This window comes from Pseudomonas sp. NBRC 111131, from assembly GCF_001320525.1.
GTDB lineage: Bacteria > Pseudomonadota > Gammaproteobacteria > Pseudomonadales > Pseudomonadaceae > Aquipseudomonas > Aquipseudomonas ceruminis.
The window spans coordinates 396542-451786 of the sequence record NZ_BCBH01000001.1; the positions used below are offsets into that span (position 1 = coordinate 396542).

The 55245-nt window shown below is 62.8% G+C and carries 55 protein-coding genes (2 of these 55 only partly in view); 24 read left to right on the forward strand and 31 right to left on the reverse strand.

Translation table 11 applies throughout. The features are described from left to right. Positions 1-503, forward strand: partial view of an argininosuccinate synthase gene (locus tag APH34_RS01785; protein ID WP_054899450.1) — the end only. 715 nt of this gene lie to the left of the window's left edge; only the last 503 of its 1218 coding nucleotides appear in the window; its start codon lies off the left edge, out of view; the stop codon is at positions 501-503. Between the two features lie 69 nt (positions 504-572). Here the strand turns inward: APH34_RS01785 and APH34_RS01790 are convergent, their stop codons facing one another. Further along, entirely contained in the window at positions 573-1079 is a 507-nt protein-coding gene (locus APH34_RS01790) for a hypothetical protein (protein ID WP_054899451.1), read from the reverse strand. 329 nt (positions 1080-1408) lie between these two features. On the opposite strand from APH34_RS01790, the gene APH34_RS01795 reads away from it, so the two are divergent. Then, positions 1409-2035 (forward strand): response regulator transcription factor, encoded by a 627-nt coding sequence (locus APH34_RS01795; protein WP_054899452.1) that lies wholly within the window; start codon positions 1409-1411, stop codon positions 2033-2035. 44 nt (positions 2036-2079) lie between these two features. Here the strand turns inward: APH34_RS01795 and APH34_RS29495 are convergent, their stop codons facing one another. From APH34_RS29495 to metG, 7 genes are all read right to left on the reverse strand, one after another. Continuing rightward, positions 2080-2256, reverse strand: a complete 177-nt coding sequence (locus tag APH34_RS29495; RefSeq protein ID WP_054899453.1) for a PA3496 family putative envelope integrity protein — start codon at positions 2254-2256, stop codon at positions 2080-2082. Positions 2257-2360: 104 nt separating this feature from the next. Next, positions 2361-2999: an endonuclease III gene (gene nth / locus APH34_RS01805; protein WP_054899454.1), complete on the reverse strand. Its 639-nt coding sequence runs from the start codon at positions 2997-2999 to the stop codon at positions 2361-2363. Positions 3000-3003: 4 nt separating this feature from the next. Next, positions 3004-3519, reverse strand: coding sequence for an Rnf-Nqr domain containing protein (locus APH34_RS01810; protein WP_054899455.1), 516 nt, complete (start codon positions 3517-3519; stop codon positions 3004-3006). Further along, positions 3512-4120: an RnfABCDGE type electron transport complex subunit G gene (locus APH34_RS01815; RefSeq protein WP_054899456.1), complete on the reverse strand. Its 609-nt coding sequence runs from the start codon at positions 4118-4120 to the stop codon at positions 3512-3514. Before APH34_RS01815 ends, APH34_RS01810 begins: the two co-directional genes overlap by 8 nt. Continuing rightward, complete coding sequence (locus APH34_RS01820; RefSeq protein ID WP_054899457.1) at positions 4117-5088, reverse strand: RnfABCDGE type electron transport complex subunit D; 972 nt, start codon at positions 5086-5088, stop codon at positions 4117-4119. The genes APH34_RS01815 and APH34_RS01820 overlap by 4 nt, the downstream gene beginning before the upstream one ends. 9 nt (positions 5089-5097) lie before the next feature. Then, positions 5098-5646: an Rnf-Nqr domain containing protein gene (locus APH34_RS01825; RefSeq protein WP_054899458.1), complete on the reverse strand. Its 549-nt coding sequence runs from the start codon at positions 5644-5646 to the stop codon at positions 5098-5100. 81 nt (positions 5647-5727) lie between these two features. Continuing rightward, positions 5728-7773 carry a methionine--tRNA ligase gene (gene metG / locus APH34_RS01830; RefSeq protein ID WP_054899459.1) on the reverse strand — a complete coding sequence of 682 codons (2046 nt, stop codon included), beginning with the start codon at positions 7771-7773 and terminating at the stop codon, positions 5728-5730. Between the two features lie 156 nt (positions 7774-7929). On the opposite strand from metG, the gene apbC reads away from it, so the two are divergent. Continuing rightward, entirely contained in the window at positions 7930-9024 is a 1095-nt protein-coding gene (gene apbC, locus APH34_RS01835) for an iron-sulfur cluster carrier protein ApbC (RefSeq protein WP_054899460.1), read from the forward strand. Between the two features lie 185 nt (positions 9025-9209). Here apbC and APH34_RS01840 read toward each other — a convergent pair whose 3' ends face one another. Further along, positions 9210-9419, reverse strand: a complete 210-nt coding sequence (locus APH34_RS01840; RefSeq protein ID WP_003254922.1) for a cold-shock protein — start codon at positions 9417-9419, stop codon at positions 9210-9212. Positions 9420-9748: 329 nt separating this feature from the next. On the opposite strand from APH34_RS01840, the gene dcd reads away from it, so the two are divergent. Together dcd and APH34_RS01850 are read left to right on the forward strand one after the other, a co-directional pair. Continuing rightward, a complete protein-coding gene (gene dcd / locus APH34_RS01845) occupies positions 9749-10315 on the forward strand; it encodes a dCTP deaminase (protein ID WP_008096785.1) in 567 nt (188 codons plus the stop codon). 97 nt (positions 10316-10412) lie between these two features. Next, on the forward strand, positions 10413-10640 hold the full coding sequence (locus APH34_RS01850; protein ID WP_054899461.1) for a hypothetical protein: 228 nt from the start codon (positions 10413-10415) through the stop codon (positions 10638-10640). Here APH34_RS01850 and pdeM read toward each other — a convergent pair whose 3' ends face one another. From pdeM to APH34_RS01900, 10 genes are all read right to left on the reverse strand, one after another. Further along, a complete protein-coding gene (gene pdeM, locus APH34_RS01855) occupies positions 10641-11300 on the reverse strand; it encodes a ligase-associated DNA damage response endonuclease PdeM (RefSeq protein ID WP_054899462.1) in 660 nt (219 codons plus the stop codon). Continuing rightward, on the reverse strand, positions 11300-13750 hold the full coding sequence (locus APH34_RS01860; RefSeq protein WP_054899463.1) for a ligase-associated DNA damage response DEXH box helicase: 2451 nt from the start codon (positions 13748-13750) through the stop codon (positions 11300-11302). The genes pdeM and APH34_RS01860 overlap by 1 nt, the downstream gene beginning before the upstream one ends. Before the next feature lie 68 nt (positions 13751-13818). Further along, a complete protein-coding gene (locus APH34_RS01865) occupies positions 13819-14934 on the reverse strand; it encodes a succinylglutamate desuccinylase/aspartoacylase family protein (RefSeq protein ID WP_054899464.1) in 1116 nt (371 codons plus the stop codon). Positions 14935-15039: 105 nt separating this feature from the next. After that, on the reverse strand, positions 15040-16698 hold the full coding sequence (locus APH34_RS01870; RefSeq protein ID WP_054899465.1) for an ATP-dependent DNA ligase: 1659 nt from the start codon (positions 16696-16698) through the stop codon (positions 15040-15042). Then, positions 16695-17711 (reverse strand): ligase-associated DNA damage response exonuclease, encoded by a 1017-nt coding sequence (locus tag APH34_RS01875; RefSeq protein WP_054899466.1) that lies wholly within the window; start codon positions 17709-17711, stop codon positions 16695-16697. Before APH34_RS01875 ends, APH34_RS01870 begins: the two co-directional genes overlap by 4 nt. A 131-nt stretch (positions 17712-17842) precedes the next feature. Further along, positions 17843-20284: a penicillin acylase family protein gene (locus APH34_RS01880; RefSeq protein WP_054899467.1), complete on the reverse strand. Its 2442-nt coding sequence runs from the start codon at positions 20282-20284 to the stop codon at positions 17843-17845. Between the two features lie 201 nt (positions 20285-20485). After that, positions 20486-20686 carry an SEC-C metal-binding domain-containing protein gene (locus APH34_RS28495; protein WP_060477824.1) on the reverse strand — a complete coding sequence of 67 codons (201 nt, stop codon included), beginning with the start codon at positions 20684-20686 and terminating at the stop codon, positions 20486-20488. 7 nt (positions 20687-20693) lie between these two features. Continuing rightward, positions 20694-21170 (reverse strand): LEA type 2 family protein, encoded by a 477-nt coding sequence (locus tag APH34_RS01890; RefSeq protein ID WP_054899468.1) that lies wholly within the window; start codon positions 21168-21170, stop codon positions 20694-20696. A 2-nt stretch (positions 21171-21172) separates the two neighbouring features. Then, on the reverse strand, positions 21173-21649 hold the full coding sequence (locus tag APH34_RS01895; RefSeq protein WP_054899469.1) for a YchJ family protein: 477 nt from the start codon (positions 21647-21649) through the stop codon (positions 21173-21175). Positions 21650-21651: 2 nt separating this feature from the next. After that, complete coding sequence (locus tag APH34_RS01900; protein ID WP_054899470.1) at positions 21652-22146, reverse strand: DUF6231 family protein; 495 nt, start codon at positions 22144-22146, stop codon at positions 21652-21654. A gap of 159 nt (positions 22147-22305) precedes the next feature. Here APH34_RS01900 and APH34_RS01905 point away from each other — a divergent pair, with 159 nt between their 5' ends. From APH34_RS01905 to APH34_RS01915, 3 genes are all read left to right on the forward strand, one after another. Further along, a complete protein-coding gene (locus APH34_RS01905) occupies positions 22306-22998 on the forward strand; it encodes an OmpA family protein (protein WP_054899471.1) in 693 nt (230 codons plus the stop codon). 204 nt (positions 22999-23202) lie between these two features. Then, positions 23203-23478 carry a DUF1145 domain-containing protein gene (locus APH34_RS01910; protein WP_054899472.1) on the forward strand — a complete coding sequence of 92 codons (276 nt, stop codon included), beginning with the start codon at positions 23203-23205 and terminating at the stop codon, positions 23476-23478. After that, positions 23471-24229 (forward strand): hypothetical protein, encoded by a 759-nt coding sequence (locus APH34_RS01915; protein ID WP_054899473.1) that lies wholly within the window; start codon positions 23471-23473, stop codon positions 24227-24229. The genes APH34_RS01910 and APH34_RS01915 overlap by 8 nt, the downstream gene beginning before the upstream one ends. A 48-nt stretch (positions 24230-24277) precedes the next feature. Here APH34_RS01915 and APH34_RS01920 read toward each other — a convergent pair whose 3' ends face one another. After that, a complete protein-coding gene (locus APH34_RS01920) occupies positions 24278-24742 on the reverse strand; it encodes a CopD family protein (protein WP_054899474.1) in 465 nt (154 codons plus the stop codon). Positions 24743-24840: 98 nt separating this feature from the next. On the opposite strand from APH34_RS01920, the gene dinG reads away from it, so the two are divergent. From dinG to APH34_RS01950, 6 genes are all read left to right on the forward strand, one after another. After that, positions 24841-26985, forward strand: coding sequence for an ATP-dependent DNA helicase DinG (gene dinG, locus APH34_RS01925; protein WP_054899475.1), 2145 nt, complete (start codon positions 24841-24843; stop codon positions 26983-26985). Between the two features lie 81 nt (positions 26986-27066). Next, positions 27067-29304 carry a beta-galactosidase gene (locus tag APH34_RS01930; protein ID WP_054899476.1) on the forward strand — a complete coding sequence of 746 codons (2238 nt, stop codon included), beginning with the start codon at positions 27067-27069 and terminating at the stop codon, positions 29302-29304. Between the two features lie 145 nt (positions 29305-29449). Further along, the gene (locus APH34_RS01935; protein ID WP_054899477.1) at positions 29450-30595 is read left to right on the forward strand and encodes a serine hydrolase domain-containing protein; all 1146 of its coding nucleotides are present in this window, start codon (positions 29450-29452) and stop codon (positions 30593-30595) included. A gap of 99 nt (positions 30596-30694) precedes the next feature. Continuing rightward, the gene (locus tag APH34_RS01940) at positions 30695-31675 is read left to right on the forward strand and encodes an OmpA family protein (RefSeq protein ID WP_054899478.1); all 981 of its coding nucleotides are present in this window, start codon (positions 30695-30697) and stop codon (positions 31673-31675) included. 19 nt (positions 31676-31694) lie between these two features. Then, positions 31695-32342 (forward strand): pyridoxamine 5'-phosphate oxidase, encoded by a 648-nt coding sequence (gene pdxH, locus APH34_RS01945; protein ID WP_054899479.1) that lies wholly within the window; start codon positions 31695-31697, stop codon positions 32340-32342. Between the two features lie 174 nt (positions 32343-32516). Continuing rightward, positions 32517-32981 (forward strand): glycine zipper 2TM domain-containing protein, encoded by a 465-nt coding sequence (locus tag APH34_RS01950; protein WP_054899480.1) that lies wholly within the window; start codon positions 32517-32519, stop codon positions 32979-32981. A gap of 76 nt (positions 32982-33057) precedes the next feature. On the opposite strand, the gene APH34_RS01955 is transcribed toward APH34_RS01950, so the two are convergent. From APH34_RS01955 to APH34_RS01985, 7 genes are all read right to left on the reverse strand, one after another. Beyond that, complete coding sequence (locus tag APH34_RS01955; protein WP_054899481.1) at positions 33058-34665, reverse strand: NAD(P)/FAD-dependent oxidoreductase; 1608 nt, start codon at positions 34663-34665, stop codon at positions 33058-33060. Positions 34666-34768: 103 nt separating this feature from the next. Then, on the reverse strand, positions 34769-35443 hold the full coding sequence (locus APH34_RS01960) for a COG3650 family protein (protein WP_054899482.1): 675 nt from the start codon (positions 35441-35443) through the stop codon (positions 34769-34771). Between the two features lie 131 nt (positions 35444-35574). Continuing rightward, a complete protein-coding gene (locus APH34_RS01965; protein ID WP_054899483.1) occupies positions 35575-36276 on the reverse strand; it encodes an ABC transporter ATP-binding protein in 702 nt (233 codons plus the stop codon). Further along, positions 36277-37044, reverse strand: a complete 768-nt coding sequence (livG, locus tag APH34_RS01970; protein ID WP_054899484.1) for a high-affinity branched-chain amino acid ABC transporter ATP-binding protein LivG — start codon at positions 37042-37044, stop codon at positions 36277-36279. It lies immediately after the preceding gene. Then, on the reverse strand, positions 37041-38297 hold the full coding sequence (locus tag APH34_RS01975; protein WP_054899485.1) for a high-affinity branched-chain amino acid ABC transporter permease LivM: 1257 nt from the start codon (positions 38295-38297) through the stop codon (positions 37041-37043). The genes livG and APH34_RS01975 overlap by 4 nt, the downstream gene beginning before the upstream one ends. Next, positions 38294-39217: a high-affinity branched-chain amino acid ABC transporter permease LivH gene (gene livH, locus APH34_RS01980; RefSeq protein ID WP_054899486.1), complete on the reverse strand. Its 924-nt coding sequence runs from the start codon at positions 39215-39217 to the stop codon at positions 38294-38296. The genes APH34_RS01975 and livH overlap by 4 nt, the downstream gene beginning before the upstream one ends. Before the next feature lie 186 nt (positions 39218-39403). Continuing rightward, a complete protein-coding gene (locus tag APH34_RS01985; RefSeq protein ID WP_054899487.1) occupies positions 39404-40522 on the reverse strand; it encodes a branched-chain amino acid ABC transporter substrate-binding protein in 1119 nt (372 codons plus the stop codon). A gap of 360 nt (positions 40523-40882) precedes the next feature. Here APH34_RS01985 and APH34_RS01990 point away from each other — a divergent pair, with 360 nt between their 5' ends. Further along, positions 40883-41188 (forward strand): DUF2288 domain-containing protein, encoded by a 306-nt coding sequence (locus tag APH34_RS01990; RefSeq protein ID WP_054899488.1) that lies wholly within the window; start codon positions 40883-40885, stop codon positions 41186-41188. Between the two features lie 171 nt (positions 41189-41359). Continuing rightward, positions 41360-42247, forward strand: coding sequence for an NAD(P)-dependent oxidoreductase (locus APH34_RS01995; RefSeq protein ID WP_054899489.1), 888 nt, complete (start codon positions 41360-41362; stop codon positions 42245-42247). Here APH34_RS01995 and APH34_RS02000 read toward each other — a convergent pair. Together APH34_RS02000 and rapA are read right to left on the reverse strand one after the other, a co-directional pair. Continuing rightward, positions 42147-44411: a bifunctional diguanylate cyclase/phosphodiesterase gene (locus APH34_RS02000; RefSeq protein ID WP_054899490.1), complete on the reverse strand. Its 2265-nt coding sequence runs from the start codon at positions 44409-44411 to the stop codon at positions 42147-42149. The genes APH34_RS01995 and APH34_RS02000 overlap by 101 nt on opposite strands. 162 nt (positions 44412-44573) lie before the next feature. Beyond that, complete coding sequence (gene rapA, locus APH34_RS02005) at positions 44574-47420, reverse strand: RNA polymerase-associated protein RapA (protein ID WP_054899491.1); 2847 nt, start codon at positions 47418-47420, stop codon at positions 44574-44576. A 130-nt stretch (positions 47421-47550) separates the two neighbouring features. Between rapA and APH34_RS02010 the strand changes: the two genes are divergently transcribed. From APH34_RS02010 to APH34_RS02035, 7 genes are all read left to right on the forward strand, one after another. Continuing rightward, entirely contained in the window at positions 47551-48246 is a 696-nt protein-coding gene (locus APH34_RS02010; protein ID WP_054899492.1) for a M949_RS01915 family surface polysaccharide biosynthesis protein, read from the forward strand. Positions 48247-48355: 109 nt separating this feature from the next. Next, the gene (locus APH34_RS02015) at positions 48356-48685 is read left to right on the forward strand and encodes a hypothetical protein (protein ID WP_054899493.1); all 330 of its coding nucleotides are present in this window, start codon (positions 48356-48358) and stop codon (positions 48683-48685) included. Positions 48686-48752: 67 nt separating this feature from the next. Beyond that, a complete protein-coding gene (locus APH34_RS29500) occupies positions 48753-48914 on the forward strand; it encodes a hypothetical protein (protein ID WP_176515004.1) in 162 nt (53 codons plus the stop codon). A 135-nt stretch (positions 48915-49049) separates the two neighbouring features. Then, positions 49050-49166, forward strand: coding sequence for a cytochrome c oxidase subunit CcoM (ccoM, locus tag APH34_RS30205; protein WP_054899494.1), 117 nt, complete (start codon positions 49050-49052; stop codon positions 49164-49166). A 231-nt stretch (positions 49167-49397) separates the two neighbouring features. Beyond that, positions 49398-51386, forward strand: a complete 1989-nt coding sequence (locus APH34_RS02025) for an FUSC family protein (RefSeq protein WP_054899495.1) — start codon at positions 49398-49400, stop codon at positions 51384-51386. Next, positions 51373-51579 carry a DUF1656 domain-containing protein gene (locus APH34_RS02030; RefSeq protein WP_054899496.1) on the forward strand — a complete coding sequence of 69 codons (207 nt, stop codon included), beginning with the start codon at positions 51373-51375 and terminating at the stop codon, positions 51577-51579. The genes APH34_RS02025 and APH34_RS02030 overlap by 14 nt, the downstream gene beginning before the upstream one ends. 11 nt (positions 51580-51590) lie before the next feature. Further along, positions 51591-52460: an HlyD family secretion protein gene (locus APH34_RS02035; protein WP_054899497.1), complete on the forward strand. Its 870-nt coding sequence runs from the start codon at positions 51591-51593 to the stop codon at positions 52458-52460. Between the two features lie 17 nt (positions 52461-52477). On the opposite strand, the gene APH34_RS02040 is transcribed toward APH34_RS02035, so the two are convergent. Next, a complete protein-coding gene (locus APH34_RS02040; protein ID WP_054899498.1) occupies positions 52478-53236 on the reverse strand; it encodes an SDR family NAD(P)-dependent oxidoreductase in 759 nt (252 codons plus the stop codon). 114 nt (positions 53237-53350) lie between these two features. On the opposite strand from APH34_RS02040, the gene APH34_RS02045 reads away from it, so the two are divergent. Then, positions 53351-54268 carry a LysR family transcriptional regulator gene (locus tag APH34_RS02045; RefSeq protein WP_054899499.1) on the forward strand — a complete coding sequence of 306 codons (918 nt, stop codon included), beginning with the start codon at positions 53351-53353 and terminating at the stop codon, positions 54266-54268. On the opposite strand, the gene APH34_RS02050 is transcribed toward APH34_RS02045, so the two are convergent. Continuing rightward, positions 54207-55245 carry the 3' portion of a GAF domain-containing sensor histidine kinase gene (locus APH34_RS02050; protein ID WP_054899500.1) on the reverse strand. The gene runs 176 nt beyond the window's last position, so only the last 1039 of its 1215 coding nucleotides appear in the window; its start codon lies off the right edge, out of view — the gene reads right to left on this strand; it ends in the stop codon at positions 54207-54209. The genes APH34_RS02045 and APH34_RS02050 overlap by 62 nt on opposite strands.

The window sequence follows — 55245 nt, forward strand, 5'->3', positions numbered from 1 at the left end:
AGACCCCCGCCACGGTGCTGGCCGACCTGAACCGCATCGGGGGTGCCAACGGCATTGGTCGTCTGGATATCGTCGAGAACCGTTATGTAGGCATGAAGTCGCGCGGCTGCTACGAGACTCCGGGCGGCACCATCATGCTCAAGGCGCACCGTGCCATCGAGTCGATCACCCTGGACCGTGAAGTCGCTCACCTCAAAGACGAGCTGATGCCCAAGTACGCCAGCCTGATCTACACCGGCTACTGGTGGAGCCCGGAGCGTCTCATGCTGCAGAAGATGATCGACGCTTCGCAGGTCAACGTGAATGGTGTTGTGCGCCTGAAGCTGTACAAGGGTAACGTTATCGTGGTCGGCCGCAAGTCGGACGACTCGCTGTTCGATGCCAACATTGCGACTTTCGAGGAAGACGGCGGCGCCTACAACCAGGCTGACGCTGCGGGCTTTATCAAGCTCAATGCCCTGCGTATGCGCATTGCTGCCAACAAGGGCCGCGGGTTGCTCTAAGCTTCCCCCAAATGCATTGTCACAGACCCCGGTTCAGGCCGGGGTTTTTTGCATCTGGAGCGTAGCTGTTCAGTTCATGAGCGCCGTAGCGTTATGCGGAAGTTCACTGACCGACAGGCGAAAGCACTGGTGCTTGTTCAGGTCGCAATATAGCCAGGCACTTCCGATTACTTGCGGTTGTGCAAGTGTGCGCAATAGATGCTGCTCAATTATCTTCTGCGCATCCGGGCCGCAAAGCATTATGGTTACTGGCTCTGAGGCGTTACGAGGCTGTATGAGCCGGCTTTCGGTGTTCGCCTGTTGGGGCGGGGAAAACGCCAAAGTTTCAGTTAACAACGGGGCTTGAGTGGGGTCATCCTTGGCGGCGTCGTCGGGTTTATACAAAGAGCGATAGTTGAAGTTCAGTGTCAGGAAGAACAAGGCTGTCAAAAAAAAGGGAAAACCGACCAGAAACCAAGTATAGAGACTCTGGCTTTCTTCGCTGAGAAAAGGGAGGGTTGCCAGGGCAGAGGACTCGATGATGCCGGCAAATATCGCGATGATCGTCAGCGGAGCTACGGGTTGGGGTGCGGGCATGGTGGCGGCCTCCTGCGTTTTTCCTATCAATACCCTAGGGTACACCTCAACTAAATAATGGATTTTTTCCGCAATGGGAACTTGATCCCGGCAGGGTGGGGCGTGGCACTGTCAGGGCGGCATACAATGGCCGAGCGGCACGTGCGCTCGATAGCGCGTTGAATTTAATTTTATTTCAGCGCTGGTAAGTTGTTTTTGTAGGATATTTCCTAGATCGATGTAAGTCCCATCTATTCAGGCATTCTTGCTAAAAATTGACACGCCACTGAGTGCTCGGCTCGGTTATGGTGACACGTCGTCAAAGCAAATAATGAATGAATGGATATCGCATGAATAAAGTCCTTATCGTGGATGATCATCCTGTCATACGCTTGGCTGTTCGCATGCTGATGGAGCGGCATGGCTACGATGTGGTTGCAGAAACCGACAACGGCGTAGCAGCTTTGCAGCTGACTAGGGAGCACCTGCCCGATATTGTGGTGCTGGATATCGGTATTCCAAAGCTTGACGGGCTGGAAGTCATCGCCCGCATGGCATCGGCCAGCCCGGGCAGCCGGGTGCTGGTGCTGACCTCGCAGGCTCCAGGGCATTTTTCCATGCGGTGCATGCAGGCGGGCGCATCAGGTTACGTGTGCAAACAGCAGGAGCTCACCGAACTGCTCAGCGCCATCAAGGCCGTGCTCTCTGGCTACAGCTATTTCCCCAACCAGGCGTTGCATAAATCACGTGGCCGAGCCGGAGGGGGTAGCGAGACGGAGATGGTCGATCGCCTTTCGGCAAGGGAGATGATGGTGTTGCAGCAGTTAGCGCGGGGCAAGTCCAACAAGGAGATCGCCGACAGCATGTACCTCAGCAACAAGACGGTCAGTACCTACAAGACCCGCCTGTTGCTGAAGCTGAATGCCCACTCGCTGGTGGATCTGATCGAGTTGGCCCAGCGACACGGCCTTACTTGACCCTGTGCGCGGAAAGCCTCCGCAAGGGAGGCCTTCCGTCAGGGCTACAGGTCATAGTCGAAATCGGCGAGCTGGCGCTGCAGGCGTCGTTCTTCGAGAAGATTGTCAATGGTGCGTCGCTTGCTCAGGTTGGTCTTCGCGGGTTCTACCGAAGGCTCGGCATCGTCGTCAGCCGGGGCAAAGTCATCTTCGATCGCCAGGTCGTCTTTATCGGTACTCATAAGTCGCTCCAAGCCAAAGGGCCATTGGCCGTCCTTATAGCGAGAAAGCAGAGCCTGGTAAAAAAGATTTTTTCAATCGAAATGCTTCTGACTTCACTATCGGCTCAATCGTCAGACGTCTTGTGCTTGTACTCGCACAGGTCCTCTATCCTGCAACTGCCGCAACGGGGCTTGCGCGCCTGGCACACGTAGCGCCCATGCAGAATCAGCCAGTGGTGGGCATCGAGCAGGTAATCCTTGGGTACGAACTTCAGCAGCTTCTTCTCCACCTCAAGCACCGTCTTGCCCGGTGCAATCCCTGTGCGATTGCTAACCCTGAAAATATGCGTATCCACCGCCATGGTCGGTTGGCGAAAGGCGGTATTGAGCACCACATTGGCCGTTTTGCGCCCGACCCCGGGCAACGCTTCCAGCGCTTCACGGGTTTGCGGTACTTCGCCGCCGTGGCGCTCGATCAGCAAACGGCAGGCTTCGATGACATTCTTGGCCTTACTGTTGTAAAGCCCAATGGTCTTGATGTAGTCGCTTAACCCTTCGACACCGAGGGCATAGATGGTTTGCGGGGTGTTGGCCACCGGAAACAGCCGGGCGGTGGCCTTGTTAACGCCGACGTCGGTGGACTGTGCGGAGAGGGTCACGGCGACCAAGAGTTCGAAAGGGGTGGAATAGGCCAGTTCTGTCTTAGGGTCGGGGTTATCTTCGTGCAGCCTGCGAAAGATCTCCAGGCGTTTGGCGGCATTCATGGGGTCAACGCTTTCCTTGACGGGCAGGGCCCGGACGCAGGCAATTGTACAAGGCCAGGAGCAGTCCGAGCAGTAGCAGTGCGCCTGAGGGCAAGCTGGCCAGGTGCAGGCCCAGCCCCTCGGCCAGCCACTGCCGACTGGCACCGAGCAGCACGCTGATGAACAACAGCCCGCTCAAGTACCGGAGCAACTGGCGCCAGCGCCCTTGGTTCGGCAGCAGGCTGTCTGTCGCCAGGCATTGAACGCCGATCAGTAACGGGAAGTCGCCAAGCGCCAGCGCCAGCGGTAACGCCCAGGCGCGCAGCAAAAGCTGCAGGCAACTGGCAAGGGCGGCCACGATCAGCAGGCTCGCCAGCCAGTATCTGGCACCTTGGGGCTGTGAGCGAAGCGGGCTCAGCAACACCTGGTGGGCCAAGATCAACACGAGCATGCTCATGCCGATGGCCGTGCCCTGAGCGACGCTTGATGTGGCGCCCAGCAGCGGCGCAAGGCCTGCCACCAGCAAGCAGAATCTATTCATGGGCGGGGGTTCCCAGTAGCCGTGTGCGATGCTGGTCAAAGTAGCGCAGCGCTTCCTGCTGCGCGTCGATCACTGCGCGTGAAGTCACTGTCGCTCCGGCCAGTTGGTCGAAATCCCCGTGATCCCGCCTGAGTGCCCAGCGATCAGTCAGACTACGGTTGGCGAACTGCGCCAGCCAGTTCACCTGAGCATCACTGATGCGCCCCCCCAGCCCGGGGCTTTCCTGTTGTTCGATCACCTGGGTTCCGATCAGGCGCCCGTCCGCGCTGATGGCCATGGTCAGTCGGATTGGGCCGGCATAGCCTTGTACCTGGCTTACCAGGACTACGGCTGTGGGTATAGTCCCTTGAGTGGCGCGATACGCGGCCATGATGCGGCTGCGCGGCGGTTGGTCCGCTGAGAGGGGGACAGGGGAGTCCAGCGGCTGGTTGTCATGAATGCCCGAGGGCAGAACGGCGAGAAATTGCTGTGCGTGCAAGTGCTGCTCGGCTTCTGCGATGGGAGCGCGCGTAGCCTGCCGCCAGGCCAGTGTCGCCACCAGCGCCAGCGCGGCGACTGCCAGCAGCAGCAGGTTACCGCGAGCAGCACGCGGGCGGTTCATGGCGTCGCCTGCTGACGCTGTGACGCGAAACGTTCAAGGGCAGGGGTTGCGAGGTTCATGAGCAGGATGGCGAAGGCGGTACCATCCGGGTAACTCCCCCAGGCACGGATGAGGTAGATCAATGCGCCCGCGCCAAGGCCGAACAGCAACCTGGCCAGGCTTGCCTTGGGGCCGGACACCGGCTCGGTAGCGATGAAAAAGGCCGCCACCATGGTTGAACCGCAGAACAGGTGCAGCAGCGGCGAGCCGTTGGAGTCCGAGCCTGAGCCATTCCAGGCCAGCAGGCTGAACAGGAACAGCGCTGTCAGCAAGCCCACGGGCGCATGCCAGCTGTAGACTTTGCGCTGTAACAGGAACAGCCCGCCCAACAGGAACGCCAGGTTGACCCATTCACTGCCGCGGCCGCCAAAAACGCCGAACCCTGGGTGGCTGGCAAACAGTTCGTCGATGGTCAGGCTGCGGTTGTGGCGCAGGCCGTCGAGCACCGTGGGGCTGGCCCAGGCATCAATCTGCTCGCCACCGCCAAACACCAGGTGCAGGCTGTCGATCAGACCTGTCTGTTGCCCTGGCCAGTGGTTCATTTGCAGGGGAAAGCTCAACAGCACGAAGGCGTAGCCGACCATCGCCGGGTTGAACAGGTTGCGGCCCACCCCGCCAAAGGCGTGTTTGCCAAGGCCAATGGCGATGGCCGTGGCCGTTACCGGCACCCACCAAGGCGCCTCTGTAGGCAAGGCAATGGCCAGCAGCACTGCGGTAACCAGGGCACTTGCATCGTTCAGGGTGGCAGCGACAGGTTCACGCCGCAGGCCCAACAAGGCGGCTTCGCAGCACAGCGCAGTGGCTGCGCACAATGCGAGGCTCAAGAGCATGCCCCAGCCGTATAACCAGAGTAGGGTCAGCAGGCCAGGTGCGCAGGCCAGCAACACCTGGCCCATGGCGTTGCGCAGGCGCGGGTCAGGGTTTGCCATGAATCAGGCTCATGGTGCGAACAATCCGTTGAGCCCTGCAAATGCCATGGCCATCACGCCGGCACCAAGCAGTGCGATAGGCAGGCCACGTAATGCCCTGGGCACATCAGGGTGGTCACTGCGCTGTTGAAGGTCGTCGAACAGCCCAAGGGCCAGCCAGAAACCGAACCCGGACAGTACCCCCCACTTCACTGCGGTCAACCCGCCCTGTTGATCGCCGATGACCTGCAGTGCCAAACCCAGCGCCACGATAGTGCCTGTGAAGGGCACCGTGAGGCTCACAGTGGGCCATTGAGGGCGGACCTTTGCCAGCACCTGCGGTACGCCCCAGGCAAGTAATGCCAGCCAGGGCAACAGCAGGAACAAACGCAGGTCCTGCAACTGCCATGGCACGACGATCAGCTGTTCGAGCCATTGGCCGCCCATGACCCCGAGCGCTATCGACAGGCTGCACGCCAGGCCATACACATGCAGGCGCAGCCGGGGTATCGGCTGTTGCTGCATAAGCAGATGGCTGACCAGCGCGGCACTGACCAATACCAGGACGTTGTCATTCATGCAGATGAAGATAGCCGGGAATGTGCGGCCATGTGGCAGGAATGCAATTGCCCCGGCGCAGAGGCCGGGGCAGGAGGAGGGTTACTTGATGCGCTGGCCTGGTTTGGCACCGCTGTCAGGGCTGAGCAGGTAGATCTCTTCGCCGCCGGGGCCGGCGGCCATGACCATGCCCTCGGAAACCCCAAAGCGCATTTTCCGCGGCTTGAGGTTGGCAACCATCATGGTCAGGCGGCCTTCGAGCTTGGACGGATCCGGGTAGGCCGACTTGATGCCCGAGAACACGTTGCGATGTTCGTCGCCGATGTCCAGGGTCAACTGCAACAGCTTGTCCGCGCCGGGCACCGCTTCGGCTTTGACGATCAACGCCACGCGCAGGTCGACTGCGGCGAAGGTGTCGAATTCGATTTCTGCCGCCAGCGGCTCCTTGGCCAGCTCACCGTTGCCGGCAGGGGCCTGCGGTTGAGCCTGGGATGCCAGCAGGTCTTCCTTGCTGGCGGCGACCATGGCTTCGACCTTGGCCGGCTCAATACGGCTCATCAGCGCCTTGAACGGGTTGAGCGTGTGGTTTTCCAGGCGCGACTGGTGGTCGTTCCAGGCCAGCGGGGCGACATTGAGAAATGCCTCGGCGTCGGCCGCAAGCACCGGCAGCACCGGTTTGAGGAAGATCACCAGTTGGCGGAACAGGTTGATGCCCTGGGCGCAGATGGCCTGGACTTCATCCTGCTTGCCTTCCTGCTTGGCCAGCGACCATGGCGCCTTGTCGGCGATCCAGGCATTGGCGCGGTCGGCCAGGGCCATGATTTCGCGCATGGCACGACCAAAATCACGGCTTTCATAGGCGTCTGCAATCGACGGGGCAGCCGCGAGGAATGCTTCGGTCAGCTCCGGCGCAGCATCGCCGGCAACCATCACACCGTCATTGCCCTTGTGGATGAAGCCGGCACAGCGGCTGGCGATGTTGACCACCTTGCCAACCAAGTCGGAGTTGACCTTCTGCACGAAGTCTTCAAGGTTCAGGTCCAGGTCGTCGACGCCACGGCCGAGCTTGGCTGCATAGTAATAGCGCAGGTATTCGGGCTGCAGATGATCCAGGTATGTGCGGGCCTTGATGAAGGTGCCGCGCGACTTGGACATCTTGGCGCCGTTGACGGTCAGGTAGCCATGTACGTTGACTGCGGTCGGCTTGCGGAAGCCGGCGCCTTCGAGCATGGCTGGCCAGAACAGTGCGTGGAAGTTGACGATGTCCTTGCCGATGAAGTGGTACAGCTCGGCCTTGGAGCCCTCGTTCCAGAACGCATCGAAGTCGAGCTCCGGGCGGCGTGCGCACAGGTTCTTGAAGCTGGCCATGTAGCCGATTGGCGCGTCCAGCCACACGTAGAAGTATTTGCCTGGCTCGCCCGGGATCTCGAAGCCGAAGTACGGCGCATCGCGCGAGATGTCCCACTCCTGCAGGCCAGAATCCAGCCACTCGGCCAGCTTGTTGGCCACAGCGTCTTGCAGGGTGCCGCTACGGGTCCACTGCTGCAGCATGGCCTGGAAGTCCGGCAGCTTGAAGAAGAAGTGCTGCGAGTCGCGCAGTACCGGCGTGGCGCCGGAAATCGCCGACTTGGGGTTTTTCAGTTCGGTCGGCGCATAGGTGGCGCCGCATTTTTCGCAGTTGTCGCCGTACTGGTCTTCGGCTGCGCACTTGGGGCAGGTACCCTTGATGAAACGGTCGGCCAGGAACATGCCCTTCTCAGGGTCGAAGTACTGGGTAACCGAACGGGTGGCGATGTGCCCCGCTTCACGCAGTCGCGTGTAGATCAGGCCCGACAGCTCGCGGTTTTCTTCGCTGTGGGTAGAGTGGAAGTTGTCGAAATCCACCAGGAAGTCAGCGAAATCGCTGCTGTGCTCGGCCTGGACGTTGGCGATCAACTGCTCCGGGGTAATGCCTTCCTTCTCGGCGCGCAGCATGATGGCCGAGCCGTGGGCATCGTCGGCACACACATAGATGCACTGGTTGCCGCGCATCTTCTGGAAGCGAACCCACATGTCAGTCTGGATGTACTCGAGCATATGGCCAAGGTGGATGGATCCATTGGCATAGGGCAGGGCGCTGGTAACGAGAATCTGACGTGGCTCGGACATGGTGGCTCGGCTACTTATCTGGCTCGGGTAAAATTGAGGGTGATCGGCCACTATAAAGGGCTGGCGAATATATTTCACCCCAAGGACGCATCTGCTGACGATTGACGGGTTAGGATAGGCGCGTGTTTGACTATTCGTTTGCCAATGGGAGCCTCCATGAGTGCCGTCACCCGTGCCGCCGTCGAAGGCGTGCTTCGCCAGTACACCGACCCCTATCTGAACCAGGACCCGGTCAGCGCCGGCTGTGTGCGGGCCATCGATATCCAGGGCGGGCAGGTCGCTGTGCAGTTGCAACTGGGCTACGCCGCCGGGTTGTTCAAGAACGGCTGGGCCCAGGTGCTGCAGACCGCGATCGAGAACCTGGAAGGGGTCAGCTCGGCCCAGGTATCGATCGACTGCGTGGTCGCTGCGCACAAGGCCCAGGCCCAGGTGCCGGCCATGGCCAACGTCAAGAACATCGTCGCTGTGGCCTCAGGCAAGGGCGGTGTCGGCAAATCGACCACGGCCGCCAACCTGGCCTTGGCCCTGGCCCGCGAAGGGGCTCGGGTGGGCATCCTCGACGCCGATATCTACGGCCCCAGCCAAGGCGTGATGTTCGGTATCGCCGAAGGCACCCGGCCGCAGATTCGCGAGCAGAAGTGGTTCGTGCCGATCAAGGCGCATGGTGTCGAGGTCATGTCGATGGCATTTCTCACCGATGACAACACGCCGATGGTATGGCGTGGCCCGATGGTGTCTGGTGCGCTGCTGCAATTAGTGACCCAGACGGCTTGGGACGACCTCGATTACCTGGTTATCGACATGCCGCCGGGTACCGGCGATATCCAGCTGACGCTGGCGCAGAAGGTCCCGGTGGCGGGTTCGGTGATCGTTACCACGCCGCAAGACCTGGCGCTGCTGGATGCGAAGAAAGGCGTGGAGATGTTCCGCAAGGTCAACATCCCGGTGCTGGGCGTGGTCGAGAACATGGCGGTGCACATCTGCTCCAACTGCGGCCATGCCGAGCACCTGTTCGGTGAGGGTGGCGGCGAGAAGCTGGCGAGTCAGTATGGCGTCGACTTGCTGGCATCGTTGCCGTTGTCGATGCTGATCCGTGAGCAGGCTGACAGCGGCAAGCCGACTGCGATTGCCGAGCCGGAAAGCCAGATTGCCATGGTTTACCAGGAACTGGCCCGCCAGGTGGGGGCACGGATCGTCTTGCAAGAAGCGGCGGCACCAGCGATGCCGAGCATTACCATTAGCGAAGACTGACGCATTTTTTGTGGGAGCGGCCTTGTGCCGCGAAAGGGGTGCGAAGCGCCCCCAAGACAGGTGATCCAACCCCATATAGCTGGGGCCGCTTTGCGGCCCTTTCGCGGCACAAGGCCGCGCCTACACAGGCATAAAAAAACCCGCCAGAAGGCGGGTTTTTTTGAAAGCTAGGAAGCTAAATCGACTTAGGCGATTTGAACTTCTTCAGCCTGCATGCCTTTCTGGCCGCGGGTAGCGACGAAAGTAACAGCCTGGCCTTCTTTCAGGGTTTTGAAGCCGTCAGCTTGGATGGCTTTGAAGTGCACGAACAGGTCGTCGCCCGACTGAGGGGTGATGAAGCCGTAGCCCTTCTCATCGTTGAACCACTTGACAACACCGGATTGACGGTTGGACATGTTTCTGTCTCCTTGGACAAAGTTGATTACGGACAGGAAATACCCTGGCCGGGACTGAGCGCAAAGAGAGCAGAAAATTCAGCGATGGGCCGATAAGGATCGTGCATCAAACTAGAGATTCTCGGTGTCACGTGCAGCACAGTGGCGTCACCTTACCCCACTTTCCGCAACCTGCCAATCTCCAAGATGACCTTTGATGAAATTCAGATCGGCGGCGGCCGCAAGCCCCGTCCGACGCGGGATACGGTATGGAACTTTAACCGGAGCGCCGGGACCGGTAAGATGCGCCTTTCGTTTTTTCACCTCGCAACTCTCAGGACACCCCCGCCATGAGCATCAAATCGGACAAGTGGATTCGCCGCATGGCGCAGGAACACGGCATGATCGAACCGTTCGTCGAGCGCCAGGTGCGCGGCGAGCAGGACAGCCGGGTCATCTCCTTCGGCGTCTCCAGCTACGGTTACGACGTGCGCTGTGCCGACGAATTCAAGGTGTTCACCAACATCAACTCCGCCACCGTGGACCCGAAGAACTTCGACGCCGGCAGCTTCGTCGACGTCAAGAGCGACGTCTGCATCATTCCGCCGAACTCCTTCGCCCTGGCTCGTACCGTCGAGTACTTCCGCATTCCGCGCAACGTGCTGACCATCTGCCTGGGTAAGAGCACCTATGCCCGCTGCGGTATCATCGTCAACGTCACCCCGCTTGAGCCAGAGTGGGAAGGCCATGTGACCCTGGAGTTCTCCAACACCACCACCCTGCCGGCGAAGATCTACGCCAACGAGGGGGTGGCGCAGATGCTGTTCCTCGAGTCCGATGAAGAGTGCGAAGTGTCCTATAAGGACCGTGGCGGCAAGTACCAGGGCCAGCGTGGCGTCACCCTGCCACGCACCTGAGCCGACGAGCGCGGGGAATTAGTCTTCGCTTTGGCACTCCAAGTTACTGAACAGTGCCGCTGCGCATGATGCGTAGTGGCCTTGTCAGGAGTTGCCAATGAAACTCAATCCCGCAATCAGTGCGAAGCTGGCTGTCCTGCAGCCCAACCAGATCGGATTGCTGGCGTGGTCCCTGCTGGCGCATCCGCTGCCAATGCATGCCGGGGGTGTGCCGGGTCAGCCTGATCCCGATACTCCACAACCGGCCCAGCCCGGTGATACGCCCCCCATGGAGCCAGGTGAGCCGACCCTGCCGGACGAGCCGCCTCCCGCCCCCGTGGCCTGATCAGTCCTGCACGGCCCACACCTGATCTGCAGCGGCGAGGTAGATGCGGTTCCCCGGTGTGGGCTCGATGTTCCATCCGCCGGTGAACTCACCGAATGCCGGTAGCAGGCTGACCTGTTCGCCCAGTACGAAACAGGGTAGCCGCAGCCGTTGGCGTCCGCGGCCACGCAGCACGAATACCGGGTGTACATGGCCCGCGAGCACCGGGTAGTCCTGGTGAACGTCAGGTTCATGCTGCAGCGCAAACGGCCCCAGTACCCAAGGTTGGTCCCTGACCTCGATACCCAACTGAGTGGGCGGATCGCCTGCGTGGCGGTCATGGTTGCCGCGTAGCAGCACCATGCGCACATGGGCGTGTCGTGCCCGCCACGCCTGCAGCCTGGCCAGCGTGGCCGGTGCCCGAGCGGTCCGGGCATGCAGAAAGTCACCCAGGATGATCAATTGCTCGCAGTCACAGCCCGTCAGCAGAGCGTCCAGGCGCTGTAGGGTGGCGTCCGTGGTGCCACGCGGTACCGGTTGGTGCAGGGCCCGATAGCTGGCTGCTTTGCCGATGTGAACATCGGCCACCAGCAGCGCCCGCTGCGCGGGCCAGTAAACGGCACGATCAGGCATCAGCCATAGTGTCTGGCCAAAATGTTCGACGGTAAGGTGAGTGCTCATTACGTCCTGTTCGCTGCTTTTTCCAGGTCTGCGACCATTCGCGCGATGCGAGTGGCCAGTTTTTCCGTGCTCAATGTTTCACGCATGCCTTCCACCAGCAGGGTGAAGGCCAGCGGCCCTGGCCGCTGCAGGGCGCGTATGTCCAGTTGCAACCGGCTCAGTTTCAGTAGCTGTGCCTGCAGGCGCTCGATTTCCAGCTCTTCGCGCAGCACTTCATCGCGGGCCTGGCCCAATAGCAGGTTGTCGGCATCGTGTTTGCGAAAGACCTCGTAAAACAGCCCGCTCGAGGCCTGGATCTGACGGGTACTCTTCTGCGCGGCGGGGTAGCCGCCAAACACCAGGCCTGATATCTGTGCGATCTCCCGAAAGCGCCGCAGTGCCATTTCACCAGCGTTGAGGCTGGCCAGCACATCGTCCAGCAGGTGGTCGATGGACCGCGCCGCGGGCAGATACGTTGCCCAGTCCACCGGGCTTGGGCTGACCAGCTCGAAGCCATAATCACTCACCGCGATGGACACCGACAGCGGCTGGTTGCGGCTGACGCGCCAGGCGATCAGGTTGGCCAGGCCCAGGTTGGCCATGCGCCCGGCGAAGGGGTAGAGAAACAGGTGCCAACCCTGGCGAGAGGCGAGGGTTTCGGCCAGCAGCGTGCCTCTGGTAGGCAAGGCGGACCACTGTGCCTGCAGTGTCAGCAAGGGCCGTACTGCGTGCATCTCCGGGCCGTCGTAGCGCCCATGGGCGGCGGCATCGAGTTTTTCCACCAAGGCCTCGGCCAGTTCGCTGGAAAGCGGCATGCGCCCACCATTCCAACGCGCCACTGCCGCCTTGCGCGCTGTGCTGCGGCGCACGTAAGCCGTCATGTTCTCCACCCGCACCAGTTCCAGCACCCGCCCGGCGAACAGCAAGGTATCACCTGGCCGCAGGCGAGCGATGAACGCTTCCTCGACACTGCCCAGGTGCTTGCCGCCGCCGCCTTTGCTCCAGTATTTGAGTTGCAGGCTGGCATCGCTGACGATGGTGCCGATGCCCATCCGGTGGCGTCGCGCCAGGCGTTCGCTGGCAACCCGCCAGAGGCCGTCGGGGTGGGCCTGGACACGCTGGTAGTCGGGGTAGGCGCTCAGTGAGTTACCGCCATGGCAGACGAAATCCAAGGCCCATTGCCATTGGCTGTCGCGTAGCTCGCGAAACGCCCAGGTACTGCGTACCTCGGCGAGCAGTTCAGCAGGGCGAAAGCCGCTGCCAATGGCCATGCTGACCAGATGCTGTACCAGTACATCCATGCACAGGCGGGGCGAGCGCCGGGCTTCGATGTGCCCCGCTGCCAGCGCGCTGCGTGCGGCCGCCGCCTCGATCAATTCAAGGCTATGGGTAGGCACCAGGGTAATCCGCGAGCTGCGCCCAGGGGCGTGGCCAGAGCGGCCAGCCCGCTGCATCAGGCGGGCGATGCCCTTGGCTGAGCCGATCTGCAGCACGCGCTCCACTGGCAGAAAGTCCACGCCCAGGTCCAGGCTGGAAGTGCACACCACCGCTTTGAGTGTGCCCTGTTTGAGGCTGAGCTCAACCCAGTCGCGGGTGGCACGGGCCATCGAGGCGTGGTGCAGGGCAAGCTGGCCTGCCCATTCGGGGCGGGCGTCGAGCAAGGCCTGATACCACAGTTCGGCTTGGGCACGGGTGTTGGTGAACACCAGGCTGCTGGTGCTGGTGTCGAGCGCCTCGGCAACCTGATGGAGCATTTTCAAGCCCATGTGCCCAGCCCACGGGAAGCGTTCGATCGCACTGGGCAACAATGTATCGACCACCAGCCGTTTGTCCTGGCGGCCTTTTACCAATTGGCCACCTTGCGGCAAGAGGACTTCGAGCGCGTGCGGCAGGTTGCCCAGGGTGGCCGAAAGGCCCCAGGTGACCAGGCCAGGGTGCCAGCGCCGCAAGCGCGCGAGCGCCAGCTGCAACTGCACGCCGCGCTTGTTGCCGAGCAGTTCGTGCCATTCGTCGACCACCACCAGGCGCAGGTGGGCGAAGTCTTCGCGGGCTTGCGCCCGTGTCAGCAGCAGGGTCAGGCTCTCGGGGGTGGTGGTCAGCGCGCTTGGCAGGCGCCGAGCCTGGCGGGCGCGCTCGGCGCTGCCGGTATCGCCACTGCGCACCCCGATACTCCAGTTCAGGCCAAGCTCGTCCAGGGGCATTTGCAACGCCCGTGCGGTGTCGGCTGCCAGGGCGCGCATGGGCGTCACCCACAACACCTGCAGCGGTGCGGGCTTGAGCCCGGTCGTGGGCTGGGCGAAGGCGCGTAGCGCAGCCAGCCACACGGCGTAGGTTTTGCCGGCCCCGGTGCTGGCATGCAACAGGCCTGATTCACCACGGCCTACCGCTGCCCACACGTGCCGCTGAAACGCGAAGGGCTTCCAGCCGCGTGCGGCAAACCAGGCATTGGCGAGGTCGGGGGATGCAGGCATGCGGGCATGGCGTCCTTCAAAGGCTGTGCTTCTACAGACCGCTTGCCCCCGCCATTGGTTTTACCGGATCAATTGGCCAGTAGGTAACCGCTGCGGCAGACCTGTTCACCGGCGACATGGGCGATGACCATGCCTGCGGTGGCCATGCGGCGCACGCTGCGGGCATAAAGCAGGCCCGGTTGGCTGTTACGCACAGCGGTCACCCGGTCGGTGAGCGGGTCGATGACTTCGGCGATCAGTTGCCCGGCTTCCAGGTGCTGGCCTGGGCGCACGTGATAGACCAGCAGCCCGCCCAGTGGCGCCGATACCGGCTCGACGGCAGCCAGCGGCGTCGCCGGGTGTGGCAGTGGCGGCAAGGCCGCGGCAGGTCCTTCGATGACGCCGGCGTGGGTGAGGTAATCGAGGATCGCCTGGCTGTCCTTGCTGGCCAGCTCGTGGCTGACATCGGCCTGGCCCCGCAGTTCGACGGTGACCGAGACGCTGCCCAACGGAATCGGGAAGCGCTTGCCGAAACGTTGCTGCAGTTGCCACCAGACCAGGCTCAGGCACTCGTCGAACGATTGCCCGCCAGAATCGGTGGCCAGCAGGCTGGCCTGAGCGCCGAGATAGCGGGCCAACGGCTCGACGTGTGGCCAGGCTTCCGGGGTGGTGTAGAGGTGCTCTACGGCCTCGAAGTCGCAGTGCAGGTCCAGCACCAGGTCGGCATCGCAGGCCAGCCGCTGCAAGGTCAGGCGCTGTGACTGCAACGGGGTGTGCGCCGGATGGGCATCCAGGCCACGGCGCAGGTATTCGCGGATAAGCGCCAGGTTATGGGCGGGGTCCTGGGTCAGGTAGCCGTCTATCTGGTCACCGATGCTGTCGGAGAGGTCGACGAAATTGCGGTTGAAGTTTTCACCGCTTTGCAGCTCGAAACGGCCCAGTGGCGCATCCAGCATCACCTGTTCCAGCCCCACTGGGTTGGCCACAGGCACCAGAATGATTTCACGGCGCAGCCGCCCGTGCTGTTCCAGCTCTGCCAGGCGGCGCTTGAGGTGCCAGGCTACCAGCATGCCGGGCAGTTCATCGGCGTGCAGCGAGGCCTGAATATACACTTTGGCACCACCGCGCGGGCCGAAGTGGAAGCTGTGCAGTTGACGTGTGACCCCGGGAACGGGGCAGAGCAGGTCGTGGGTCGAATGGTGCATGGTGGTCCTGGCTGCGTGGCGAAAACGGTCTGCGACACGGGTCGGCAGAAAGATAGAAGCATAATTTTGCCCAGTGTGCCTCTTCGCAGGCGGCAACCCAGGGCGTCAGGCCAGCAGCGCCTGCAAGGTCGCCAGGTCATCAGCCTGTTCGACTGCTTTGTCCAGGCGCCAGCGCAGCATGCGCGGAAAACGCACGGCGATACCGCTCTTGTGCCGCTTTGAAAGGGCTATACCTTCAAAGCCCAGTTCGAATACCAGGGTAGGCGTGACGCTGCGCACGGGGCCAAAGGTTTCTACCGTGGTCTTGCGGATGATGGCATCGACCTTGCGCATCTCCTCGTCGCTTAGCCCTGAATACGCCTTGGCGAAGGGCACCAGGGCACGTTCCGGGGTGCCAGGAGGGGCGTTCCAGACGGCGAAGGTGTAGTCGCTGTAGAGGCTGGCCCGTCGGCCGTGGCCGCGTTGGGCATAAATCAGCACGGCATCGACGCTGAACGGGTCGACTTTCCACTTCCACCACAGGCCCATGTCCTTGGTGCGGCCGACGCCGTACAGGGCATCGCGCTGCTTGAGCATCATGCCTTCGACACCGAGGCTACGTGATTGCTCGCGCTGGCGGGCCAGGTCGCTCCAGTCTTCGCCTTCAAGTAAGGGTGACAACAGCACCGGGGCTAACGGATGGGCCTGCAGCAACCACTCCAGTTGGCGGCGGCGTTCGTGTTGCGGGCGGTTGCGCCAGTCCTCGCCTTGCCACTCCAGCAGGTCATAGGCCTGCAATACCACGGGGGCATCGGCCAGCAGCTTCTTGCCCAAGGTTTTACGCCCGATACGCTGTTGTAGCAGGGCGAAGGGCTGCACTGCCAGGGCATCGGCTGTGGCACCGGGTTTCCAGACCAGGATTTCGCCATCGAGTACAACACCGTCCGGCAAGGCCTCTGCCAGGCAGTGCAGCTCGGGGAAGCGCTCGGTGATCAACTCCTCGCCCCGCGACCATACCCACAACTGCCCGTCGCGCTTGACCACTTGGGCGCGGATGCCGTCCCACTTCCATTCAATCTGCCAGGCGCTGGGCGGACCCAGCAGCGCCTCGAATTCATCCACTGGCGCCTGCAGCGCATGGGCGAGGAAAAACGGGTACGGTTGGCCGCCGCGTTGGCGATGTTCATCGGCCGATTCGGCGGCGATCAGCTTAAGGTAGCTGGCGGCCGTAGGGCGGTGGCCGATATCGGTGTAGCCGACCAGGCGCTGGGCAACCCGCTTGGCATCCAGCCCAGCCAGCTGTGCCAAGGCCCGGGTCACCAGGAGCTTGGAAACGCCGACGCGGAAACTGCCGGTGATCAGCTTCAGGCACAGCATCAGGCTGGCGCGGTCCAGTTGTGCCCATAGCACTGGCAGGCGCTGGAAAAGCGCCTCAGGTGGCAAACCACGCAAGGGCAGCAGGTGTCCCTCGACCCAGTGGGCAAGGCCATCGTCGCTGGCGTCGCCGGTTTGGGGCAGCAGCAGGGAAATGGTTTCGGCCAGGTCCCCCACTGCCTGATAGCTTTCTTCGAAGAGCCAGTCGGGCAACCCCGCCAGGGCGCTCGCCAGTTCGCGTAATACGCGGGTGGGGACCAATTGACGTGGTCGTCCGCCCGCCAGGAAATAGACCGCCCAGGCGGCGTCCTGGGCGGGGGCGGTGTTGAAGTAGTCGCACAGGGCTGCCAGCTTGGCGTTGCTGGAGGTCGTCGCGTCCAGGCGCAGGTACAGGTCTGCAAAGGCTTTCATGCCTGAGCCTCCGTGGCTGGGGTGTCATCCTCCTCGCCGTACTCGGTCACGAAGGCACGCGCATCAAGGCCCTGTTCACTCAGGTAACGGACCAGCACACCCACCGAGCCGTGGGTGACCATCACCCGCTCGGCACCGGTCTGGCCAATCGCCCACAGCAGCCCAGGCCAGTCGGCGTGGTCGGACAGCACGAAGCCACGGTCCACACCGCGGCGCCGCCGCGTGCCTCGCAGCAGCATCCAGCCGCTGGCGAAGGCATCGCTGTAGTCGCCAAAGCGGCGCATCCAGCTGCTGCCCGCTGCCGAAGGTGGAGCCAGGACCAAGGCCTGACGCAGCAGCGGGTCGTTGCGGGGGATGTCGCCGGCATAGAGGGTGGGGGGCAGGTGCACACCGGCCTCGCGGTATACCCTGTTCAGCGGCTCGACCGCACCATGCACCAGGATCGGCCCGATGCTTGGGTCCAGCCCATGCAGAATCCGCTGCGCCTTGCCGAAGGCATAGCAGAACAACACGCTGCATTTGCCTTGGTCTCGGTTGGTTCGCCACCAGTTGTTGATTCCGGCGAAAATGTCCGCCTGGCTGGGCCAGTGGTAAATGGGCAGGCCAAAGGTCGATTCGGTGATGAAGGTGTGACAGCGCACGGGCTCAAAGGCGGCGCAGGTGCCATCCGGCTCGACCTTGTAGTCGCCCGAAGCGACCCACACTTCACCTTGATATTCCAGGCGCACCTGTGCGGAGCCCAACACATGCCCGGCAGGGTGCAGGCTGAGGGTGACGCCGTGATGCTGTATGCATTCGCCGTAGGGCAGGGTCTGCAGGTCGATGCCCTGGCCCAGGCGGCTGCGCAGGATGCCAGCACCTGGGGCGGCCGTCAGGTAGTGGCGGTTGCCGCTGCGGGCGTGGTCGCCGTGGCCATGGGTGATGACGGCGCGCGCCACCGGGCGCCAGGGGTCGATGTAGAAATCGCCGGGCGGGCAATAGAGGCCTTCGGGGCGGGCGATGACGAGGTCCATGGCGTGGGGGCGGGTTCTGTGGCCTTTTTGTTAGGAGCAGAGCATGAATCAGGAAGTTCGAACGGTTTCCCGCGCGACCGGCCGCCTGGATACGAAAAAGCCGCCATCGCTGGCGGCTTGTTCTGGCCTGATTATCGACCGGGCGCCAGGGTCAACCGCTGGCTGCCATAGGCGCGGCCAAAGTTTTGCGGTTGCAGGGGCAGGCTCATGAACCGTCCCTTGAACCAGGCATCCAACCCATCGCTGAAGTGTGCACTTGCCGGGTTGCCGGATTGGCCGCTGCTGGTCAGCACTTGCAAGGGTTCGGCCTGGCCGAAGTCGACGATCATCCGCGCCGAGGCCGGCAGCCGGGTGTCGAAGTTGCTGCCCCAGGCATAAGGGGTCAAGGCAAGGGTGCTGAAGTCGCCACCTGCTGCCTGCGCGGAGCGGCTCAGGGCATCGCCCAGGCCGTGATAGGCCGGGGCAGGCCAGCGGTACTGGTGCAGTTTGCCCCATTGCCAGGCGCGGCGGTCGGCACCCAGTTGTGCAGTACCCGCGTCCACGGCTGCGGCGAGGCTGCGGGCCAGGATGGTGGGTTTGTCCTCTTTCTGCGGCGTACTGCGATCGTCCCAGAACGGGCTGTCTTCGCGGCCAAGCAGGTGGTCGGCCTGGGCCGAGTAGGACAACCGTGCGTTGCTGACGAACGCCTGCCAGGCCGGGCTAGACTCGGGCCCGAGCTCGTCGAGGAAGGTTTGCCGTGTCACTTCCTGGAGGAACAGTTCATACAGCGCTGCATCCGCCGACACCGGGCTCAAACGACCATCGAAGGCCTTGAGCCGGGCGAGGGCTTCGCGGGCCTTGTCACGCTGGGCGGCAGGCAGGTTGTCGATGGCCTGCTGAAGTGGCTGGGCCATGCCGGGGGCGTCGAACATCTGCTTGAGCTTGCCGGCCAGCAGCGTCACCTGGTCGTTCTGCAGGGCCATCAGGCTGCGGCTGTCGTGGCGGCCGTTGCCAGCCAGCTGGCCCAGGCGCTCGGCACGCTCCGGGTAGTACCAGGTATTGGACAGCTGCATGCCGTAGCCACGCGGCAGGCTGCGCTGGTTGGCATGGCCGATCCAGCCGGCAGGCGGGTCCTGGTCGTAAGGGTGAAGCATCGGGTCGGCATAACCGTCCCAATCATAGCGCCCGTCCCAGCCAGGCGACGGTAGCAGGCCCTGGCCTTCACGGCGGTTGGGGTAGCGGCCGCTGACCTGCCAGCCGATGTGCTGCGGTTCGGCAAAGACGAAGTTGAGCGCGGCGGCGCCGACTTCGCGGGTGTTGTCGAAAGCGCGCTCCACCGTCTGGGCACGGGTCAGGTCGAACAGTGCGTCGAGGCTGCGATCGCCCTTGAGCTGCGGCAGGTTCAGGGCCAGGCCGAGGCTGGCGTTGCCTGGCTGGGCGAGCAGGGTACCGTGGCGGGTGTCATACATCACCTCTCGCAGCGGGCGCTGGCCGCGCACGAAGAACGTCTCGCTGCGTGCCCGTGCCGGTAACCACTTGCCATCGGCCAGGTAGCTGAGTTGGTTGCCCTGGTGACGCAGTTGCTCCAGGTACAGGTCCTGGTTGTCCGCCATCACTGCGCTGCTGCTCCAGGCCAGTTTGCCGTTGTAGCCCGCCAGTACGATGGGCAGGCCCGGCAATGACAGGCCGGCGACCTGATACTTGCTGGTGTGAATCTGCACCGGGCTCAAGGCCCAGGCCGCGCGGCTGTCGCTGGCCAGCAGGCTTTTGCCGCTGCGGCTGCGTTGTGGTGACAGGGCGAGGTTGGCCGAGCCCGGGCTGCCGAGCAGGTCGAGGTCGGCAAGTTTCTGGCTGGCCGCGGCCAGGGCCGGCAGGCCGGGCAACTGGCTGCTCAGGTTCAGCCCTTTGAGCTTTTCCACCTCGGCTTCTGCCAGCGGCTCATCCGGTGCGCCAGGCAGCAGCCAGGGCAGTTTGTCACTGCCGACCTTTTGCGCCAGGGCCAGGGCGCTGAGTTCTTCCTGCAGGTTCACCGACTGGCTGAAGGCGTACAGGCTGAAAATCAGCGCCGAGTCTTCGGGTTTCCAGTATTCCGGGCGGTAGCCGCTGCTGGCGAGGTTGGCCGGCAACTTGTCGCGGTAGCGGAACAGGTAAGCGTTGACCCCGCGGGCATAGACTTCGAAGAAGCGTTTGAGCCGTGGCGAGGCGTCGGCATAGAGCTGGGCCGCATTTTGCTTGAGGTTGGCGGCGCGCATCAGGCGATCGATGTCCAACGCCTCGCTACCGGCAAGTTCTGCCATGCGGCCTTGGGCGAGCAGGCGCATGGCAACCATTTGCTCGATACGGTCACCGGCATGGACATACCCCAGGCTGAACAGGGCGTCGTGGAAGCTGCTGCTTTCAATCAATGGCGCGCCCATGGCGTTGCGCCGTACCGACACGTTCTGCGCCAGGCCCTTGAGTGGTTGCACGCCAGTGGTCGGGGGCACACTGTCCTGATAGCCACCCATCTGACAGCCAGCGAGCCCGAGCATGCCGAGCAGCGTGGCAGCGGTAGCGAACCGTGGGCGGAAGGGAGGAAGGACGGGGGCGGCCATGACAAGGGCTCCTGCAGGGCGTGGCGGGGGTTAAAAGGCGCTAAGGTAGTGAGCGCGCAGACGCCGTGCAAGGTGCGGCGAAGCTTTATTTACGAGCGGTACCTTCAGCTGCCTTCAGCAGCGGCCGTGCCGGCCTTGCACAGGGAGGTGACGGACATGGATGCCCGTCAGGTGCTGTGGCCGTTCAGGGCAGAAAGCCGCTTACGCGCCGTGGCACTTCTTGAATTTCTTCTCGCTGCCACATGGGCAGGGGTCGTTGCGGCCGACGTCCTTCAGGGCGTTGCGCACGGGCTCCTGATGGCCGTGGTTGCAGTGCGGGCCGTGTACATGGCCATGGTCGTGGTCGTGGTGATCATGGCCATGGTTGCAGTCCGGGCCATGAACATGGGGTTGTTGGGTCATTGCAGTGCTACTCCGGTATGAAATCGCCGGGGATTATCTCACCACTGCGCGACAAGTGCAGGTCCCGGTGGATGAACAGCCCGGTTTCCAGCTCTCCCTGCAACCGGTACTGCAACGTTTTTTCGCTTTTCAGCAGTTTGGCCAACGGCTTGAGGTGCTGCCAGAGATTGGTTCGTGCAGTGATCTTGAACGTGCGCCGGGCATGGCCCCCGACACTGCGCCAGATGCTGGCCTCATCCTCCACCAGTAACAGGTCGTTGAGCCAGATCGAATAGCCCAGGCTGCGGATGAACAGACGGCTGTCATTAGGGTTGTCGACCCGCAGGTGCAACACGAACTCCTGCTCCAGCAAACGTGCCTTTACCGTTTCGACCTTGACCAGGTGCACCTCAGGTTCGCGCCAGTCGCTGCCCCCCCACATCGCGCAACCCGCCAGCAGCGTCAGCAGGCTGCTGAGCAGAAACAGGCGGGCCAGGGCGATCATGGTCAGTTACCCACGTAACTGGCGCAGCATTTCTTGAATTTCTGCCCGCTGGCGCAAGGGCATGGGTCATTGCGACCGGCCTTGAGCTCGACAGTCGGGTCGATGAAGTACCAGCGCCGGTCGTGCTGCACGAAAGCGGATCGCTCACGGTGCTGGTGATCGCCCTCTTGATCATGCCAACGTGCGGTGAAGGTGACGAACGCATGCTCAGGCTGGCCGCCGAGCACCTCGGCGCTCTCCACATCCAGCCCCAGCCAGGTGCTCTGGGCGCTCCAGGCGGCCATTGCCGCACGGTCCAGCCCGGCCTGCTGGGCGGGCAGGGTGGTGGCCACCAGGTAATCGATCAGGCCCAGCACGTAAGCGCTGTAGCGCGAGCGCATCAGCGTCTGCGCGTCTGGTGCCGGGGTACCGCCGTGGTAGTGCCCGCAGCAGGCGTCGAGCAGGTTACCGCTGCCACACGGGCAAACCGAGACACTCATCATCACCACCAGTACTTGCCGAAATTTTCAGGGTTGGCCCAGAACTTGGCGTTCAGCCAGTCCGGGACCTGCTTGTAGTCATGTAGATCATAGGTGAACAAGCTCAATACCTGTTGGTCACGACGGAATTTCTCGCTGGCCGAGAGCGCCAGGGCGAAGAAGTCGGTGTCTTGCCAGCCACAGGCGGGCAGGTCAGCCAGCACGGCGACGCGGCTGGCGTTGAGGTTGCGAATCCCGCCGAGCAGTTCGAGCCCGGCGCGCTTGGGCAGGTGTTCCAGGCAGTCCACCAGTACCGCCAGGTCAAAGCGCTGCGCCGCGAGCGCGGCCGGCAGCGGGCCTGGCGAGCAGGTTTCGATCGCGACCTGAGGGTGAGCCTGGGCAAAGGCATCCAGGGCCGGGAAGCGTGTACCGACCAGCAGCAGCCGTTGCGGGGTAACGCGTTCGAGCAAGGCCGCGAGCGCCTGCTGGGGGGTACGTTGGGAAAAACCGTCGGTCATTGCCAATCCTCGTTCTGATCGTCCAAGACTAGCGGGCTGTCGCCCGTGGGCAAAGAGGCAGATGGCTGTGTCGTGGCTTATTGCTGGCAGGGATGAAAGGCAAGGTCTTTACTGCCAGAGATCGGCCTTATGCCGATTCCCCCTAGGAGAAGCTACGAAATGAGCATAGTACGCACAGCGATACCCCTGGTACTGCTCACCAGTGTGTTGACTGGTTGTGCAGGTTTGCAAAAAACCGACTGGCCGAAGTGTGCTGCCGTCGGGGGTGTGAGCGGCGCCGCCCTGGGTGCCTTTGAAAGTTCCAGCTGGGCCGGCTGGGGCGCGTTGCTGGGCGGCGGCCTGGCTGCAGGCTACTGCTGGGCCCATGGCGATGGTGACGAGGACGGTGATGGCGTGCCGGACAGCCGTGACAAGTGCCCGGGTACACCGCGCGGCGTGCAGGTCGATGCCAATGGCTGCCCGCCGGAGCCTGCCCCCGTGGTCGAGGAAGTCGTCGTACAGAAGGAAGAAGTCATCGTCATCCGCGACGTACACTTCGAGTTCGACTCAGCCCGCCTGACCGCCGCCGACAAGGAGCGCCTGAACACTATCGCTACCCGGTTGAAGCAGGAGGCACCGAGCGCTCGCCTGAGCGTTACCGGCCATACCGACAGTGTGGGCTCCGACACCTATAACCAGAAACTGTCCGAGCGCCGCGCCCATTCGGTGACCGACTACCTGGTGGAAAGCGGGGTGCCGCGCGCCAGCTTTGTTTCGGTAGTAGGTGCCGGTGAAACCCAGCCGGTGGCTGACAATGCCACGGCCGATGGCCGTTCGATGAACCGTCGCACCGAGATCAAGATCCAGCGCTGACGGCCTGCGCCCGCGTCTTGAGAAGTGGCGCGGGCGTGTCTTTACTGCTGAAGGCCAGTTGCGGCCTGCCTTGCCCAACACCTCATCCAGCCAAGGCCAGGCAGCGGCTCTGGCGCGGACCCAGGCATGCAGGTACTGTTGGCTACGCGGCTCGCTTGTGCGGGCGCGTTGGCATAACAATAAAGAGACAGAAAGGGGCGGGGTATGAAGTTCATCCTGGGCCTGGGCAAGGTCCTGACGGTCATTTTCTGGGGTGTGGCGCTGTTCAACGTAATGATGCCGCAGCCACTGCCGTTCAATTTGCTGATCAATGCCACAGGCATTGCATTGTTGTGCCTGCACGTTCTTGAAGTGCTGTTTTTCAATGGCAGCCTGCGAGGGCGCAGCCACCGCTGGTTCGACCGGCTGCAAATTCTGCTGACCGGTATCTTCCATGTCATGTCCATTCCCCGTCCTCAGGAGGCGCCTCGCCGTGCGTAAATTGATATTGCTGGTGGCGATGGCCGCGCCTTTTGCCCAGGCGCAGAGCCTGGACGTTGCATCACACTCCATGCTCCGCCTGCCTAACAAGTCGGCCAGCGTGCACCTTGAGCATCTGCGCGTGGCCGACTCGGCAACGTTGCTGCTGCCGGCCACGTTGACCGAGCTGAAGATCGACCAGTTGGAGTTGGGGCGTGACGCGCGGATTGCCATTGCTCCGTCGGACGACGCGTTGCACATCGAAGCGCGCAGCGCACGGTTAGGCGAGGGCAGCGAAATCAGCGCGCCGGGCGCACCCGGCACCTACCAGCGAGCGGCCCGCTCCGGTCGTAGCCTGGACCTGCGGCTGCATGCTGTGGATGCCGAGCGCCTGGCAATCGACGCCCGTGGCGGTGCTGGTGCTCCGGGTTACGTCGGGCTCGATGGCGCCAACGGTCAGGCGGGCGGTTGCACCTGGGGCCGTGCCGGTCGCGGCGCCAATGGCGACGATGGTGGCAACGGGCACGATGGCGCACCGGGTGGGCGAATCCGCCTGAGCGTGCCACAGGACTTCCCTGAAGACCGTATTCTAGTGCGCCTGGACGGCGGCGTAGCCGGCAAACCTGGTGCTGCTGGCAAGCCGGGCAAGGGCGGCGCGAGCAAGGGTTGCCTGGTCTATCGCACCGATGCCGGGGCCAGTGGCCGTCCAGGGCAGCCTGGCCAACCTGGGCTGGCGGGGGCCGCGGGTGAGCTGATTCTGCAGCGGTTGTGAGTGCTTCAGCGGGCCCCTGTTTCGGCCAGGGGCCGCTACCGCCAGGGTTTACATCATCAAGCGCGAACTGGCCACCGCCACCACCGCGAGGCCCAGCAGCAGGTTGACCCCGACCATTCGGCGAATACGCCCCAGCACTGCTGCCCCCGCTGGCCAGTCCTCGGCCTGCACCGCCGCCTTGAGTTCCGGCAACAGCAGCGCCTGAATGCGCATGAACAGGGCAAACATGGCGATGCCGCCGCCGATCATCACCTGAACATACCTGGGTGCTGTCTCAAGGCCGCTGAAGCGCATGTGCAACATGCCGATACCACTTATCGCCAGAACGGCCACAGCCAGCCAGACCCATCCGAAGAAACGTCGGAAAACTTCCACCCACAGGCGTAGCCGTGCAGGCCCTTCAAGGGCTGCAACCATTGCCGGGCGCAGCACCAACCAGGCGAAGAACATCCCGCCTACCCATACCAGGGCGGCCAGAACGTGCAGTGTATAGGGCAGGGCAAAGGCAAGCATCCGGATCTCCATGCGGCACAAAGGTCAATAGCGGGGTATGATAGCCGCCCCATGCGAAACACTGAAAATATATCCAGCCCTTCGGGCGCCTGCAGACCATGATCAGCAACGAACTCAAAGCCACCATCCAGGGCGCCTACTCGCGTTTTCTCGAAGCCAAGAGCCTCAAACCGCGCTATGGCCAACGCCTGATGATCGCCGAAGTGGCCAAGGTGCTCGGCGACATCGCCTGCGACGACGAAGGCCGCCGTGCCGGCGAGCCTGCCGTCGTGGCGGTGGAAGCCGGTACCGGTACCGGCAAGACAGTCGCCTATAGCCTGGCTGCGATTCCGGCTGCCAAGGCCGCCGGCAAGCGCCTGGTGATCGCCACCGCCACCGTGGCCCTGCAGGAGCAGATCGTCTTCAAAGACCTGCCTGATCTCATGCGCAACAGCGGCCTTAACTTCAGCTTCGCCCTGGCCAAGGGGCGTGGCCGCTACCTGTGCCTGTCCAAGCTCGACATCCTGCTGCAGGAGGGCCATGCGCAGTCGGCCACCGCCCAGCTGTTCGAGGAGGAGGGCTTTCATATCGAGGTCGACGAGCGCAGCCAGAAGCTGTTCAACAGCATGATCGAGAAGCTCGCCGGCAATCGCTGGGACGGTGACCGCGATAGCTGGCCCGAGGCCCTGGAAGATCAGGACTGGGCACGCCTGACCACCGACCATAGCCAATGCACCGGCCGTCATTGCCCGAACTTCCAGCAGTGTGTGTTCTACAAGGCCCGCGAAGGCATGGGCAAGGTCGATGTGATCGTCACCAACCACGACATGGTCCTGGCCGACCTGGCCCTGGGCGGCGGCGCGGTGCTGCCCGACCCGCGCGACACCGTGTACGTGTTCGACGAAGGCCACCACCTCCCAGACAAGGCCATCGGCCACTTCGCCCACTATTCGCGCTTGCGCTCCACCGCCGAATGGCTGGAACAGACCGCCAAGAACCTGACCAAGCTGCTGGCCCAGCACCCCTTGCCGGGCGACCTCGGCAAACTGATCGAACAGGTGCCGGAGCTGGCGCGGGAAATTCGCACCCAGCAACAGTTCATGTTCACCTTGTGCGAGCAGGTGGCCGATTTCCGCCCCAGCGAAGACACCGAAGGCCGCGAGCGCCCCCGCTACCGTTTCGAAGGGGGCGTGGTCCCCGAGCAGATCCGCGAAGTCGGCATCGAGTTGAAAAAGGGCTTTGCACGCCTGAACGATCTGTTCACCCGCCTGGCCGACTTGCTCAAAGAGGGCATGGACGGAGAGGTCAACATCGGTATCGCCAGCCACCAGGCCGAAGAGTGGTACCCCTTGTTCGGCAGCTTGGTAACCCGGGCACAGGGCAACTGGGAACTGTGGACGGCGTTCACCGCCGAAGACCCGCAAGACAGCCCGCCCATGGCCCGCTGGCTGACCCTGGCCGAAAGCGGTGCGCTGTTCGATATCGAGGTCAATGCCAGCCCCATCCTCGCGGCCGAGATGCTGCGTCGCAGCCTGTGGAGCGTTGCCCACGGTGCGTTGGTCACGTCGGCAACACTGACGGCGCTGGGTAAATTCGATCGGTTCCGCATGCGCTCGGGCTTGCCCCGTGATGCTATAACCTGCGTGGTGCCCAGCCCATTCGTGCACGGCGATGCTGGCCTGTTGCGCGTGCCCGATCTCAACGCCGACCCCCGCGACGCTGCGGCGCATACCGCCGCGATCATCCGCGAGCTTCCCGGCATCGTTGAGGATGCCCGTGGCGCGCTGGTGCTGTTTTCCTCGCGCAAACAGATGCAGGAGGTGTTCGACGGCCTGGACCGCGACTGGCGCAAGCTGGTATTGATCCAAGGCAACCTGTCGAAGCAGGAAACCCTCAACAAACACAAGGCCCGGGTCGATGACGGCCAGCATAGCGTGCTGTTTGGCCTGGCCAGTTTTGCCGAGGGTGTCGACTTGCCTGGGGCCTATTGCGAGCATGTGGTCATCGCCAAGATTCCCTTCGCCGTGCCTGACGACCCGGTCGAGGCGGCGCTGGCCGAGTGGATCGAAGCCCGGGGCGGCAACCCGTTCATGGAAATTGCCGTGCCCGACGCCTCGCTGCGCCTGATTCAGGCCTGCGGTCGATTGCTGCGTACCGAGCAGGACCGCGGCGTCATCACCTTGCTCGATCGGCGCCTGGTCACCCAGCGCTACGGCAAGGCTATCCTCAATGCGCTGCCGCCGTTCCGGCGGGAGATTTCCTGACGGCCGGCGCATGATGCGCCGGCCCGTTGTCCAATACTCGGTCAAGGGCTCACGAGGGCCCCGAAGGAGAGCCCCAGCCCTATGATTCGCCGCACCTTGCCTGTGGTACTCACCCTGCTGTTCAGCACGCCGCTGCTGGCGGGGCAACAGACGCTGTTCAGCTTTGTGCGCCCGGCTTCAGTCGTCAATGTGGCGACCGAGGGCACGGGCATGCCGCAATACAATGCGGAGCAGACCACCGAAGGTGAAGTATTGAGGCGGGTCGTATTCAACCCGGTCGAGCGTCCGACCCTACGCCTCAGCCCGCAAACGGGTGTATGGGACTGGTCTGCCGGGCAGTTCCTCACGCTGCGCCTGCAAAGTGCCATGGACTGGGCGTTGACGGTCGATGTCACGGTATTGGGCAGCGATGGGCGCACCCTGACCAGTCGCATCGACCTGCCCGCAGGGCCTGCCCAGACCGTCATGGTGCCGCTGAAGGCCAGTTCGCCGTTGAGCCAAGGCATGCGCGCCGGCCCACCGATGCCCTGGGTGTATGAAGGGCAGCGCCTGCTGCTGACCAGTAGCGCCGGTGAGATCGACCTCAAGCAAGTGGTCTCGGTGAGCCTCAGCATTCCCAGCCCCAAGGTGGCGCAGAACCTGCTGATCGAAAAAGTCGCTGTCCAGGACGATGACCAGGCTTACCAGGCAGCCTACCGTGGCCTGATCGACGCCTACGGCCAGTCCACGCGGGGTCGTTGGCCGGAAAAGATCGTCAACGACGAGCAGCTCAAGGCCGCTGACACGCGCGAGCAGCAACAACTGAAGGGTTGGTTGGCCGAACAGCAGAAGCAGCAGCTGGACACCTATGGTGGCGTACTGGCAGGCCCTGCGTTCGAGGCCAAGGGTTTTTTCCGTACAGAGAAACGTGAGGGCCGTTGGTACCTGGTAACACCAGATGGCCACGCATTCTTTTCGCTGGGCGTCAATGCCGTAGCTGCCGATGGCGGGCGTACCTATGTGGAGGGCCGCGAGGGCATGTTTGCCACCCTGCCAGGGGAAGGGGATGCACTGGCGGCTTTCTATGGCAAAGGCAATAACGACGATGGCAATGCCTCGTCGCAAGGGCGTGGTTTCAAACAGGGGCGCTGGTTCGATTTCTATGCGGCGAATATCCAGCGCACGTACGGTAAGGCCTGCCCGGCGAGTACGCAGGAGCCGGATGCAGCACCCTGCCCGCCACTGGCGCTGGATGCCGCCCGTTGGCAGGCGCATACGCTTGATCGTCTGCAGGCCTGGGGGTTCAATACCCTAGGCAACTGGAGCGACCCTGCGTTGGCCCAGGCCAAGCGCCTGCCCTATACACTGCCGCTGTCGATCGTTGGCGACTACGCCAGCATCAGCACCGGGATGGACTGGTGGGGGCGGATGCCCGACCCGTTCGACCCGCGCTTTGCCATGGCCACCGAGCGCGCCGTGGCTATCGCCGCTCGTGACCACCGTGATGACCCCTGGCTGATTGGTTACTTCGCCGACAATGAACTAGCGTGGGCTGCCCCAGGTAACGACCCCCGGGCACGCTATGGCCTGGCCTATGGCACCCTGCGCCTGACCACCGATGTGCCGGCCAAGCGTGCGTTTCTCAAGCAACTGCGCGACAAGTACCGCAACCAGGAAGGCTTGTCCAAAGCCTGGGGTATCGACCTGCAGGCGTGGGAGTTGATGGAAGACCCAGGGTTCGAGGCACCGCTGCCCAGCCCGGAGCATCCCGAAATCGAGCGTGACTACCAGCATTTCCAGCAGGTGTTCGCGCAAACCTACTTCAAGACCATCTCCGATTCGCTGAAGTGGCATGCCCCCAACCACCTGCTGCTCGGCGGCCGCTATGCCGTCAGCACGCCGGAAGCGGTCAAGGCCTGCGCCGAGTTTTGCGATGTGCTGAGTTTCAATTTCTATACCCTCAAGCCTGAGGATGGTTACGACTTCGCCCGCCTGGCCGAACTGGACAAGCCGGTGCTGGTGTCTGAGTTCCAGTTCGGGTCCCGTGACCGTGGGCCGTTCTGGCCTGGGCCGCTGGAGGTGGCGCGCGAGGAAGACCGTGGGCCTGCTTATGGCAACTTCCTCAAGGCGGCGCTAGCGCAGCCCATGATTGTTGGCGCGCATTGGTTCCAGTACCTCGATCAGCCAGCCAGCGGGCGTTTGCTCGATGGTGAAAACGGGCACCTGGGGCTGGTGGCAATCACCGATGTGCCGTATCCAGGGTTTGTCGAGGCGGTGCGCAAGAGCAACCTCGCGGCCGTTGGTCAGTTGCGAAGCGAAGTCGAGAAAAAGGCACCCTGAATGCCGTGGGGCGCTGTGCGCCCCCTTTTCGCGATACGGCTGGGTACTCGCAGCGGTGACCATCCAGCCCTGCCCAGTAGGCAAAAGCGCCAAGTACTGAAACAATGCACGCCTTTGTCAGCAAGGTCGTACGGAGAACAGGCGGGTGCAGATTCAGGGTCACTATGAGCTGAAGTTCGAAGCAGTACGTGAAGCGTTCGCGGCACTGTTCGATGATCCCCAGGAGCGCGGTGCAGCGCTGTGCATCCAGGTCGGTGGAGAAACCGTGATTGACCTGTGGGCGGGTAGTGCCGACAAGGATGGCCAGCAGGCTTGGCACAGCGATACCATTGCCAACCTGTTTTCCTGCACCAAGACCTTCACAGCCGTCACTGCACTGCAGCTGGTGGGCGAGGGCAAGTTGGCCCTGGATGCCCCGGTGGCGCGCTATTGGCCCGAATTTGCCCAGGCAGGCAAAGAAACCGTCACCCTGCGCCAGTTGCTCAGCCACCGCGCCGGTTTACCGGCCATCCGCGAGCTACTCCCGGCACACGCCCTGTATGACTGGCAAACCATGGTCGATGCCTTGGCCGCCGAAACCCCTTGGTGGGTGCCCGGCACCGAACACGGCTATGCCGCAATTACTTATGGCTGGCTGATTGGCGAGTTGATCCGTCGCGCAGACGGCCGTGGCCCGGGTGAGTCGATCGTCGCCCGCACTGCGCGGCCACTGGCGCTGGACTTCCATGTCGGCCTGGCGGATGACGAGTTTCACCGCGTGGCACATATCGCCCGCGGCAAAGGCAACCCCGGTGATGCTGCGGCCCAGCGCTTGCTGCAGGTGACCCTGCGTGAGCCCGAGGCGCTGACGACCCGTGCGTTCACCAATCCGCCTGCGATCCTTACCAGCACCAACAAACCTGAATGGCGGCGCATGCAACAACCGGCCGCCAACGGCCACGGCAATGCCCGCAGTCTGGCTGGGTTCTACGCCGGACTGCTGGATGGCAGCCTGCTGGAGTCCGAACTGCTCGACGAGCTGACCCGCGAACATAGCCTCGGCCAGGACCGTACTTTGTTGACCCAGACTCGATTCGGGCTGGGCTGCATGCTCGACCAACCTGATGTGGCCAACGCCACCTTCGGCCTCGGCGCCCGCGCGTTTGGCCATCCTGGTGCGGGTGGTTCGGTCGGTTTCGCCGACCCTGAACACGATGTGGCCTTCGGTTTCGTGGTCAATACCCTCGGCCCTTACGTGCTCATGGATCCAAGAGCCCAGCAACTGGTGCGCGTTCTTGGCACGTGCCTTTGATCGGGTAACGCGGGTATTGCGCGCCCCCTTTGACTATCCTCAATGCCAACGCCTGAAGTGCGCGGGCAAAATTCCTTTCTATTTCATGGTGTATCGCTGATGTCTTCACATAAAACCTTAGCACTCGCCCTGTGCCTGACCGCTGTTACCGGCTGCGCCAGCCACTCCCAGGACGCTTCCAAGGGCGGTAGCAGTTGGTGGCCTTTCGGTTCGGACAAGGTTGCCGAGCAGGACGTGAAGCAAGCCGTTAATGAGAACGTCGCCAAGGCTGATGCCAAGTCGGAAAGCGCCAGCCGCTGGTGGTGGCCGTTTGGTGGTGACGATAAGCAGGCCAATGTGGCGGCGGTGCCGCAGATCGACCAGAAGGCGACCCAGGCCTGGCTGGACGCATACGAGCCTAAGCTGCGTGAAGCCATCAAGGACAGCAAGCTGGAGCTGGAGCGCCGCGACAACGTGCTGGCGGTAACCATCCCGGTCGATGGCTCGTATAACCCGGACCGGCCGAACATGCTGCTGCCCCTGAGCCTTGGCCCGATCACCCGCGTGGCCAAGACCGTCGAAGGTGACGCGAAGACTGCCGTGCTGGTCCTGGGCCATGCCGACAGCAGCGGTGCTGCTGCCGCCAACCAGAAACTCAGCCTGGAGCGCGCGGCTTCGGTGTCGGCCATCTTCCGCCTGAGTGGCCTGCAACGTGACCGCCTGACCCTCAAGGGCATGGGCTCGGTTATGCCACGGGCCGCCAACGACAGCGCCGAAGGCCGCGCGCTGAACCGTCGCGTGGAAATGCTGTTGACCCCACAGAACACCATGGTCGCCTTGCTCGCCAAATATCAGCAGGCCACCCCGGCTCCGACGCCGGCGTCGATGGTTGCCGTTCAGGATGCAAAAGCCCCGGCCGTCAAGGCTGCCCAGAGCAAGCCCGCCGCCAAGGCAGCTGCCAAGCCTGTGGCGAAGAAGGCGGCGGCCAAGCCAGCGGCCAAGACCACTGCCAAGAAAAAAGCGGCGCCGGCCAAGCCTGCAGCCAAAAAAGCTGCCACCGACAAGAACGTAGCTGCCAACACCCCTGCGAAGACCAACTGATCGTCAAGGAAACGCAGCCATGACCCAATCCCTGGCCGATATGCGCCGCGACTACACCCGTGATGGCCTGGCTGAAGCCCAGGCCCCGGGTGAGCCGTTCGCCTTGTTCCACCGGTGGTTTGCCGACGCGGTAAAGACCGAGCAGCCGCCTGTTGAGGCCAACGCCATGACCATCGCCACTGTGGACGGTGAGGGCCGCCCCCATTGCCGCGTGTTGCTGCTCAAGGGCCTCGATGAACGCGGTTTCACTTTCTTCACCAACTACGAAAGTGCCAAGGGCCAGCAGCTGCAGGCCAATCCTTTCGCCGCGATGACCTTCTTCTGGCCGGCGCTGGAGCGTCAGGTGCGGATCGAGGGACGGGTAGAGAAAGTAACGGCCAAGGAATCGGACGATTACTACCAGGTGCGCCCGCTAGGGAGCCGCCTGGGTGCCTGGGCTTCGCCGCAGAGCCGGGTGATAGCCGGTCGCGAAGAACTGGAAGGTCTGGTGAAGGCTACCGAGGCGCGGTTCTCTGACGTCCAGCCGCATTGCCCTGAGCATTGGGGCGGCTATCGTCTGCTGCCAGAGCGCATCGAGTTCTGGCAGGGGCGGGCCAGCCGGTTGCATGACCGTTTGAACTACCGCCTCGTCGACGGGCAATGGCTTCGTGAGCGCTTGGCCCCGTGAGCTGACGACTGCGATTAAGCAATCGGTGGCTATTCTTGGTCTGAGTTCAAGGCCCCCAGTACAGCCCGTGCAGGCTGTACCTGAGCTGAATGAAAATAATTTTGTTACGTCTGCGCCGTGACAGTCATCACTGCGCAGCGTCTAATGGATACCTGACTTATGGAGATTTTACCCATGCGTAAATCCGCTTTGCTGGTGGCGACATTTACCACCATGTCGCTGTTGCTGGGGGGCTGTGCCTCGAGCCTGACCGGTGACAGTTACTCCCGTGATGAGGCCCGTCGCGTGCAGACCGTACGTATGGGTACTATCGAATCCCTGCGTCCAGTCAAGATCGAAGGCACCAAAACCCCGATCGGCGGTGGTGCTGGTGCCATCGTGGGTGGTGTTGCCGGCAGCGCTGTCGGGGGCGGCCGTGGCAGCATCGTTGCCGCCGTGATCGGTGCCGTAGCCGGTGGCCTGGCGGGCTCTGCCGCCGAGGAAGGCCTGACCCGCACCCAAGGTGTGGAAATCACCGTGCGTGAAGACGATGGCAGCATGCGTGCTTATGTACAGGCTGTGCAGCAGAACGAAATCTTCCGCGTGGGTGAGCGCGTGCGCATCATGACCGTAGACGGTACCAGCCGCGTAACGCACTGATCGCACTGCTCCCAGATAAAACCCCGAACCGGTTGCGCCGGTTCGGGGTTTTATTTTGTCTGTACCTTGGCAAGCCTTACAGGCCGAGGATGTCCCGCGCGACCGCTTCGGCAATGCGAATGCCATCAACACCGGCCGAAAGAATGCCGCCCGCGTAACCTGCGCCTTCGCCGGCAGGGAACAGCCCCTTGAGGTTCAGGCTCTGGTAATCCGCACCCCGGGTGATGCGCAGCGGCGAGGACGTACGTGTCTCGATGCCGGTCAGCACCGCGTCGTGCAGGTTATAACCCTTGATCTGGCGGTCAAATGCCGGCAACGCTTCACGGATCGCTTCGATGGCGAAGTCCGGCAGGCTCGGCGCCAGGTCGCCCAAGGTCACCCCCGGTTTGTACGACGGCTCGACGCTACCCAGGGCCGTGGAAGGTTTGCCAGCCACGAAATCGCCCACCAGTTGCGCCGGTGCCTGGTAGTTGCTGCCCCCCATCACATAGGCGTGGGCCTCCAGGCGCTCCTGCAATTCGATGCCGGCCAGGGGGCCACCCGGGTAGTCACGCTCGGGGTCGATGCCGACAACGATGCCGGAGTTGGCATTGCGCTCGTTCCGTGAATACTGGCTCATGCCGTTGGTGACGACGCGGCCCGGCTCGCTGGTGGCGGCCACGACAGTTCCGCCGGGGCACATGCAGAAGCTGTACACCGAGCGGCCATTCTTGGCGTGATAGACCAGCTTGTAGTCGGCGGCGCCCAGTTTCGGATGGCCGGCATACTTGCCCAGGCGCGCCTTGTCGATCAGCGTTTGTGGATGTTCGATACGGAAGCCGATGGAGAAGGGTTTGGCTTCCATGAACACGCCCTTGGCATGGAGCATGCGGAAAGTGTCGCGTGCGCTGTGGCCCAGGGCCAGGACCACATGCCGCGATTGCAGCTGTTCTCCGCTCTCGAGCACGACGCCAGTGAGCTGGTCGTTGTCGACCAGCAGGTCGGTGACTTTTTCCTGGAAGCGCACTTCGCCGCCCAGGGCGATGATGTCCTGGCGCATCTGCTCGACCATACCGGTCAGGCGGAAGGTACCGATATGCGGTTTGTTGATGTAGAGGATTTCGTCTGGCGCCCCGGCCTTGACGAATTCTTCCAGCACCTTGCGGCCATGGTGCTGCGGGTCCTTGATCTGGCTGTACAGCTTGCCGTCCGAGAAGGTGCCTGCGCCGCCTTCACCGAACTGCACGTTGGACTCGGGGTTGAGCACGCTCTTGCGCCACAGCCCCCAGGTGTCCTTGGTACGCTGGCGCACTTCCTTGCCACGCTCGAGGATGATCGGCTTGAAGCCCATCTGTGCCAGCAACAGGCCGGCGAAGATGCCACAAGGGCCGAAGCCGACCACGATCGGGCGCTGCTGCAAGTTGGCCGGGGCATGCCCGACGAATTTGTAGCTGACATCGGGGGCGACGCTGATGTTGCGATCGTCAGCGAACTTGGCGAGCAACTCGGCTTCGTTGCTGGCCTCCAGGTCGATGGTGTAGATGAACAGCAGCTCGCTGTTCTTCTTGCGCGCATCGTAGCTGCGCTTGAACAGGTTGAAGCTGAGCAGTTGCTCATCGCTGATGCCCAGGCGCTGAACAATGGCCTCGCGCAGCGCTTCGTCGGGGTGGTCCAGGGGCAGCTTCAGTTCGGTGATTCGTAGCATGGCAGGGTCCAGTATCCCGGCCATGGGCGGCCGGCGGCTTTACACAAACCGCCAAGTATAAGCGTTTCGCCGCCCCGACTGGCAGGATAAAAGTGCCCGGCGATCAGTTGTCCCGCGCGCCGCCATAGTAGCCGCAGCCTTGCAGGGTCTGGCCATCGATGCGCAGTTCGGCGCGCAAGTGACGCACGGCGCCCGTGGCACCGTCGACACAACGCTGTGGCGCGACCCACAGTTCCACGTGCTCGCCGTTCGCTTCGCTGGACAGGGTCAGGCCGCCGCCGGGCACTTCCTCTTCGAGGAAGGGCAGTGGCAACGGCTCTTTGCCGACACGGTTGAGCACCATGCCTTTGCCGCTGGCCTTGATGTCCCACTCCGGCTCATGGCCGCTGGCGCGCAGGGTCAGCTGTTTGAAGTTGGGGTCGTCGCAAGCGCGGGTGGACGGCTCCAGGCGGTACAGGCGGCGGACCTCGAGCTGGCCATCGTTGTTGGCCTGCTTGCTGCCGGTGAGGCGGCCGCGCACGTCGGCGAAGAGCTTGTCGTTGGCGTTATGGGCCAGGTTCGCCGCTTCCTGCAGGATACCGGTACCGGCGACGTCGTTGATCACGAAGCGACGAGCCTCGCCGCAGGGCTTGAACAGCAACTGGCCGCCGCCGGCGCTCAGTTCACCCTGCATGCGCGAGGTACCGATGTTCGGGTCGCTTGGCTGGTCGGCCAGCATTTGGCAGCCGGCGAACAGGGGTAGCAGGGCAGTGAGCAGCAGGGAAGGGGTGAGGCGCATGGGGCGGGGCTCCGGGATGCTTGCATGAAGTGCAGGCCACGGTACGCATGCCGGGCGGCGATCACAAGAGGGCCGGCACCGGCAGTGCGCTTGCCTTGGGCAGAAAAAAGGGCCCGAAGGCCCTTTTTCAGTCAACCACCCAGGTATGCGTCACGCACCTTCGGATCGGTCAGCAAGGCCTCACCCGTTCCCTGCATCACTACCCGTCCATTTTCCAGCACGTAGGCACGGTCGGCGATCTTCAGCGCCTGGTTAGCGTTTTGCTCAACCAGGAACACGGTCACACCATCGCGCCGCAGCTGTTCGATGATATCGAAGATCTGCTGGATGATGATCGGCGCCAGGCCCAGCGAGGGCTCGTCGAGCAACAGTAGCTTGGGCTTGCTCATCAGCGCCCGGCCGATGGCCAGCATCTGCTGCTCGCCGCCGGACATGGTGCCCCCGCGCTGGTTGTAGCGCTCCTTGAGCCGCGGGAACAACTGCAGCACCTTGTCCAGCTGCGCCTGATAGTCGCCTTTGTCGGTGAAGAAACCACCCATGGCGAGGTTTTCCTCGACCGTCAGGCGAGCGAATACGCGGCGGCCTTCCGGCACCACGGCAATGCTCTTGCGCATGATGTGCGAAGAAGGCTGGCCCACCAGTTCCTCGCCCAGGTACTTGATGCTGCCGCTGTGCGCCTGGGGTGAGCCGCACAAGGTCATCAGCAAGGTGGACTTGCCGGCACCGTTGGCGCCGATCAGGGTGACGATCTCGCCCTGGTTGATCTCCACATTGACGCTGTGCAGTGCCTGGATCTTGCCGTAGAAGGTGGAAACGTTCTCGAACTTCAGCATTTACGCTTCCCCCAGGTAGGCTTTGATCACGTCAGGGTTGTCGCGGATTTCCTCCGGTGTGCCGTGCGCCAGTGGCGTGCCCTGGTTGATCACCACGATATGGTCGGAAATGCTCATCACCAGCTTCATGTCGTGCTCGATCAGCAGCACGGTGACGTTGTGCGACTCGCGCAGGTAGGCGATCAATGCCTTGAGGTCTTCGGTTTCCTTCGGGTTCAGGCCCGCTGCCGGTTCGTCGAGCATGATGATCCGGGGTTGGGTCATCATGCAGCGCGCGATCTCCAGGCGGCGTTGCTGGCCGTAGGCGAGGGTGCCGGCGGTACGGTTGGCGAACTCGGTCAGGTTGACCTTTTCCAGCCAGTACTGCGCGCGCTCCATGGCCTCCTTCTCGCTGCGGCGAAAGCTCGGGGTCTTGAACAGGCCGGCGAAGAAGTTGGTGTTGAGGTGGCGGTGCTGTGCGATCAGCAGATTTTCCAGCGCGGTCATTTCCTTGAACAGGCGCACGTTCTGGAAGGTCCGCACCACACCCTTGCGGGCGATCTGGTGGCCGGCCAGGCCCTGGATCGGCTGGCCATCGAGCAGAATGGTGCCGCCGCTTGGCCTGTAGAAGCCGGTCAGGCAGTTGAACACGGTGGTCTTGCCAGCGCCGTTGGGGCCGATCAGCGCCACCACCTGTTTTTCCTTGACGGTCAGGGCCACGCCGTTGACCGCCAACAAGCCGCCGAAGCGCATGCTCAGGCCGCTGACTTGCAGAATTTCGCGGCTCATCGACGCAGCTCCATGTGTGGACGTTGCATAGGCAGCAGCCCCTGCGGACGCCAGATCATCATCAACACCATCAGCGCACCGAACATCAGCATTCGGTACTCGCTGAACTCACGCATCAGTTCCGGCAGCAGGATCATCACGATGGCCGCGAGAATCACGCCCAGTTGTGAGCCCATGCCGCCGAGCACAACGATGGCGAGGATGATCGCCGATTCGATGAACGTGAACGACTCCGGCGTTACCAGGCCTTGGCGCGCGGCGAAGAAGCTGCCGGCGAAACCGGCGAAGCAGGCGCCGAGGGTGAAGGCCGAGAGCTTGATCACAGTGGGGTTCAGGCCCAATGCACGGCAGGCAATCTCGTCTTCGCGCAAGGCTTCCCAGGCACGGCCAATCGGCATGCGCAGCAGGCGATTGATGACGAACAGCGCCAGCAAGGCCAGCAGCAGGGCGACCAGGTAGAGGAAGATGACCTTGTTGATCGAGTTGTATTCCAGCCCGAAGAACTCATGGAAGGTCTGCATCCCCTCGGCGGCGCGGCGCTCGAAGGTCAGGCCGAAGAACTCCGGCTTGGGGATGTTGCTGATGCCGTTGGGGCCGCCGGTCCAGTCGGTAAGGTTACGCAGGAACAGGCGGATGATCTCGCCAAAACCCAGGGTCACGATCGCCAGGTAGTCGCCCCGCAGGCGCAGCACCGGGAAGCCGAGCAGAAAGCCGAAGGTGGCGGCCATCAGGCCGGCAATCGGCAGGCAGACCCAGAAGCTCCAGCCCAGGTAATGGGACAGCATCGCATAGCTGTAGGCGCCGACGGCATAGAAACCGACATAACCCAGGTCGAGCAGGCCCGCCAGGCCGACCACGATGTTCAGGCCCAGGCCCAGCAACACGTAGATCAGAATCAGCGTGGCGATGTCCACCGCACCGCGCGAGCCGAAGAACGGCCAGACCAGTGCTACCAGGATCAGCCCGATGATGATCCAGCGTTGTGTACGGGGCAGGGTCAGGTAATTGCTCACCGCCGGCGGGATCAGCTTGCGATCCGAGCGGCGGCCCATCACCGAGCTCCACTGTTTGTCGAACAACACGCGCAGGAACATCAGCACCGAGCACACGGCGATGACGCTGATGGTGAACGAGCCCTGGCTGTGGACCGACAGGCTGATGCCGTCGATGCTCAGCTTCAGGCCCAGTACCGGGAAGGCCACGGCCCACACCAGCAAGGCGCTGAAAAACGCCTGTTTGAGATTTCTGTTCATACTTTTTCAACCTCCGGGCGGCCCAGAATGCCGGTCGGCCGGAATAGCAGGACAAGAACCAACAGACCGAACGCCACCACGTCCTTGTACTGGTCACCGAAGATGTCGGCGCCAAAGGCTTCGGCCACGCCCAGCACCAGCCCGCCGAGCATCGCGCCCGGGATGCTGCCGATGCCGCCCAGCACGGCTGCGGTGAATGCCTTGAGGCCCACCAGGAAACCGGCGTTGGGGTTGATCACCCCGTACTGCATGCTCAGCAGTACGGCTGCCACCGCCGCCAGTGCGGCGCCGATGACGAAGGTCAGGGCGATGATGTTGTTGGTGTTGATGCCCAGCAGGTTGGCCATCTTGATGTCCTCGGCGCAGGCGCGGCAGGCGCGGCCCAGGCGGGAACGGGAGATGAACAGGGTGAGCAGGGTCATGGCCACCAGGGTGACCACGAACACCAGGATCTGCATGTAGGAAATCAGGACCTCTTCAGCACCACCCGGGCCGAAGGAGAAGCTCCCAGGGATCAGGTTGGGGATGGATTTGTCCTTGGAGTCCTGTGCCAGCAAGACAGTGTTCTGCAGGAAGATCGACATGCCGATGGCGGAAATCAGCGGGATCAGACGGTTACTGTTACGCAGGGGGCGGTAAGCGACCCGTTCGATACTGTAGCCATAGGCACTGGTGACGAAGATCGTCGCGACGAAGGCGACCGTCATCAGGATCGGCAGCGAATGGATACCCATCATGGCCAGGCCCGCCAGGGCGATGAAGGCCACGTAGGAACCGATCATGTACACCTCGCCGTGGGCGAAGTTGATCATGCCAATGATGCCGTACACCATCGTGTAGCCGATGGCGATCAAGGCATAGGTGCTGCCGATGGTCAATCCATTAACCAGTTGTTGGAAGAAATGGTAGATCTCAGGCATTACAGCGCTCCTAAAAACCTGATGTGCATTTCGCTGGCGGGGGTAGGCCAGGAAACCGCGAGTGACGGTTTTAAGATTTTCAGGTGAACCGGCCCCCGGATCGCGGGAATCAGGTCCATGAACCTCGTAAAACAAAGCCCACTGCTCGCACAGTGGGCTTCTACGGTCAGCTATTTAGTCACGCAGTTACTGAGGGGAGACTTCAGTCTTCGGTTTGCCGAAGTGCCATTCGTAGACAACGAACTTGAAGTCTTTCAGGTCGCCCTTCTCGTCGTACGACAGCTCGCCGGTCGGGGTCTTGAAGGAGGGGCCGGCGTGGATGGCTTCGGCGACTTTGGTAGGGTCTTCGGACTTGGCAGCCTTGATACCTTGGGCGATCAGCTCGACAGCCGAGTAGGCCGGGAATACGAACGGACCGCTTGGGTCTTTGCCGTCAGCCTTGATGGCGTCGACGATGGCCTTGTTCTCCGGGTCAGCGTCGAACGACTTTGGCAGGGTAACCAGCAGGCCTTCGGAAGCGCCTTGGGCGATCTGCGAAATGGAGTCGTTACCCACGCCTTCTGGGCCCATGAACTTGGCTTTCAGGCCCTTTTCCTGAGCTTGGCGCAGGATCAGGCCGAGCTCTGGGTGGTAGCCACCGTAGTAGACGAAGTCGACGTTGTTCTGCTTGAGCTTCTGGATGATCGAGGAGAAGTCCTTGTCACCCGCGTTCAAGCCTTCGAAGACGGCGACCTTGGTGCCTTTTTTCTCCAGGGTCTGCTTGACCGCAGTGGCAATGCCTTCACCGTACTGCTGCTTGTCGTGCAATACCGCGACGACCTTTGGCTTGACGTGATCGGCGATGTAGTTGCCGGCAGCCGGGCCCTGGGCGCTGTCCAGGCCAATGGTGCGGAAGATCAGCTTGTAGCCACGCGCGGTGATTTCCGGGCTGGTGGCGGCGGGGGTGATCATGATCACGCCTTCGTCTTCGTAGATATCCGACGCAGGCTGGGTGGAGCTGGAGCACAGGTGGCCGATGACGTACTTCACGCCGTCGTTCACCACCTTGTTGGCGACCGCCACGGCCTGTTTAGGGTCGCACGCGTCGTCGTATTCCTTGGCTTCAAGCATTTTGCCATCGACGCCGCCCTTGGCGTTGATGTCCTTGATGGCCTGTTTGGCGCCGATGAACTGCATGTCGCCGTACTGGGTCACAGGGCCCGTTTTAGGACCGGCGATGCCGATCTTGATGGTATCGGCGGCAAACGAATGGCTGGCTACCCCGGCCAGAACCATTGCGGCGAACAGCTTGGAAATCTTGATCATAGTGCTCCACTCATTCTGTTGTAATTCTTATAGACCTGGCGGCCAGGGCTACAGACCGGGCGGGATTTGCGGTATGGCCACGCCATACTGCATGCCCACCTTCCCCCGGAACATGTCCCGGAACTGTACCGGTACAGTGTAGAGCGCTGTTCGAGCGCTTGAAAAGCGGGCGAAAAGCGCCTATTTCAGGGGTTGTCGCATGATCGACACAAAGATACAGAAAAGCGCCATCAATTAGCCTGTATCTGCGTCCCCACCCCACACGTTCTGGGCCAATCGACCAAATTACATATTTGAAACCGGGTTTTTCTGCAAAAATGCCGGCCATTTTCATTGGCCGATTTATGCGGGTAAAAACCCATGACTGATCAAACAAGCACCCTCTATGCCAAATTGCTCGGCGAGACGGCAATTATCGAGTGGAAGGCGTTGGAGCGCTTCTGGGCCAAGGGTGACCTGATTTGGGTCGATCCAGCCCTCGACCTGATCGCCGTAGCCGAGGCAATGGCCGAGAATCGCAGTGAAATCTTCGCTAAGTGGCGCAGTGATGGCACTGTTGGACCGGTCACCGCTGAGCAAGCGTTAGACCTGCAAAGCCGCGATCCAGAGATCTGGGCGGTGGTGGTTTCGCCGTTTATCGTGATTCAAAGTAGAAGCGCGCAGTAAGCTTGCGCTGTTCTGGTGCGTAAAAATGCACAGTTGTCTCGTTTTGGTGCTTGAAGGCGTTCACGCACAGTGGCGTCGGGTAACAATTTGGCGTGGCGGTAACAGTTTACGGAATGCGTAATGGGGGCTGCCGTGCAGCCCAGATAAATATCGATTTGTCTGGAGTGGTTGATGAGCTCAGAACTACCTTCGCTTGGATTCGCCGGCATCGGCCTGATGGGCTTGCCGATGTGCCGCCGCCTGATGGCGGCGGGTTACCCACTGACCGTGTGGAACCGCAGCCCGGAAAAGTGTGCCGAGCTGGTCGCTGCTGGCGCGCGGCTGGCCGCGAACCCTGCTCAGTTGTGCCAAGGCAGCGACATGGTGCTGTTATGCCTGGCGGATACGTCAGTGGTTCGCGAGGTGGTGTTCGGTGAGCAGGGTATCGCCCAGGGTGGGCACAGCGGGCAACTGTTGATCGACCTCTCCAGCCTGGAACCCACCGCGACCAGGGAAATGGCGGCCGAGCTGGCGGCGCTGTGTGGCATGGCCTGGCTGGATGCTCCGGTGTCCGGCGGTACGCCAGGGGCTGAGGCCGGTACCCTGGCGATCATGGTCGGCGGCGAGGCAGTGGACCTTCAGCGCGCGCGCCCTGTGTTGCTGACCCTCGGCCAGCGGGTGACGCACATGGGCGGCGTGGGGGCAGGGCAGGTGACCAAGGCTTGCAACCAGATGATCGTGGCGTGCAATGCTTTGGTCATTGCCGAAGTGGTGGCCCTGGCCGAGCAGTCTGGGGTCGATGCCACATTGCTCGCCGAAGCCTTGGCCGGCGGGTTTGCCGACTCGAAACCGTTGCAGATCCTGGCGCCGCAGATGGCCGAAAGCCGCTTCGAGCCGATCAAGTGGCATGTGCGCACGTTGCTCAAGGACCTGGACGGTGCGGTGAAATTCTCCCGCGAGCAGGGTTCGGCGACCCCGCTCAGTGGTCTCGCCGCACAATTGATGCGCCTGCACGGTAGCCAGGGCTATCTGCAAAAAGATCCGGCGACCCTGGTAACGCTGTATCGCAACAAGCGCTAAGGGCTTTTTCCTGCCGGTCGAGCCGGTCCAGGACCGGCCGCAGCTCCGCCAGCGGCACCGGACGGCCGAGCAGGTAGCCCTGAAGATAGTCGCAACCATTGGCTGCGAGGAACTCGTACTGCTCGACCGTTTCGACCCCTTCGCTGACCACCTGCAGGTGCAGGGTGTGGGCCATCGCGATGATTGCCTGGACGATCTCACGGTCCTTGAGGCTGGCTGGCACGTCGAGCAGGAAGCTGCGGTCGACCTTGAGGACGTCCAGGGGCAAGCGCTTGAGGTAGGCGAGGGACGAGTAGCCGGTGCCGAAATCATCGATCGACAGGCTGACACCCTGGCCACGAATGCGCTTGAGCAGGGCAACAGTACGCTGAACGTCCCCCATCAAGGCATTCTCAGTGATCTCCAGTTCCAGGTGCCGAGGCGCCAGGCCGGCGTGGAATAACGCCATTTCCACTTCGTTGGGCAGCCCTTCATGGCCCAGCGTCACCGCGGAGCAGTTGACGGTGAGCTTGAGATTGGCGAAACCGTGGCGGTGCAATTGCGCCAGGTCTTCGCAGGCATGGCGCAGCACCCACAAGTCCAGGTCGATGATCAGGCCATTGGCTTCGGCAATGCCAATGAACCGTTCAGGGCTCAGCAGGCCATGCTGTGGGTGCTGCCAGCGTACCAGCGCTTCGAGCTTGGCCACCTGGCCATTGTGCAGGTCGAATATCGGCTGGTAATGCACACGCAGGCCGCGCTCTTCCAGCAGCGCGATGCGCAGTTCTTCTTCGAGCTGCAGTTCGAGGGTGGCCCGGCTTTTCAGGCTGCTGTTGAAAAAATGCAGGCTATTGCGACCACTGCCCTTGGATTGGTAAAGCGCCAGGTCTGCGTGTTTGAGCAATTCTTCTGCGGTCAGCCCGTCGTCGGGGTAAATACTGATGCCGATGCTGGTGGTCATGACCATGCGCCGCCCCCCAAGGTCAATGGGGTCCTTCATCCGCTGCATGATGCGTTGGGCCAGATGACGCGCCTCGTCGGGGCCGTTGAGGCTGGTGACTACGCAGAACTCGTCGCCGCCGAACCGCGCCACCAGGTCGTGGCTGCGGGTGGCGGCTTTGATATGGCTGGCGATCACCTTGAGCATCTGGTCCCCTGCATCGTGGCCGAGGCTGTCGTTGATGCGTTTGAAATGATCGATGTCGAGGAACATCACTGCCAGGCGATTTTCGCTGGGGTCCTGTTCTGCCAGGCGTTCGGCGAACACCTGGTTGAAGCCTCGGCGGTTGACCAGGCTGGTCAAGGCGTCGTAATGCGCCGCCTGCTGCAGCGAGGCGCGCGCCTGGTCCAACTGGCTGAGCAGCATGCTGACGCGGCGCAGGTCGTGTTCCTTGCTCTGCAGCTTCTTGTCGGAAAGGGCAGCGCTGATGCTGCTGCCGCTGATCAGCAGGGTGATGAACGCCACGGTCAGGCCCAGTTGCAGGCTGTTGTCAGCCGATGGCAGGCTCAGGGCGGTGTCGGCCGGGATCACCAGGCTCATTGCTGCCATGGCGGTGAAGTGCGTCGCGACGATGCCGCTGGCCATCAGCAGGCTTGCGCCATACTTCATGGCCTGGTGCAACGTGCCGCTGCCGTTTCGAAAGTACCGCGCCAGCAACAAGGCAGCGAGGCTGGTGAGCAGGGCGATGGCCGCGCTGGCCAGCAACATGCCGGTTTGATAGTACTGCTGCGCGCCGGTCTGCAGGGCGGCCATGCCGACAAAATGCATGAGGATGATGCCCAGGCCAATCAGCAAGGCGCTTTGCAGGTAGTGGCGCGGGTGCATCTGGGGGCGGTCGAGGCTGGTCATCGCCAGCCAGGCCACAATCAGTGCGATCAGCAGCGAAAGGCCGGTGAGCGAGACGTCATAGTGAATCTCCACCGGGGCCTGGAACGCCAGCATGCTGATGAAGTGCATGGCCCATATGCCGCCAGCCAGGCAGCAGGCCCCCAGTATGCGCCATTGCCGCTGCGCCGCCGGCTGCTCACTGTGCGATTGGCGTTCAGCCATGTCGAGGGTGGCGAAGCAGGCTGCGCTGGCTACGGCGAAGGCGATCAGGATCAGCAGAGGTTCATGGCGGCAGTCGGTGACTATCCGTCCGGTGACCGGCAGTTCGGCGAACAGTTGCAATCCCAGCCATTCCATTGCTTGTCTCTGCGTCGAGTGGGCACCCAAGGCAGTATAGGAAGAGGTGTTTAACCCTTCCTGAATAATGGCGCTTTGATTGCAATGATTTGGTTATGGTGTTGATAGCGGCGGGGCATAAAAAAGGAGGCGCGGTGCGCCTCCTTGAGAGTTGCAACGGTGTCAGCCGGCAACCAGTACGCGAATTGCCTCCAGGCGCAATGCCGCCTTGTCGAGCATTGCCAGGCCGTCTTCACGCTGCTTGCGCAGGGCTTCGATCTCGCTGTCGCGCACGCTCGGGTTGACTGCCTTGAGGGCCGTCAGGCGTGCCAGTTCTTCATCGGCCTCGGCCGCCAGGCGGCGCTGCGCCTCGGCCACGCGTTCGACGTGGGTGGGCATGATCTTGGCCTCACCGCCGCTGATGCGTTTGGCGAGCACATCCCGCTGGGCCTGGACGAACTTGTTGGCGCTGGCGCGCGGCACGCTTTCGAGTTGGTCGTTGAGCGTTTCGAAGGCCACGCGCGAAGCCAGGTCGTTGCCGTTGGTGTCGAGCAGGCAGCGCAGCGCTGCGGGGGGCAGGTAGCGGCCCAGTTGCAGGCTGCGAGGTGCCACCACTTCGCTGACGAACAGCAGTTCGAGCAGCACCGTGCCTGGCTTGAGTGCCTTGTTCTTGATCAAGGCGACGGCAGTGTTGCCCATCGAGCCGGACAGCACCAGGTCCATGCCACCCTGGACCATCGGGTGTTCCCAGGTGAGGAACTGCATGTCCTCGCGCGACAGCGCCTGGGCGCGGTCGTAGGTGATGGTCACGCCTTCGTCGTCGCCCAGCGGGAAGCTGGCATCGAGCATCTTTTCGCTCGGCTTGAGGATCAGTGCATTTTCCGAGTGGTCTTCGCTGTCGATGCCAAAGGCGTCGAACAGGGTTTCCATGTAGATCGGCAAGGCGAACTGGTCATCTTGCTCGAGGATGTCCTCGACCAGCGCCTGGCCCTCGCCAGCCCCGCCAGAGTTGAGCTCCAGCAAACGGTCGCGGCCGCTGTGCAGCTCCGCTTCCAGGCGCTCGCGCTCGCCGCGGGCTTCGGCCACCAATGCATCCCAGGCCTTGGCTTCGCCACCTTCGAGCATCGGCAGCAGGCGTGGGCCGAACTGATGCTGCAGGGCATTGCCGGTGGGGCAGGTGTTGAGGAAGGCGTTGAGGCCCTGGTGGTACCACTGGAACAGGCGCTCCTGCGGGCCATCCTGCAGGTAGGGGATGTGCAACTGGATGGTGTGCTTCTGGCCAATCCGGTCAAGGCGCCCGATCCGCTGCTCGAGCAGGTCGGGGTGAGCCGGCAGATCGAACATCACCAGGTGATGGGCGAACTGGAAGTTGCGGCCCTCGCTGCCGATCTCCGAACAGATCAGCACCTGCGCGCCAAACTCCTCGTCGGCGAAATAGGCGGCGGCGCGGTCGCGCTCGAGGATGCTCATGCCCTCGTGGAAGACCGAAGCCGGAATGCCCGAACGTACGCGCAGGGCGTCTTCCAGGTCCATGGCGGTTTCAGCGTGCGCGCAGATAACCAGGACCTTGGTGCGCTTGAGCATTTTCAGCGTGTCGATCAGCCAGTCGACCCTTGGGTCAAAGCGCCACCAGCGCTCATCGTCGCTGACGTCGCCCTGGGCCTGGAAGGCCACTTCCGGGTACAGCTCGGCGTGCTCGCCGGGCGGCAGGTCGCGGTACTGCTCCGGTGTGGCCAGCGGGTAGGCATGCAACTCGCGCTCGGGGAAGCCTTGAATGGCGGCACGGGTGTTACGGAACAGCACGCGGCCGGTGCCATGGCGGTCGAGCAGTTCGCGGATCAGGCGTGCGCTGGCCTCGCTGTCGCCATCGCTGACCGCTGCCAGCAGGGCTTCGCCTTCGGCGCCCAGGAAGCCCTGGATGGTGGCGTGGGCCTTGGGCGACAGGCGGCCTTCATCGAGCAGTTCCTGCACCGCTTCGGCTACCGGCCGATAGTGCTCGCTCTCGGCGCGGAAGGCGGCAAGGTCGTGGAAACGGTTGGGGTCAAGCAGGCGCAGGCGGGCGAAGTGGCTGTCCTGCCCAAGCTGCTCCGGGGTAGCGGTGAGCAACAGTACGCCCGGGATAACTTGGGCCAATTGCTCGACCAGCCCGTATTCGACGCTGACCTGGTCTTCGTGCCATACCAGATGGTGCGCTTCGTCGACCACCATCAGGTCCCAGCCGGCAGCGAACAGTGCGTCCTGGGCTTTTTCGTCGTCGACCAGCCATTCAAGGGCGACCAGCGCCAACTGGGCATCTTCGAAGGGGTTGCTGGCATCGCTTTCGATGAAGCGCTCGGCGTCGAACAGGGCGACTTGCAAGTTGAAGCGCCGGCGCATTTCCACCAGCCACTGGTGCTGAAGGTTTTCTGGCACCAGGATCAGTACGCGGCTGGCGCGCCCGGTCAGCAGTTGGCGGTGGATGACCAGGCCGGCTTCGATAGTTTTGCCCAGGCCCACTTCGTCGGCCAGCAGAACACGTGGGGCACTGCGGTCAGCCACTTCGCGGGCGATGTGCAACTGGTGGGCGATCGGCTGCGCACGGCAACCGCCCAGGCCCCACAACGCCGACTGAACCTGCTTGCTGGTGTGCTGCAGAGTGTTGTAGCGCAGGCTGAACCACGACAGCGGGTCGATCTGCCCGGCAAACAGGCGGTCGCTGGCCAGGCGGAACTGGATGAAGTTCGACAGTTGGGTTTCCGGCAGGGTGCGCGGCTGGTTCTGCCCGTCGAGCCCGTGGTAGACCATCAGGCCGTCGATATCCTCGACCTCGCGTACGGTCAGTTTCCAGCCTTCGAAATGGGTGATCTGGTCACCTGGCGAGAAGCGCACGCGGGTCAGCGGCGCATTGCGCAGGGAATACTGGCGGGTGTCGCCAGTGGCCGGGTAGAGCACGGTGAGCAAGCGGCCATCCTGTGCCAGGATGGTCCCCAGGCCGAGCTCCGCTTCGCTGTCGCTGATCCAGCGTTGCCCCGGTTGATACTGCTGCGCCATACTGCCTGAACTCCCGCGATGAAAAGCCGGCTATGTTAACGGATAGGCCGGGCGGACCATAGACCAGAAGTCCATCAGTCTAGCTGTTTCATCGCCGAATACGGTCTTGCCGACGAGGGCTACGGAAGACATGCCGCTCAAGCACCCCTGGTTGAACGCTTCCCTGGCTGCGGGCAGCCTCTTGCTGCTGGCCGCCTGCGAACAGAAAAATTTCGAAACCTTGCCGCCGATTCCGGTCGAGCAGCTTGAGGTCCTGGGTGTGCAGACACCGATCAAGAGCGTGCATTTTCGCGACCGCGAAGGGGAAGGCCTGCTGGTGTTGAGTCGCACCGATGGCCAGGCCGTCGATGCCGAGTCCGAACAGGAAGTGGACAAGGTGGTGCTCAAGGCCACGCTGTACGGGCGCGCCGCTGAAAGCGACGGCTTCAAGCCACGCTGGCAGATCGAGCAGGAGACCACCTGTCCTGGGCTGGACCTGGATGTCGATTTCTATACTGATGTCAGCGACGTCAGCGACCTCAACAAGGACGGCGTCGCCGAGGTGACGGTGGCCAGTCACGCCTTTTGTGGCGGGGGCATCGACCCTCACGACATTGCTATTGAAATGCGCGAGGGCCAGGCCAGCTACACCATCACCGGGCAGTCGCTGATCACCCCGGCCGGCGAAGAGCCCATCGGTGGTGAGCGTGAAGACAGCGCTTCGCTGAAGAATGCCTCTGCGGTGCTTCGCGAGCACATGGATGCGGTCTGGCAGCAGGTCTACAAGCGGCCCTGGAGCGAAGCCAGCCCGCCCGCCGATGATGACCCGGAAGACGAAGCCCAATAGCGCTCTGTCTATACTGGCAAGACGCGGCTGTGACCGGCCGCACATCCTCATCCGCCGATATTCAAGGTGGCTGACAACTGGCCGACACAGTAGGCACAGGAGAACTTCCATGCTGCCGCCGATCATTCCGCTCAGTGCCGCCCCCGTGACCTCGCAACAAGACCCGGTCAAACCGACCCCGGACATCAAACCGGTGGTCCCCGTGCAGCCTTCTTCAGGCGAAAGCGCCATTGACCTCAAGCACCAACGCGATCCGCAGGAGCAGGCTTTGTTGCTGCGCGATGAACAGCGCCGTCAGCAACGGCGCAACGGCAAAGGCGACGAAGAGCGCTACAGCGCCGTGCCCGGTGATGAAGTCAATGCCGACAACACCGTGCCGGTAGCTCCGCTGATGGGCGAGCAAACACGCCAGGGCTTGCTGGTGGACATTGAAGTCTGATTCGGGGCTGGCCATGGCCGCCGCCTGGCTTCATCATGCAGGTCTCTGTTGATCGTCGAGCCCACCCATGAGCCAAGACAACCTCATCGACTTCGATGCCGAGCGTGCCAAGCGCGTCCATGACCTCAAGGAAAAGCGCCTGAACGAAGTGCGCCAGGCCTTCGAGCAGGCCATGCCATTGAGCACGGCCAAGAAGAAAAAGCCCAAAGGCAAGCCCAAGAAACGCTGAAACTTGACCCAGGTCAACCCTGCGTCCGCCTCGCGTGCCCGGCCCCGGGCACCATTGACCTCGGTCAATTCCCCTCGCCACCGTATTCGTTACCTTGCACCCATCGGACAACGGCAAACGAATCGGGAGGCCGACATGTTCTTCGACAATGTGGTTATCGCAGGCGTGGTAACGGTCGGGTTGATGTTCGCCTTCTTCGCTGGTCTGGGCATTTTCATCTGGAAGGACGCGAACAAGCGCAAGCCGCGCTGACCTTTCAGGTTCATGAGCACGCAAGGCATTTAGGGCGACTTCGGTCGCCCATTTTTTTGCCTGATGGTTTTATCTCCAGTGTCGGCGTTTGGGCGGAGCGCCCCAGGCAGAAGCCGGCGCTGGGAAATCTACTGAATATAAAGATGATTAGCTAGCTAATAATTCGCCCGCGCATTATTCTTCCCTGCGTTGTCTATCGTTTATCAGACCATCCCCCGCAAGGTCCGCTCTGTGCCCATCACTTTCCAGGCCCTGTTCGCACCCAGCAGCGCCGCCATCAAGTTCGCCATCAAGACCCTGCTCGGTGGCGGGCTGGCATTATGGCTGGCGATGCGTTGGGGCCTGGAGCAACCGTCCTGGGCGTTGATGACCGCGTTCATCGTTGCCCAGCCGTTGTCAGGCATGGTCGTGCAGAAGGGCCTTGCGCGGCTCGCCGGGACCTTGGTCGGCACCTTCATGTCGGTGCTGTTCATTGGGCTGTTCGCCCAGACCCCCTGGCTTTTCCTCATCACCCTGGCCCTCTGGCTGGCCTTGTGCACGGCCGCCTCCACGCAGTTGCGCAGTGCCTGGGCCTATGCATTCGTGCTGGCGGGCTACACCGCTGCCATCATTGCACTGCCGGCAATCGATCACCCCCTTCAGGTGTTCGACCAGGCGGTGGCGCGCTGTACCGAAATTTCCCTGGGGATTTGCTGCGCGACCGCTACCAGCGCCTTGCTCTGGCCGATGCGCGTCGAACAGCAACTTGCCGGGCAGGCGCGCCAGGCCTGGCAGAACGGCTTGCAGGCGGCAAGTGCCATGCTCGGCGGCGAAGATGAAGCGCGCAAGGGCCTGCTTGAGAGCCTCGGGCGCATCGTGGCCATCGATACGCAGCGCGAGCATGCCTGGTTCGAGGGGCCGCGCGGGCGCCAACGGGCCCGGGCGATTCGGGGGTTGAGCCAGAAGCTGATGGTGCTGTTGCGCATTTCGCGCTCGGTCCGTCGCCAGTGGCGCCAACTCGATGAGCAGCAGGCCACACAGCTTGCACCTTGGCTTGATGAGGTGCGCGCACAGTTGGGCGCGCCCGACCGGGCAAGCTTGCTGTTGCTGCGCCAGCGTGTCTGGGATGCCGCCCATGACGAGCACATCAGTTCCTCTGAACATTTTTGCCTGGCCCGGATGGCCTTGCTGCTGGACTATGCGATGGCCGCCACCCAGGCACTGGACGATGTCGAAACAGGCAGGGCGCCCAAGGATGTTCCTCAGGGGCTGGCCGCGCACCGTGACTGGTCGCTGGCCCTGCTGTTCGGCTCGCGCAGTGCACTGGCATTTCTGGCGATGAGTGGCTTCTGGCTGGCCACTGCCTGGCCGTCGGCCCCGGGTGGGCTGGTCCTGACCTGTGTGGTGTGCAGCCTGTTCGCCAGCCGGGAAAACGGTGCGCAGATCGGCCTTGGGTTCTTGCGTGGCATCTTGCTGGCGATTCCGGTGGCGTTGTTGGTCGGGCAGATCGTCCTGCCGCAATGGAGCAGTTTTGCCATGCTGTGCCTGGGCATGGGCGTTCCCCTGTTTTTTGGCGCCCTGGGCATGGCCCATCCGCGCACTGGGGCCACGGCCACCTCCTACTGCCTGCATTTCATCGTGCTGGTGGCACCGCTCAATACCATGCAGTTCGGGGTGGCGACGATGCTCAACAGCGCATTGGCCATGCTGACGGGGGTAGGGGCGGCGGTCCTGGCGTTCCGTCTGCTGGTGTTCCGCCACCCGGCCTGGCTTGGCCGCCGCTTGCGTGCGGCCACTCAGAATGACCTGGTACGCCTGACCCGACGCGACCTGCGCGGCGCCGACAGCTGGTTTGGTGGGCGCATGGCTGACCGGCTGATGCAACTGGCCCGGCATGCCAGCGAACTGCCCGAAGCCGAGCGCAAGCGCTGGGACGATGGCCTGCACAGCCTGGATATAGGTGACGAACTGGTGCACCTGCGCCTGTGCCTGGCGGTTGCGCAGGCGCCGCTGGAGACTGCGCAGCGAGCGTATCTGAAGCGCGTGGAGGCAGTGCTTGCCGAGGGCCCGGCAGCCGGCCGCGGGCAGCGCCTGGACGCCGCCAGCCAGGCATTCATTGCGGCCCTCAAGCGCCAACCGGTCAGCGACCCGCTGCGGCTGGCCGAAGGTGCGGTCCTGCAACTGCAAAAAAGCTGGGGCAAGTGGTGCCGCTGGCAGGAGGAGACTCATGGGCTTGCGTGAGTGGGCGCTTGGCGGGGTATTGCTGAGCCCGTTTCTGATCTACGTGCTGATGGCGCTGGTGCTCACCGGCCTGCTGCGTCTGGTGGTGCAGGCCACGCCCCTGGGGCGCTGGATCTGGCATGAGGCGCTGTTCGACACCGCGCTGTTCGTGTGTGTGCTGTACCTGGTAGTCCGTCTGCTCGGGCCTTTGTAAGGAGTGAATGAATGCGTGCTGTCGTCCGTACCCTGGTGACCCTCTGTGTGGTCGCCATTGCCGTTCTGGCCGGCTACAAGCTCTGGCAGTACTACATGCTTACCCCGTGGACGCGTGACGCACGGGTGCGGGCCGATGTGGTGGTGATCGCCCCTGATGTGTCGGGTTGGGTACGCGAGCTCAAGGTGCAGGACAACCAGCCGGTCAAGGCCGGTGACTTGCTGATGAGCATCGATCGCGAACGCTTCCAGGCGGCGTTCGACCAGGCCAGCGCAGTGGCCGAGACGCGCAAGCAGCAGCTTCACCTGCGCGAGCGCGAAGCGGCACGGCGTACCGCGTTGGGGCCTGAGGCGATCAGCGCCGAGCTGCGCGAGAATGCCCAGATCAACGCGGCCATTGCCCGCGGCGAGCTGCAAGAAGCGCAAGCCCAGTTGCAGGTGGCGAAAATCAACTTGGCGCGCAGTGAAGTACGCGCTCCGCGCAACGGCCACATCACCAACTTGCGCCTGGCCCAGGGCAACTATGTGAATGCAGGGGAGCCGGTGATGGCGCTGGTGGATGACGCGACGTTCTACATCCAGGCTTATTTCGAGGAGACCAAGCTGCCGCGCATTCGCGTGGGCGACTCGGTGAAGGTCTGGCTGATGGGCGCGGGCGAGGCGATGCAAGGGCACGTGCAAAGCATCAGCCGCGGCATCACCGACCGGAACAGCAACCCTGACAGCCAGCTGCTGCCGGAGGTCGAACCCACGTTCAACTGGGTCCGGCTGGCCCAGCGGATACCGGTGCGGATCCGCCTGGACCAAGTCCCCGAGGGGATGAACTTGAGCGCGGGGATGACGGCGAGTGTGCAGGTGCATGAAGACGCACCCGCCCCGTGAAAGCCCCTCTTCGACACTCAGAGGAACATCCCACCCGAGACCTCCAGCCGCTGCCCGGTGATCCAGCCATTGCCGTCCTCAAGCAGCAAGGCAATCGCCGCCCCGATATCATCCGGCAGCCCCACGCGTCCCAACGCCGTGTTGCCGGCAATGAATTCATTGACGTGCGGGTTGTCCCTCACCACGCCGCCGCCAAAATCGGTCTCGATTGCCCCAGGCGCCAGAATGTTCACCCGGATGCCGCGTGCACCCAGTTCTTTTGCCTGATAGCGGGTCAGTACCTCCATCGCCCCTTTCATGGCGGCATAAGCGGCATAACCTGGCAATGCGAAACGCGCCAGCCCGGATGAGATATTGACGATACGTCCGCCATCGACCAGCAGCGGGAGCAAGCGCTGGGTAAGGAAGAACGGCCCCTTGAGCTGGATGTTCATCAACTGGTCGAACTGCGCCTCGCTGGTTTCGCTAAAAGGCGCGTTGATGCCAATACCCGCGTTGTTCACCAAAAAATCGAAACGCTCACGTGCAAAATGCTGGCGCAGGGTATCGCTTAGGCGCTCGGCGAAGCCTTCGAAACTGCGGCTGTCGCTGACGTCAAGCTGAAGCATGGCGGCCTTTATCCCAGCCTGCTCGAGCGTATTTACTACTGCCTTTGCCTCTTCTGCCTTGCTGTTGTAGGTCCCGATGATGTCGATGCCGCGCGCAGCCAGGTGTTCGGCGGTATTGCGGCCCAGGCCGCGGCTGGCGCCAGTGATCAGTGCGATTTTGCGAGTCATGGTCGAATCCCTGAGGGTGGTGGGTGGGGACAGGTTATTGATCACGCAGAGGCTGTTAAATCCACGGAAAATGGAAATACTGTTCGCTTTATCCGAACAGTCACAGGGCGGGCCATGAACAAACTGGAACTGCTGCGCACCTTCGTCCGCGTCAGTGAGGTAAGCAGCTTCACCTTGGCGGCTCAGAGCCTCGACCTGCCGCGTTCAACCGTGTCCGAGCAGGTGAGGGCGCTGGAGCAACTGCTCGGTACGCGCCTGTTCAACCGCACCACGCGTCGCGTCCAGGCAACTCAGGACGGCGCGTTGCTGTATGAGCGTAGTAAAGACCTGCTATCGGGCATGGACGAGATCGAAAGCCTGTTCCGGGCCGACGATGCAGCGCTGGCCGGCCGTCTGCGCGTCGATATGCCGACCATGATGGCGCGACGGGTCATCATTCCTGCAATGCCGCAGTTTCTAGCGCGCTTTCCCCGGCTGGAGCTGGAGATAAGTTGCACCGACCGCCAGGTTGATCTGCTGCGCGAAGGTTTCGACTGCGTGATGCGCATCGGTGCGCTGAGCGACTTGGACGTGGTCGCGAGGCCTATCGGGCAGTTGAGCATGCGCAATTGTGCCAGCCCTGCTTACCTTGCCCGTTACGGCGTGCCGCACAACCTCGAGGCGCTGGCCGAGCACCGGCTGGTTCACTATGTGCGCAACCTGGGCGCGCGCAGTGCCGGCTTCGAATATGAGCGTGATGGCAAGGTGCACTTCCACGCCATGGCAGGGGCGGTCACGGTCAACAATGCCGAGGCTTATTCGGCCGCGTGCCTGGCAGGGCTGGGGCTGATCCAAGTGCCGGCCGTGGGGGTGGCCGAGCACCTGGCGCGCGGCGAGCTGGTGGCGGTGCTGGAAGGCTGGCAGGCACAGGCCATGCCGGTGTCATTGCTGTATGCCCGGCAGCGCCATGTGCCGCGCCGGGTCCAGGCATTCATGAACTGGCTGGCGGCGTTGCTGGCGGCCCAGGTCGATCCACCGGCAGGTGAAAGCTGAACAGCGTGCCCTGCTGTTCGTCGGACACCACCTGCATGCGCCCACCATGGGAAAGGGCAATCTGGCTGGCGATATACAGGCCAAGGCCCAGGCCTTGTTGCGGTGCCGCCGACAGCGGCCGAGTGAACGGCTTGAACAACTGGCCCAGGGTCTGCGCGGCGATGGGCCGCCCATGGTTGTGAACGCTGAGCACGAATTCGCCGTTGGCGATCACCGCCGTGACCGTTACCGGGCTGTGCGGGTCGCCGTGGTCCAGGGCATTGGCGATGAGGTTGGAGAGCAGTTGCGTTACCCGCTCACGGTCGCACAGCAGGCCGCCAATGTCGCCGATGTCCAGCACGACCTGGCGCAGCGGATGCACGCGCTGGAGTTCCGAGGCGACATGCCTGAGGCCCTCGGCCAGGTCCGCGCAGGGTTGCTGGTTCAAGGGAATGCCGGAACCGAGGCGACCGCGGGCGAAGTCCAGTACGTCACCCACCAGTTGCGAGGCGCGTCGACCACAGGTGTGGATGTGGCGAGCGATTGCACGGTTCTTGTCATCATCCAGACGCTGGGTCAGCAATTCGGCACCCGCAGTAATGGCGAACAGCGGGTTGCGCAGGTCATGATCCAGCACGGCAATGAACTGTTCGCGCACTTCTGCCATGGCCCGCTCCTTGCGCAGGGCGCGCTCGGTGCGCTGGGCGTTTTCCTCGCTCTCGATCTGGATGGCCAGCAAGCGGGCGAACGACTCCATCATTGGCTGGATCGCGCTGCCCCTGAGTGTTGCCGGGGCGGGATCGAGCGCACAGATGGTGCCAAAAAAGCGGCCATCGGTACGGAACACTGGTACTGAAATGTAACTCTCGAAGCGATAGAGCTGTGGTGTGTGGTGCTGGCAGTACAGCTCGTCCTCGCTGGCCTTGTCGATCACGATCGTCTCGTGGGTGCTGCGAATCTCGTGGCACAGCGTGCTGGCCACGTCGAGCTGGCTGCCC

Excerpts from the sequence above, each read along its gene's own strand:
- APH34_RS01790 (WP_054899451.1), bottom strand. The coding sequence starts at position 1,079 with ATGCCCGCACCCCAACCCGTAGCTCCGCTGACGATCATCGCGATATTT.
- APH34_RS01795 (WP_054899452.1), top strand. The coding sequence starts at position 1,409 with ATGAATAAAGTCCTTATCGTGGATGATCATCCTGTCATACGCTTGGCT.
- APH34_RS29495 (WP_054899453.1), bottom strand. The coding sequence starts at position 2,256 with ATGAGTACCGATAAAGACGACCTGGCGATCGAAGATGACTTTGCCCCG.
- nth (WP_054899454.1), bottom strand. The coding sequence starts at position 2,999 with ATGAATGCCGCCAAACGCCTGGAGATCTTTCGCAGGCTGCACGAAGAT.
- APH34_RS01810 (WP_054899455.1), bottom strand. The coding sequence starts at position 3,519 with ATGAATAGATTCTGCTTGCTGGTGGCAGGCCTTGCGCCGCTGCTGGGC.
- APH34_RS01815 (WP_054899456.1), bottom strand. The coding sequence starts at position 4,120 with ATGAACCGCCCGCGTGCTGCTCGCGGTAACCTGCTGCTGCTGGCAGTC.
- APH34_RS01820 (WP_054899457.1), bottom strand. The coding sequence starts at position 5,088 with ATGGCAAACCCTGACCCGCGCCTGCGCAACGCCATGGGCCAGGTGTTG.
- APH34_RS01825 (WP_054899458.1), bottom strand. The coding sequence starts at position 5,646 with ATGAATGACAACGTCCTGGTATTGGTCAGTGCCGCGCTGGTCAGCCAT.
- metG (WP_054899459.1), bottom strand. The coding sequence starts at position 7,773 with ATGTCCGAGCCACGTCAGATTCTCGTTACCAGCGCCCTGCCCTATGCC.
- apbC (WP_054899460.1), top strand. The coding sequence starts at position 7,930 with ATGAGTGCCGTCACCCGTGCCGCCGTCGAAGGCGTGCTTCGCCAGTAC.
- APH34_RS01840 (WP_003254922.1), bottom strand. The coding sequence starts at position 9,419 with ATGTCCAACCGTCAATCCGGTGTTGTCAAGTGGTTCAACGATGAGAAG.
- dcd (WP_008096785.1), top strand. The coding sequence starts at position 9,749 with ATGAGCATCAAATCGGACAAGTGGATTCGCCGCATGGCGCAGGAACAC.
- APH34_RS01850 (WP_054899461.1), top strand. The coding sequence starts at position 10,413 with ATGAAACTCAATCCCGCAATCAGTGCGAAGCTGGCTGTCCTGCAGCCC.
- pdeM (WP_054899462.1), bottom strand. The coding sequence starts at position 11,300 with ATGAGCACTCACCTTACCGTCGAACATTTTGGCCAGACACTATGGCTG.
- APH34_RS01860 (WP_054899463.1), bottom strand. The coding sequence starts at position 13,750 with ATGCCTGCATCCCCCGACCTCGCCAATGCCTGGTTTGCCGCACGCGGC.
- APH34_RS01865 (WP_054899464.1), bottom strand. The coding sequence starts at position 14,934 with ATGCACCATTCGACCCACGACCTGCTCTGCCCCGTTCCCGGGGTCACA.
- APH34_RS01870 (WP_054899465.1), bottom strand. The coding sequence starts at position 16,698 with ATGAAAGCCTTTGCAGACCTGTACCTGCGCCTGGACGCGACGACCTCC.
- APH34_RS01875 (WP_054899466.1), bottom strand. The coding sequence starts at position 17,711 with ATGGACCTCGTCATCGCCCGCCCCGAAGGCCTCTATTGCCCGCCCGGC.
- APH34_RS01880 (WP_054899467.1), bottom strand. The coding sequence starts at position 20,284 with ATGGCCGCCCCCGTCCTTCCTCCCTTCCGCCCACGGTTCGCTACCGCT.
- APH34_RS28495 (WP_060477824.1), bottom strand. The coding sequence starts at position 20,686 with ATGACCCAACAACCCCATGTTCATGGCCCGGACTGCAACCATGGCCAT.
- APH34_RS01890 (WP_054899468.1), bottom strand. The coding sequence starts at position 21,170 with ATGATCGCCCTGGCCCGCCTGTTTCTGCTCAGCAGCCTGCTGACGCTG.
- APH34_RS01895 (WP_054899469.1), bottom strand. The coding sequence starts at position 21,649 with ATGAGTGTCTCGGTTTGCCCGTGTGGCAGCGGTAACCTGCTCGACGCC.
- APH34_RS01900 (WP_054899470.1), bottom strand. The coding sequence starts at position 22,146 with ATGACCGACGGTTTTTCCCAACGTACCCCCCAGCAGGCGCTCGCGGCC.
- APH34_RS01905 (WP_054899471.1), top strand. The coding sequence starts at position 22,306 with ATGAGCATAGTACGCACAGCGATACCCCTGGTACTGCTCACCAGTGTG.
- APH34_RS01910 (WP_054899472.1), top strand. The coding sequence starts at position 23,203 with ATGAAGTTCATCCTGGGCCTGGGCAAGGTCCTGACGGTCATTTTCTGG.
- APH34_RS01920 (WP_054899474.1), bottom strand. The coding sequence starts at position 24,742 with ATGCTTGCCTTTGCCCTGCCCTATACACTGCACGTTCTGGCCGCCCTG.
- dinG (WP_054899475.1), top strand. The coding sequence starts at position 24,841 with ATGATCAGCAACGAACTCAAAGCCACCATCCAGGGCGCCTACTCGCGT.
- APH34_RS01930 (WP_054899476.1), top strand. The coding sequence starts at position 27,067 with ATGATTCGCCGCACCTTGCCTGTGGTACTCACCCTGCTGTTCAGCACG.
- APH34_RS01940 (WP_054899478.1), top strand. The coding sequence starts at position 30,695 with ATGTCTTCACATAAAACCTTAGCACTCGCCCTGTGCCTGACCGCTGTT.
- pdxH (WP_054899479.1), top strand. The coding sequence starts at position 31,695 with ATGACCCAATCCCTGGCCGATATGCGCCGCGACTACACCCGTGATGGC.
- APH34_RS01950 (WP_054899480.1), top strand. The coding sequence starts at position 32,517 with ATGCGTAAATCCGCTTTGCTGGTGGCGACATTTACCACCATGTCGCTG.
- APH34_RS01955 (WP_054899481.1), bottom strand. The coding sequence starts at position 34,665 with ATGCTACGAATCACCGAACTGAAGCTGCCCCTGGACCACCCCGACGAA.
- APH34_RS01960 (WP_054899482.1), bottom strand. The coding sequence starts at position 35,443 with ATGCGCCTCACCCCTTCCCTGCTGCTCACTGCCCTGCTACCCCTGTTC.
- APH34_RS01965 (WP_054899483.1), bottom strand. The coding sequence starts at position 36,276 with ATGCTGAAGTTCGAGAACGTTTCCACCTTCTACGGCAAGATCCAGGCA.
- livG (WP_054899484.1), bottom strand. The coding sequence starts at position 37,044 with ATGAGCCGCGAAATTCTGCAAGTCAGCGGCCTGAGCATGCGCTTCGGC.
- APH34_RS01975 (WP_054899485.1), bottom strand. The coding sequence starts at position 38,297 with ATGAACAGAAATCTCAAACAGGCGTTTTTCAGCGCCTTGCTGGTGTGG.
- livH (WP_054899486.1), bottom strand. The coding sequence starts at position 39,217 with ATGCCTGAGATCTACCATTTCTTCCAACAACTGGTTAATGGATTGACC.
- APH34_RS01985 (WP_054899487.1), bottom strand. The coding sequence starts at position 40,522 with ATGATCAAGATTTCCAAGCTGTTCGCCGCAATGGTTCTGGCCGGGGTA.
- APH34_RS01990 (WP_054899488.1), top strand. The coding sequence starts at position 40,883 with ATGACTGATCAAACAAGCACCCTCTATGCCAAATTGCTCGGCGAGACG.
- APH34_RS01995 (WP_054899489.1), top strand. The coding sequence starts at position 41,360 with ATGAGCTCAGAACTACCTTCGCTTGGATTCGCCGGCATCGGCCTGATG.
- APH34_RS02000 (WP_054899490.1), bottom strand. The coding sequence starts at position 44,411 with ATGGAATGGCTGGGATTGCAACTGTTCGCCGAACTGCCGGTCACCGGA.
- rapA (WP_054899491.1), bottom strand. The coding sequence starts at position 47,420 with ATGGCGCAGCAGTATCAACCGGGGCAACGCTGGATCAGCGACAGCGAA.
- APH34_RS02010 (WP_054899492.1), top strand. The coding sequence starts at position 47,551 with ATGCCGCTCAAGCACCCCTGGTTGAACGCTTCCCTGGCTGCGGGCAGC.
- APH34_RS02015 (WP_054899493.1), top strand. The coding sequence starts at position 48,356 with ATGCTGCCGCCGATCATTCCGCTCAGTGCCGCCCCCGTGACCTCGCAA.
- APH34_RS29500 (WP_176515004.1), top strand. The coding sequence starts at position 48,753 with ATGAGCCAAGACAACCTCATCGACTTCGATGCCGAGCGTGCCAAGCGC.
- ccoM (WP_054899494.1), top strand. The coding sequence starts at position 49,050 with ATGTTCTTCGACAATGTGGTTATCGCAGGCGTGGTAACGGTCGGGTTG.
- APH34_RS02030 (WP_054899496.1), top strand. The coding sequence starts at position 51,373 with ATGGGCTTGCGTGAGTGGGCGCTTGGCGGGGTATTGCTGAGCCCGTTT.
- APH34_RS02035 (WP_054899497.1), top strand. The coding sequence starts at position 51,591 with ATGCGTGCTGTCGTCCGTACCCTGGTGACCCTCTGTGTGGTCGCCATT.
- APH34_RS02040 (WP_054899498.1), bottom strand. The coding sequence starts at position 53,236 with ATGACTCGCAAAATCGCACTGATCACTGGCGCCAGCCGCGGCCTGGGC.
- APH34_RS02045 (WP_054899499.1), top strand. The coding sequence starts at position 53,351 with ATGAACAAACTGGAACTGCTGCGCACCTTCGTCCGCGTCAGTGAGGTA.